Genomic DNA, 55,788 nt, shown 5'->3' with positions numbered 1-55,788 from the left:
GGGGTGGGACGGGGCGGGCCGGCTCGCGAGGGGGCCGGCCCGCGGAGGGGCTCGGGCTCAGCCGCGGACGGGCTCGGGCTCCGCGGCGACCGGCGCGGCCGACTCCCGGCGCTCGACCCAGGCGGGAGCGTCCCGGCCGAGCAGGAGGTAGGCGATGCCGGCCGAGACTCCGCCCGCGAGCCACGAGACGTCGACGCCGCCGAGGGCGGTCGCGGCCGGACCCTGCAGGGCGGGCACCGAGCCGTTCATGAACAGCCAGGTCAGGGTCGCGCCGATCGCGAAGGAGAGCAGCGCCCGCCAGCGGACGTCCGGCAGCAGCGGCGAGCCGACCGGGGCGAACAGGTGCCCGAAGGAGCGGACGCGCGGCTCGAACACGGTGTAGTGCACCAGCACGATCGCACCCCAGGGGGCGACCCAGCCGACGAGGCCGACCAGCCACGCGTCGAGCGTGGTGGCGAGGTCGTCCTGGAAGACGAAGAACACCGCGGCCGCGAAGGCCAGCACGCCGACGATGAGGCTGAGCGCGCGGCGCCCGAGCCGGATGTCGAGGGCCTGGGTCGCCATGCCGAACGAGTAGATGTTGAGGACGTTGGTCGCGATCGGACCGTGCACCACCAGGAGCAGCACGGGGATCGCGAGGGCGCCGAAGTTCTCGACGATCAGCTCCCCGGGATCCACGGAGCCGTTCTTCGTCGCGAGGGTCGCGCCGAGGACGCCGAGCCAGACCACCGGGATGAACTGGCCGAGGACGCTGGCGAGGTAGAGCCCCCGCTTCGAGGAGCGGGGTCCGACGAAGCGGGAGTAGTCGCCGGCGTAGGCGAGCCAGGTGAGGCCCCAGCCGATGCCGATGGCGGTCATCACGATGGACATGGCCGCGATGCGGTCGCCTCCGGTGAGCGCGCCCTCCGCGGGGCCGGCGTAGGACCAGTCGATGTCGAGGAAGAACCAGGCGACGACCGACATGATCGCCAGCACCAGGAGGGTCGGCGGCACGGTCCAGCGCTCGAAGGCGGCGATCGCGCGGTAGCCGAGGAAGGAGATCGCGACCTGCACCGCCATGATCACCGCCGCCACCGCGATCTTCCAGCCGACGTTCGCCTGCTCCGGGTCGACGACGCCGACGGAGCCGAGGAGCGCGATGACCAGGTCGAGGACGATCCAGGTGTTGATGGCGCACCAGCCGATCACGACCACGGCCTGGATCGCGGCCGGGACGTAGTTGCCGCGCCGGCCGAAGATCGCCCGTCCCACGAGCATCCCGGTCGCCCCCGTCCGCTGCCCGAGGAGGACGAAGAAGCCGAACACCGCCATCCCGACGACGTTGCCGAGCACGAGGACGGTGACGGTGTCCGCCAGGCCGAGGCCCATGTTCACGCCGAGGGCGCCGAGCACCCAGTTGATGGGGGCGATGTTGGCGCCGGCCCAGATCCAGAACTGCCCGTCGAGCCGGGCGGTGCGCCGGGAGTCGGGCAGGGGACTCAGCGCGTCCTCGGCGTCGGCGGTGCCGTGCAGGGTGTCGGTGCTCATGGCGGATCCTCTCGGGGAGGGGGATGAAGGGGAGGGCGGGGCGCCCGGTGAGGCTCCACTCTCGTGCGGACCCGTTTCGGGCGGCGCGTCCGCGTGTAAATTCGCCATGACGGGAGAGGACGTTCTGTATGGCCTACCTGCTGTCGGACGCGATGCGGGATCCGCGCCTCGCCGCCATGCTCCCGGTGGTGGCCGCCGGGCACGCGGCCGCCGAGCGCGCCGTGATCCGCTGGGCCCACACGAGCGAGCAGCTCGACATCGCGCCCCTCCTCCTCGGAGGCGAGCTGCTCCTGATGGAGGGCGCGCTCCTCTCGACCGACCAGGACCCGGCGGAGTGCCGCGAGTACGTGCGGTCTCTGGTGGATGCGGGAGTCGGCACCCTCGCTCTCGAGCTCTCGCCGCGCCTGCCCGCGGTGCCGCCGCCGATCGTCGCGGCGGCCGACGAGCTCGGCCTCCCCGTGCTCGCCCTGCCCCGGCGCGTCCCCTTCGTGCAGGTCTGCGAGAGCATCAACACCCACCTCACCGAGCAGAAGTTCCGGAGCATCCGACTGGCGGACAGAGTGTCCGGTCTGCTGGCCGACGCGGCCTCCGGGGACGCCGGTGTCGACGAGCTCCTGCAGGTCGTCGCCTCCGCGACGGGCGCCTCCGCCTCGCTCGTCTCGCTCACGGGCGACGAGATCGCCCGCGCCTCGCCCGGGCCGGGCGTCGACACGGAGCCGACGGCCGGGACGTTCTCGAACGTGCTGCACGCGGGCGATTCCCTTTTGGGCACCCTGCATCTGCGGGCCCACGCCGACGCCGACCTCCACGCCGTCGCCGTCGCGCTCGACCGGGCGCCGGACGTCCTCGCGATCGCCGTGCTCCGGCACCGCCCGCCGTCGGTCACCGAGCGGCTGACCGCCCAGCTCTTCGCGATCGCATCCGTCGAGCGCGCGGACCCGGCGGCCGACCTCCAGATCGACGCCTTCCTCGGCCGCCTCGGCGCCGGATCCCGGGAGCGCTACCTCGGCGTCCGGGCCGACACCGGTCACGACGACCGGCGGCTCCGCGCTCTGCTCCGCCTCCTGACGGGCGCGGGAGCGGATCCCGGCCCGGTGCTCTGCGTGGTCGGCTCCGAGCTGCTGGCGCTGCTGCCGTTCGCCACCGCCGCCGCGATGGAGGAGGGCCGGACGGAGCTCCTGCGCCTCGGCGCCGCCCTCGACTCGGACGCTCTGCTCTGCGTCGGAAGCGGGCTCGGCGGGCAGGAGCGGGTGCCCCGGGAGCTGGCGGAGGTGCGCGGCGCGCTCGAGTGGGCGCCCGCAGGCGGAGTCGTCGACTCGCGCCAGTACCGCCTGGAGCGGTTCGCGAGCTCTCTGCAGGACGATCCGGAGGCGGACGACCTCGTCGAGGAGGTGCTCGGGCCCCTGCGCGCCCAGCGCGGCGAGCTGCTCGCCACCCTCGAGGCCTTCGCGTCGCTGTGGGGGAGCAAGACGGCGACGGCGGCCGCGCTCGGCATCGGCCGGCAGACCCTCTACGACCGGCTCGCGCGGATCGAGGAGCTGATCGGCCCGCTCGACTCGTCGCCGGCCCGCGCCCGGGTCGTCATGACCGCCGTCTTCCTGCACCGGGCGCGCGCGGCGCTCCCGGCGGTCTCGCCTCCGGTCGGGCGGACGTTCCCGCCTCCCGCCGAACGCTGACGCGGCCGGACGGGATCGAACGGCTCAGGCGGGCAGCAGCTCCGCGACGAGCGCCTGCACGCGGGCCCTGATGTCGTCGCGGATCGAGCGGACCTCCTCGAGCGGTCGGCCCTTCGGGTCGGCGAGGTCCCAGTCCTCGTAGCGCTTGCCGGGGAAGACGGGGCAGACGTCGCCGCAGCCCATCGTGATCACGACGTCGGAGGCCTGGACCTGCTCGGTGGTCATCAGCTGCGGGACGGCCTGCGAGATGTCGATGCCCTCCTCCGCCATCGCCTCGATCGCGATCGGGTTGATGCTGTCGCCGGGCTCGGAGCCGCCGGAGCGGACCTCGACGGCGCCGCCGGAGAGGGCGCGGAGGTAGCCGGCGGCCATCTGCGAGCGGCCGGCGTTGTGGATGCAGACGAAGAGGACGGTGGGGGCGGCCATCGGGGCTCCTGGTGTCGAGGGGCGGTGCTCGGAGGAGCACGGGGCGAGGGTAGCGCGCCCGGGCGAACGGCTCGCGGGCCTGCGGAGCCGGAGGAGACTCCGACGGCCGGGTCGGGAATATACCCCCCGGGGGTATGTTGCACTCCCGTGGACCGAACCGGGGGAGACACCATGACCGACCACGCCCACCACCACCCGACCACCTGGCGCGCCGCCGCCCTCGCGACCCTGCACTGCCTGACCGGCTGCGCGATCGGCGAGGTCCTCGGCATGGTGATCGGCTCCGCCCTGGGTCTGCCCGCCCTGGCGACGGTCGCCCTCTCGATCGTCCTCGCGTTCGTGTTCGGCTACGCGCTCACGCTGCGGGGGGTGCTCCGCTCCGGAGTGACGTGGCGCGCCGCCGTCGGCATCGCGCTGGCGGCCGACACCGTCTCGATCGCCGTGATGGAGGTCGTCGACAACACGGTGGTGCTCGCGATCCCCGGAGCGATGGACGCGGGCCTCTCGTCCGGCCTCTTCTGGGGCTCGCTCGCCGGCGCCCTGGCCCTGGCCTTCGTCGTCACGACCCCGGTGAACCGCCTGCTCATCTCCCGCGGCCGCGGCCACGCGGTCGTCCACGGCCTGCACGGCTGAGCCGCGCGGGATCTCGATGCGCCGCCTGCGACGGCTGCTCGACCAGCAGGAGGCGCGTGCTGATCGAGCAGCCCGGGCAGCAGGCGCCGCGAGATCCCGCCGGGCGTCAGCCCTGCAGGCGGCGGTAGTGGCGGTTGCGGACCGAGAGGATCGCGCCTCCGATCACCGCCGCGAGGAACGAGCCGGCCAGGACGCCGACCTTCACGTGGTCGTCGGACTCGCTGCCCGCGCCGAACGAGAGCTCGCCGACGAGCAGCGACACCGTGAATCCGATGCCGGCCGCGAACGCCATGCCGATCACGTCCACCCAGCGCAGCGACGGATCCAGGCCGATGCCGCGGAACCGGGTCAGGAGGAAGGTGCTCCCGGCGATGCCGAGCGGCTTGCCGAGCACGAGGCCCGCGATGATGCCCACGGCGATCGAGTCCTGGAACGAGTCGACCAGGCCCGCGACTCCGCCGACCGTCACTCCGGCCGAGAAGAACGCGAAGACCGGCACCGCGACCGCGGTCGAGAGGACGCTCCAGCGATCGGCGAAGTGCGCGGCGAGGCCGTCGTAGACCGGGCGCCCCTCCGCGTCCGACCCCACCTGCACCCGGGCGCGCTTCGTCGCGACGACCGGCACGGTGAAGCCGAGCAGCACGCCCGCGACCGTGGCGTGGATGCCCGAGGCGTGCACGAGCGCCCACGTCGCCACTCCGAGCGGGATCAGCACCCACCAGGCGCGCACGCCGCGCTGCACGCAGACCGCGAAGACCGCCAGCGGCACCAGCGCGAGCAGGAGCATCAGCACGTCGATGCCGGCGGTGTAGAAGACAGCGATGATCGTGATCGCGATGAGGTCGTCCACCACGGCGAGCGTGAGGAGGAACGTCCGCAGCGCCGGCGGGAGGAACCGGCCGACCACGGCGATCACCGCGACGGCGAAGGCGATGTCGGTGGCGGCGGGGATCGCCCAGCCGTCCAGCGCGGCTCCTCCGCGGGGCAGGTTCACCGCGGTGAAGATCAGGGCGGGGACAGCCACGCCGCCGACGGCCGCGACGATCGGCACGAGCGCCGTCTTCGGGTCGCGGAGCTTGCCGGCGACGAACTCCTCCTTGAGCTCGAGCCCGACGACGAAGAAGAAGATCGCGAGCAGGCCGTCGGCCGCCCACGACCCGACGCTCAGCTCGAGGTGCAGGGCCTCGGGGCCGAAGCGGAAGTCGCGGACCGCGCTGTAGAGCGCGGACGCGGGGCTGTTGGCGACGATCAGGGCGAGGAGGGTCGCGGTGAGCAGGAACGCTCCGCCGACCGTGTCCTTCTGGAGGGTCTGGCGGAGTCCCCGCCAGATCGAGTGGGGGGCCTGATCGGCGGGCAGGGGCTGGTGCGGCATGAGGGGTTCCGTCCGGAGGGGTGGGTGTGCGCGGGGACGCGGCCGCGGGCTCCGGAGGAGGGGCGGTCGCGGGTCAGCCGCGCGGCGGCGGGCAGCCGGCGATCTCGCCGTGCGCGTTCGTCCCCCACGAGCTGAGCCATCCATTCGTGCCCGAGGCGCGCTTGGTCAGCAGCTGCCGGGTCGGGTACGCCGCGGCGGCGCGCGCGCGGGCGCGGCTCAGCGGAGGGAGGGTCAGGGGCACCGCACCAGGGTACCGGTGGCACCCGCGAGGGGGCCGGGTGTGCACGAGCGCTCGGAGGAGGAGCCGCCCCTCCCGCCGCCGAGCCACCTCGCCCGCTCCACTCAGGGGACCTCGTGCCCCCGGCCCGCCTGCCCGCCGAGCAGCGGGCGCAGCGCGGTCGCGACGGCGTCCGCGCGCTCCTCGCCGCCGAACCAGGCGTTGCCCGCCCGGACGAGCGGGTAGGCGGCCTCGAGGAGGTCGCGCCCCGCCGGGGTCAGGGCGATCCGGGAGTGACGGCCGCGGCCGCGCTCGGCGCCCCGGTCGAGCAGGCCCCGCTCCGCCAACCCGGCGACCAGGGCGGTCATGCTCTGCGGGCGGACGCCGACGGCGCGGGCGAGGTCGGCCTGCGTCAGCCCGTCGGCCGCCGAGAGCTGCGCCAGCACGCCGAACTCGACCGGGCTGAGCCCGACCGGCGCGAGCGCGTCGCCGACCCGCCTCGCCAGGTCGCGGGCGGCGCGGATGACCGTCCAGGCGGCGATCGCGTCGACGTCGTCGCGGGTCAGGGAGAACTCCGAGGACATGGACCGAGCGTACCGGCGTAGTCTTCGAGTATCAGTTAGTTGATACCGAGGAGGAATCATGAGCGACGTGATCGCGATCACCGGAGTCACCGGCGACGTCGGCGGAAAGACCTTCGAGCGGCTCGTGGCGGCCGGCGCGCCCGTCCGCGCGATCGTCCGCCGGCCGGAGCAGGCGGCGGCCCTCGCGGCCCGCGGCCTCGACGCGCGGATCGCCGACCTCGGCGACGGGGCCGCACTGACCGCCGCCCTCCGGGGCGCCGACCAGCTCTTCCTGGTCACCGCCGCCACCCCGCGCCAGGCCGAGCACGGCGCCACCGCCGTCCGCGCCGCCCAGGAGGCGGGCGTCCGCGCGCTCGTGCAGCTCTCCGGCGGCGACGCGGCCGAGCACTCGCCGCTCCCCTGGGGCCGCGCGATCTGGCGGACCGACGAGCGGGTGCGCGCCTCCGGGCTGCCCGCGACGATCCTCCACGCCTCGGGCTTCCTGACGAACCTCGAGCCCTCGGCGCCCGCGATCTCGCGCGGCCTGCTCCCGCAGACGATGGGGCGCGGCGTCATCCCGTGGATCGACACCGCCGACATCGCCCGGGTCGCCGCGCACGTCCTCGAGGCGGGAGGGCACACCGGCGCCGAGCCCGTCCTCACCGGACCGGCTCTGCTCGACGGGCCCGGCGCCGCCCGCGAGCTGGCCGCGGGCCTCGGGCGGCGCGTCCGCTACCTGCACCTGCCCAGCCGCGTGTTCGCCGGTGTCCTGCGCCTCACCGGCATGTCCGCGTGGCAGGCGGAGGGGCTCCGCCGGCAGTTCGGAGTCGTCGCCCGCCGCGGCCTGGACGGCGTCGACGTGCTCACCGACGAGGTCGAGCGGATCACGGGGACGCCGGCCCGCTCGACGGCCGACTGGGCGCGGTCCCGCCGCTCCGTGCTCCTCGGGCGGGAGCAGCCGCGACCCCTGCACGCTCCACCCGGCACCGGTACCCCTACCCGTGGATCCGCCGCAGGCGCATCGTAGGGCTGTGAAGCAGATCCAGTACGCCGGCGCGACCTTCCAGGTGGGGGACGCGGTCGCCGACGCACTCGTCTCCTACGCCTCCGGGCTCGCCGCCCACGGCCGCACCGACAGTGTCGAGCTCCCCGTGCTCGGCGGCGACGGCCACGCGACGGTCGTGACGCTGCTGCTCAACTCCGCGACGAGCCTCTTCGTCTCCGGCGCCGCAGGCCTCCTGCCCGGGCTCGACGAGAAGGCGGTCGCCGCCGACCTCCGCCAGCGGACGCAGTGGCTGGACGCGGTCCCGGCGGTCACCGCCGTGGAGCCGAGCGCTCCGGAGGACCTGATCTGGCTCGAGTTCCCGGAGGTCGCGGCCCTGATGGACCCCGAGACCGGCGCCCGCTCCCCCGCGACGCTCCACCTCGTCGAGCACTCGCCGCGGCGCGACTCCCTCGTCTTCACCGTCGTCTACGTCAGCACCCTCGACCGCGACCTGGGCTCGGGGGAGATCCGCCGGCTGCTCGAGACGAGCCGCCGCAACAACGTCGAGCACGGCGTCTCGGGGATGCTCGTCTTCCGCGGCCGCCGCGTGATGCAGCTGCTCGAGGGCGAGGAGTCCGACGTGCGCTCGCTCTACGCGCGGATCCTCGCCGACCCGCGGCACGAGGGAGTGGTCACCGTCTGGACCAGCGTGCACGAGCAGCGCCGCTTCCCGGACTGGTCGATGGGCTTCGACGAGCTCGACCTGCCCGTCGAGCGGCCCGCCTCCTGGCCCGAGCCGGACCTCCCCGAGCAGTCGATCGACGCCGTGGCGGACGACTACCTCCGCCGCCGGTCGGAGGCGCTGCGGAGCGCGCTGGTGAGCAGCGACCCCCTCGTCGCGAGCCTCGCCGTCATCCTGCACGGGCACCGCCCCGAGCGCGTCCTCGAGGGCGGCGCCGGAGTGCGGCTCCGCTGCGCCGAGTGCCGCGCCTTCGACGCCCACGACGGGTACGACTCCTACCCCTGCGCGACCGCGAGGACCGCGATCCAGGCGCTCGAGGCGGCCTGACGCGAGCCGGGCGGCCGTGCGGGATCACCGTCCCGGGGCACTCCGAGCGCACCCCCCTTCCGCGGGTCTGCGCAAGCCCGTCCGCTCGCCCCGGCGCGCCCCTAGGGTGAGGCCATGACCGATCCCGGCGCGGCCCGCCACGACGTCCTCATCATCGGCGGCGGCAACGCCGGACTCTCGACCGCGGGACGGCTGCGGCGCTCCGGAGTGGACGACGTCGCGGTGATCGAGCCCCGGTCGACCCACGTCTACCAGCCGATGCTCTCCCACGTCGCGGGCGGCACCGCACCCGCCTCCGCGGCGACCCGGCCTCAGGGCTCGGTGACGCCGAAGGGGGTCGTCTGGATCCAGGACCGCGTCGAGACGATCGACCCGGTCGCGCACACGGTCACCCTCCTCTCCGGCCGCACCGTCGGCTACGGGCAGCTCGTCGTCTGCCCCGGGATCCAGAAGGACTGGGCCGCGGTCCCCGGGCTCCAGGAGGCGATGGACTCGCCGTTCGGAGTGTCCAACTACGAGTACGAGTACGCCCGCAAGGCGTCGCAGGTGCTCCGCGAGGTCCGCTCCGGCACCGTCGTCTTCACGCAGCCCGGCGGCCCCGGCACCTGCTCCGGCGCCTCGCAGAAGCCGATGTACCTCGCCTGCGACTACTGGCGCGCGACCGGCGTCCTCGACCGCATCCGCGTCGTGCTCGTCGTGCCGACCCCCACCCTGTTCGGGATGCCGCTGATCGACTCCGAGCTCGAGCGGAAGGTGGCGGAGTACGGGATCGAGGTCCGCTACGGCCGCGAGCTGGTCGAGGTCGACGCGGCCGAGCGGAGGGTCGTCCTCGCCGTCGACGAGCGCGCGACCGCCCTCCCCGGCCCCGACCGCGCGCGGCGCTCGACCGACGGCCCGCGCGAGACGCTGTCGTACGACGTGCTGCACGCCGTGCCCCCGCAGTCGGCCCCCGACTGGCTGGCCGGCACCGGACTGGCCGCCGAGGGCGACGAGGGCGGCTTCGTCGAGGTCGACCCGCTGACCCTGCGGCACCCGCGGTTCCCCGACGTATGGGCGCTCGGCGACGCGGCGGCCACGGTCAACTCGAAGTCCGGAGGAGCGCTGCGCCAGCAGACCACCACGCTCGCGAAGAACCTCGTCGCCGCGCAGAAGGGCCGCCCGCTCCCCCGCGTGTACAACGGCTACTCCGTCTGCCCCTTCGTGGTCTCGCGGTCGAGCGTGGTGTTCGCCGAGTTCGACGACCGCTACCGCCCGAAGCCGACCGTCCCCTTCTGGACGGGCCTGGCGAAGGAGCGGCGCCTCACCTACCTCGCCGACCGCCGCGTCCTGCCGTGGGTGTACTGGAATCTGATCCTGCAGGGACGGGCCTGAGCGTCCTCTTCCGGACATGTCCGGAAGAGGCGCTTGCCGCTGCCGGAGGCGCTCCCGAGACTGAGGGGTCGGCACCACCGTCCGACGCGCCCCCTCGTCTCCTGGAGGACCCGATGCGGCCCAGCCCGACTCCCGACCGCTCCGGCACCGCGCGATGACGACCGCGCAGGACTGGGGGCCCTCGACCGACGCGGACTCCGCCGGCGGTCCGCCCGCGTCGCGGAGGCAGCGCGTGCGCGCCTGGATGCGCGGCGGCTCCTTCGGGCCGACCGGCCTCACCCGGCGCGGCTGCCTCCTGGTGCTGGCGTCGGTGCTCGTGGTGGCGGTGCCGGTCGTCGCGCTGACGCTCGCGCATGTCGATCCGCACGCGTCGCTCAAGGTCTGGATCCTGGCGATCACGCTGATCGCGCTGGTCGGAGCGCTGCTCCGGGTCGTCGCCGACGCCGGTCCGGACCCGCAGGCCGACCTCGACCGCGCGGGCAAGGCGGTCGGAGCAGTGGCCGCGGCCTACACGGCGCTGGCCGTGATCATCGACTGGGGGATGCTGCACCTCTGAGGCGCGGTCAGCGGGCCTCGTCGCGCGGGTCGTCCGTGCCGTCGGGAGCGCTGCCGATCACGTCCGGTATGCCGCCGGTGCCGCCCTGCGCGCTCCCGGTCCCGCCCTGCGCCGCTCGCTCGTCCTCGCGCCGGCTGAGCCAGCCCGGGCCCTCGCGCCGCAGCCGCTCCGCCTCCGGACTCGGGACGGGCGGCGCCGCCGGCCGCCGCAGGAGCCGCACCTGCCGGACCGCGCCGAGCACCACTCCGGCGCCGAACAGCGGCAGGCCGAGCAGGAGCACCAGCCACAGCGGCGCGTGCCGGCGTCCGCCGCCGACGACCGCGCCGAGATCCCAGCCCGCGTCCGCCGCCAGCCAGAGCATCCCCGCCACGAAGACGGCGCTCACCAGCGAGAGCGCCCAGGGCTGCGCGAGGAGGAGCGCCTGCGTGCGCTCCGTGCGGAAACCCTTCGCCATGCGCCGATCCTAGGCGGGCGTCAGCCGGCGAGGATCCGGTCGACCAGCCCCTGCGCGTCGCCCTCCGCGGGAACGATCTGCACGGTGTCGCCCTCGATCGGCTGCATCACGGAGAGCGCCGACTCGACCCGGTCGCCCACGCGGAGGAGGAGCCGGGCGTCGGCCCCCTCGTCGATGGCCGCCTGCGAGCCGCGGCGCAGGAGGGCGGCGCCCGCCTCGTCGAACCGGACGTCGACGACTCCCGTGCTCGGATCGGCCTCGACCGCGGCGACGCCCGCGCGGGTGAAGTCCTCGGGATCGACGAGGACGTCCTGCCCGCCGACCGGGACGCACTGCGGATCGGAGCCGGGCTCGCAGAGCGCCGAGACGGCGACCCCGAGGCCGCCGACGGGCTCCGGAGTGGCGGACGGGGACGCCGCGGGCGACGACCCGGCGGAGCAGCCGGTCAGGGCGAGCAGGAGGAGCGCGGCGGCTCCGGGGGCGGTGCGGCGGATCACGGGATCTCCTCGGGTCGCGTCGGAGCGCGCCACGATACCGAGGCTCCGGCGCTGCGGCCACTCGGCGGCACGGCTCGGGCGGAGCGGCTGCGGGCGGAGCGGCCGGTCCGCGGCACGGCGGGGCAGGCGGCGGCGACCCGCCCCTCAGAGGCGGACGACCAGCTTCACCGCCGACACACCCTCGTGCAGCCGGTCGAGGGCGGGCTGCAGCGCGGCGAGCCCCTCACCCACCACCTCGGGCGCCGGGGCGCAGACGTGACGGCCCTCGGCGAGCGCCCCCGGCAGGTGGTCGCGCCACAGCATCGGCCCCACCTCGTTCGTCATCAGCGAGCCGCCCCAGACGAAGCGGGCGCGGATGCCGCGGCGCCGGGCCGCGATCTGCAGCGCCGCGGTGCCGCTGACCACGCGCAGCATCGTCCGTACGAAGGCGGCGCTGACACCGCGCCGACGCGGGAGCGAGCCGAACGAGACGGAGGGGCTGGCCAGGGCGACGCGTCGCGCTCCGGTGCCCGCGGCCACCGCCACCGACGGGGCACCGGAGCCCGTCCCGATCGCGAGCACCCCCGCGACCTCGTGGCCCGCGAGCGCCGCCACCAGGTCGGCGACGACGGTGGGGCTGCGGTAGTCGAGGACGATCTCGGCGCCCAGCTCGCGCATCCGATCGTGGTTGCGGGGGGACGCGGTCGTCGCCACGCGGTGCCCGGAGGCGACAGCGAGCTGGATCGCGTTGCTCCCCACGCTCGTCGTCCCGCCCCAGACCACGACCGTCCTGCCCGTCGGCCGGACCGGGGCGCTCGGGTGCGGCAGGGCGAGGTGGTCCCGCTGGAACAGCGCCGTCGCCGCCGTCGAGACCGCGAGCGGCAGCACCGCCGCCTCCTCGAAGCCCAGCCGGTCGGGGATCGGCGCCGCCAGGTCCTCGCGCACGACCGTGTACTCCTGGAACGCGCCCTCGTCGCGGTTCCGCCGCCCGCGCTCCATCCCGACCGCGTACGCGACGACCCGGTCGCCGACGGCGAAGCGCGTCACTCCAGGGCCGACCGCCTCGACCACTCCCGCCACGTCCTCCCCGAGCACCGCCGGGTACGGCACCCACCGGAACATCAGATCGCCCGTCCACTGCTTCATCTCGTCGACCGGGTTCACGGCCAGGGCGCGGTTGCGCAGCAGGACCTCCCCCGGACCGGGGACGGGCATCGGAGCGGGGCGGACGACGAGGTCGGCCCGCGGGGCGGTCAGCAGGGCGGCGGCGTTCTCGGGCACGGGCGGCTCCAGTCGGAAGTGATGGCAGGACGTGTCGTCACCCTACTCCTGATGACACGTCGTGTCGTCAGCTATCCTGGGCGGATGTCACGCTGGGCTCCCGACGCCGCCCTCCGCCTCGAGCAGGCGGCGATGGAGCTCTTCGCCGAGCACGGCTACGCGGGCACCACCGTCCCCGCGATCGCGGAGCGCGCCGGGCTCACCACCCGCACCTTCTTCCGCCACTTCGCCGACAAGCGCGACGTCCTCTTCCTCCGCGAGCGCGAGTTCCCCGAGATCGTCGGCCGCCTGCTCGCCGGCGCCCCCGCCGGCCTCGCGCCGATGGACCTCGTGATGCACGGCCTCGAGGCAGCCGCCTCGGGCGACCTCCAGACCTGGCGCGCTCCGATCGCCGCCCGCCGCGCCGTCGTGCGCTCCGAGCCGCAGCTGCGCGAGCGCGAGCTCCTGAAGTCGGCCGCCCTCGCCGAGAGCATGCGCGCCGCCCTCGTCGACGCCGGAGTCGCGCCGGGGGACGCGGCCCTCGCCGCCCTCGCGGCCTCCGCCCTCTTCGACCTCGCCCTGGAGCGCTGGCTCGCCGCGCCAGAGGGGTCCCTCCTGGTCGACGTCCTCCGCGCCGAGCGCACACGCCTCGGCGCGCTGCTCGCGCGCTGACCCGCACGACGCTGTCGAGGCGTCGCGAACGGTCGTCCTCCGCGGCGGGAGGCGGCCGTTCGTGACGCTTCGGACCGACGAGCGGGGGACGATCCGCTCAGAGCGCCCAGGGGAAGGCGGGGGCGTTCGAGCGGGCGCCCTGCGCGGCCTTCGAGCGGCCGGGCTCGCCGAGCTCGGCGAGCAGCGCCTCCGACTCGCCGACGAGGACCGCGAGCGCGCCGGGCGTGAACCAGTCGGGGCGCAGGGCGAACAGGAGGTCCTCGGTCGCCGTGTTGCCGCTGGCGCCCGGTGCGAAGGGGCAGCCGCCGAGGCCGCCGAGCGCGCCGTCGACCACCGCGGCCCCGGCCTGCACGGCGGCGATCGCGTTCGCGACGCCCGAGCCCCAGGTGTCGTGGCCGTGGAACACGATCTCGCGGGGCGGGGTCTCCGCGGCCACGCGCGAGACGAGCGACGCCACCTGGCCGGCGTGCGCCTGACCGAGCGTGTCGCAGACGACCGCGTCGGCCGCTCCCGCCGCTCGCGGGTCACGCGCGATCGCGAGCACGCGCTCCGGGTCGACCGGGCCCTCGAACGGGCAGGTGAACGAGGTGGCGATGCACAGCTGGATCCGCCCGCCGACGCTCTCGGCGAGCGCGACCGCCTCCGGCATCGCGGCCAGGCTCGCCTCGGTCGGCCTGCCGACGTTGGCGAGGTTGTGCGAGTCGGACGCCGAGAAGCAGTACTGGAAGCGGCGCGCCCCCGCGGCGGCCGCACGCTCGACGTGGCGCGGAGTCGCGACCCACACCCAGCACCGCTCCAGCTCCTCGGGAGTGAGCGCGGCGATCACGTCGAGGGTGTCGGCCATCGGAGGGACGAGGTCGCCGCGCGCGAGCGAGCCGATCTCGAGCTCGGGCACTCCCGCGGCGAGCAGCGTGCGCGCGAGGTCGACCTTGCGCTCGGTCGTCAGGAGCTTGCCGGTGAGCTGCAGGCCGTCGCGGAGGGTGACGTCTCGCAGGCGCGCGGAGGCGAGCGCGGTCACCGGCCGGCCTCCTCGGCAGCGGCGGCGGAGGGAGCGGCAGCGGCCCCGTCGGCGGAGGGAGCAGCGGGACCGGTGCGCCGGAGCATCCCCAGCACCTCCTCGGTGTCCTGGCCCAGGTCGGGCGCGAGCGAGCGGATGGGGAGGGAGCGGCCGCCGAGCACCGGCACGATCCCCGGGAAGCCCACGCCGCGCAGGGTGCCGCCGGCGTCCTCGACGTCGAAGGCCTGGATCATGTCGCGCGCCGCGTACTGCTCGCTCGCGCTGATGTCAGCGGCCGTGTAGATCGGGCCGGAGGGGACGCCCTCGTCGTCGAGGACCGCGAGCGCCTCGGCGGCGGTGCGGCCCGCCGTCCACGCGCCGATCGCGGCGTCCAGCTCGTCGCGCCGGGCCCAGCGCTGCTCGTTCGAGGCGAGCGCCGGGTCCTCGCCCAGGTCGGCGCGGCCGATCACCGCCATCAGTCGCTGGAAGATCGCGTCCGCGTTCCCCGCTATCACGATGCTCGCCCCGTCGGCGCAGGTGTAGGCGTTGGTCGGGGCGATGCCCTCCATCCGCCCGCCGACGCGCTCCCGGACGATGCCGTGCGCCTGGAAGTCGGGGAGCAGCGACTCCGTCATCGAGAACATCGCCTCGTGCAGCGCCACGTCGACGACCCGCTCCGCCAGCGGTGCCGGATCCAGCCCCGCGGAGCGGCGGGTCTCGCGCTGGAACAGCGCCATCATCACTCCGTAGCCCGCGTACAGCCCGGCGATCGAGTCGCCGATCGAGACGCCGACGCGCACGGGCGGCCGGTCCGGGTCGCCGACCAGCTCGCGGAACCCGCCCATCGCCTCCGCGACCGCGGCGAACCCGGGCCGGGCCGACAGCGGGCCGGTCTGCCCGAACGCGGAGATGCGGCCGATCACGATGCCGGGCCGGGCCTCGTCGAGCACGTCCGGCCCGATCCCCCAGCGCTCGAGCGTGCCGGGCCGGAAGTTCTCGAGCACCACGTCGCACTCGGCGACCAGGCGGCGGACGGCGTCGCGCCCCTCGTCCGTGCGCAGGTCGAGCGCGATCGAGCGCTTGTTGCGGTTGATCGTGTGGAAGAGGAGCGAGGTCTCGGACCCCTCGTGCAGCCGCCAGCGGCGCAGCTCGTCCCCGGTGCCGGGCCGCTCCACCTTGATCACCTCGGCGCCGAAGTCGGCGAGCAGCCGGCCCGCGGTGGGCGCCGCGATGAAGTTGCCGAGCTCGAGGACGCGGACGCCCGCGAGCGGGAGGGGTGCGGTCATGGCACGGCCTTTCGCTCCCGTCGAGGCTAGCGCGGAGGACGGCGCCACCCCCTGCCCTCACGCGGACGCCCGACCTACACTTGCCGGACATCATGCGCAGACACACCCTCACTCCGCGACCGGACTGGCGAGCCCGCTGCGACGAGATCGGCTTCAGCTTCTACGACCTCCCCTCCGAGGGCGGCCGCCCCTACTGGAACGAGTCCGCGGCCTACTCCTTCGAGCCCGCCGAGATCGACCTGCTCGAGCGCACGACCTCGGAGCTCTTCGACCTCTGCATGGAGGCGTGCGAGCTCGTGGTGCGGAAGGGCCGCTTCGCCGAGTTCGGCATCCCGCCCCGCTTCCACGACCTGGTGCGCACCTCGTGGGACGAGGACGACCCCACGGTCTACGGCCGCTTCGACCTCGCCTACGACGGCGCGGGCGCAGTGAAGCTGCTCGAGTTCAACGCCGACACCCCGACCTCGCTGGTCGAGACCGCCGCGGCCCAGTGGCAGTGGCTCGTCGAGACGAAGGGGCCCGACGCCGACCAGTTCAACAGCCTGCACGAGCAGCTCGTCGAGCAGTGGCGCCACCTCCGCCTCGAGCGCTGGAGCCTCGACGAGGGCGCCCGGCTGCACCTCGCGTCGCTGCACGACTCCGGAGACGGCGAGCTGATCGTCGAGGACGCCGACACCGTCGCCTACATGGCCGAGACCGCGGCGCAGGCCGGCTTCGACCCCAAGCTGATCTTCGTCGAGGACATCCGCTACGAGCTCGACGGCGCCGGCTTCCTCGACGGCGACGGCGAGCCGATCCGCCACGTCTTCAAGCTGTACCCGTGGGAATGGATGCTCGGCGAGCAGTTCGGCGGCCTCCTCCTCGACCGGCGCGAGCGCACCCGCTGGGTCGAGCCGGCGTGGAAGCTCCTGCTCAGCAACAAGCAGCTGCTGGTGGTGCTGTGGGAGATGTTCCGCGGCCACCCGAACCTGCTGCCCGCCTCCGTGCATCCGCTGCCCGGCACCGCCCAGGTGCGCAAGCCGCGCCTGGGCCGGGAGGGCGCCAACGTGACGGTCCTCGACGCCGACGGCTCGGTCGTCGCCGAGAACGGCGGGAGCTACGGCGCCGAGGGCTTCATCCACCAGGAGCGCGCCGAGCTGGCCCGGGTCGACGGGAAGACCGTCGTCATCGGCAGCTGGATCGTCGGCGAGACCCCGGCCGGCATCGACGTGCGCGAGACGAGCGGCCTGATCACCGGCGACCTGGCGGAGTTCGTCCCCCACTACATCGAGGGCGGACGGAGCGACGGGGCCGCGGACGCCGCGTCGGCCGCCTCCCGCCCCGGGCACGCCACCACCCCCGCCTACGGCGCTCCCGCGCCCGGCACCCCCGCGCCCGAGTACGGCGCCCCCGAGCACGACCGGCCGCAGGACACCCGCGCGGCCCGCCCGCAGGACGAGGAGACCCGATGACGGACGACGACCGCACCCCCGGCGATTCCGGGACGCCGAGCTCCGGGAACGACTGGGGCAGCCGCGAGCCCGCGGCGGGCTCCGGCACGCCGAGCGGCGGAACGAGCGGCGGCACCGGCCGAGGCGACGGCTCCACCCGCACCGCTCCCCACCGCTCCCGGAGCGTCGGCATCAGCGGCATCGCGAAGAACCGCCGCGGCCTGCTCATCGGCGGCGCGGTGGCGGTCGGCGCGGTGGGCCTCGCCGTCGCCCTCGCGAACGGCGGCCCCTCGACCGACGGCGTCGTCGCCACGGGAGCCGACGGCCAGGACTACGTCATCCCCGAGAACGCCGAGCGCCCCGTCTACGCGAGCCGCGAGGACTGCCTCGCCGACGTGCGGGAGCAGATCGCCCAGCTCCAGGCGCAGGGCGAGGAGGTCGGCGACGACCCCGAGCAGCTGTGCGAGGCGACCGACGAGTACCGCGGGCACTACGCCGGCGGCTTCTGGCTCGGCCCGCTGATCTTCGCGTCCTCGCGCTGGAACTCGACGCGGGCGACCAGCTGGGCGCCCGTCGCGTCCGGCGGCTTCGCGGCCCGCGGAGCGACCCAGCCCGACGTCGTGCAGCGTGCGCCGGCCGGCTCGACCGTCGGCTCGAAGGCGACCCTCTCCGGCGGCTTCGGCTCCTCCGGCAAGTCCGGCTTCGGCTCCACCGTCGGCGGCTGACCGCAGCGCACCTCCGCCCTCGCGCCCGGGACGCGGGGCGAGACATCCGCCGAGACACCGCTCGCACGCCGGCCGTCTCGTCGATCACGGGGACGGCTCGCCGCCGCTCCCTCTCTCAGGAGGAGGGCGTCGCGCTCGGGAAGAAGTGCCGCTCGACAGGATCGCCGTCGGCGTGGGTCAGCGCCGCCGCGCGGATCTCGCGGTCGCGGCCGGTCAGCCGCTGGGTCTCCTGCCGCCGGAACTCGCCCCACGAGGGCACCATGAACGTCTCCAGCTGCACGTCGGCCTCCTCCCCGCTCCGGTAGAGCGCCCACCGCGAGGCGCCGGTCCGGCGGCGGGAGCTCTCCAGCAGCCGCATGGCCGATCGGAAGTCCGCGAGGGAGTCGGGGCGGACCGTCCACGAGATCTGCACCATCACCGGCCCGTCCGTCGGCTCCGGCTCGAACACCAGCGTGGGCGTGGGCCACGACATCGAGATGCTGCGGTCGACGGTGCCCGTCCCCGGCAGCAGGGGCAGCACCCGTACGCTGGCCGCCACGAGGAGGAGCAGAGCGGCCGCCGCGGCGTACGCGGGCGCGGTGCCGAGCACCTGCGCGGCCAGGCCCCAGCCGATCGACCCGACCGCCATGGTCCCCATGAAGACCAGGATGTAGATCGAGGCTCCGCGGGACCGCACCCACTGCGGCAGTGTGAGCTGCAGTGCCGCGTTCAGCACGGTGAGGGTGCCGATCCAGGCCAGCCCCGCGAGGACCAGCAGCAGCAGCGCCGGGACGAGGGGCAGGAAGGCCGCCGCGAGCGTCCCCGCCGCGAACAGCACGGCGCTCGCCCCGATCACGACGTCGTCCGAGAGCTTCCGGCGGGCGAGCGGCAGGGCGAAGACGCCGAGCACGGCACCGGCACCGAGGGCCCCGAGGAGGAAGCCGTAGCCGCTGGAGTCGAGTTGGAGGCGCTTCGCGGTGAGCGGCAGCAGCGCCCAGAGCGCACTGGCGGGCAGGGCGAAGAGCGCGGAGCGGAGGAGGATCCGGCGGACGAGGTGGGCGGAGGCGACGTATCGGATCCCTCCCTTCAGCGCGGCGCCGAACTGCTCGCGGTCGTCGAGGCCGGTCTGCGCCGGCCGCTTCCACCAGAGCAGGGCGAGCACGGCGCCGATGAAGCTCAGGGCGTTGATGCCGAAGACCACCGGAGCGCCGAACGCCGAGAGGACGACTCCCGCCAGGGCCGGGCCGACCGCGCGGGCGCCGTTCACCGTCACCCCGCCGAGGGCCGACGACGCCGCGATCAGGTTCCGGGGCACGAGCTCCGGCTGGATCGCCTGCCAGGCCGGCGAGGTCAGGGTGGAGGTGATGCCGAGGAGGAAGGTGAAGGCCAGGATCGTCCACGGCGTCAGCGCGCCGACCGCCGCCACGACCGTCAGAGCGGCCGCCAGCAGCGCGCTGGCCGATGACCCCCAGATGAGCAGCCGCCGCCGGTCGAGCGAGTCGGCCAGCACGCCCGCGGGGAGGGCGACGAGGATCGAGGGCGCCAGGCTCGCCGTCTGCACGAGCGCGACGACCGCCGCGCCCGCGGCCGCCTCGACCAGGTACCACTGGGCTCCGACGGTCTGCATCCAGGTGCCGATGTTGCTGCCCAGCTGGGCGAACCACAGCACGCGGAAGGCGGTGATCGCCATGGGCGCCCAGGCCGACGGCTGCGCCGGCGCGGACGTCTGCGCGGGGGCGGCGGGAGCGGGAGCCGGAGCGACGTCCTCAGTCACGGGGCACGGCCTGCCGCACCGAGAAGAGGTTGCCGAACGGGTCCAGCAGCTGGCACAGCCGCTCCCCCGTGAACACCGTCTTCGGACCGCGGTGGGCGACGGCGCCGTTCGCCGTCCAGTCGGCGACGACGGCGTCGACGTCGGGGACCGTCCAGTACGGGCTCGTGCCGTCGGGTCCGGGCCGGTTCAGCTCGTCCCGCTCGTGCAGCGTCAGGCGGGTGCCGTCCAGATCGTAGGCCACGAGCGCCCCGCCGCGGACGACGGGCTCGCGCCCGAGCCGCGCCGAGTACCAGGCGACAGCGGCGTCGAGGTCGTCGACGAAGTAGAAGACGTTGCCGACTCCGGCGAACTCCGTCGTCGTCATGCGCGGGCCGGCGGGAGGGCGTCGCGGAGGAAGGCGAGCGAGGGGCCGATGGCCACCTCCGTGTAGCCCTCGGCGTGACGGGTGCCCGGGATCAGCTGCAGCGTGCTGGCGACTCCGACCGCGGAGAGCGCCGCCTGCATGGCCTGCGCGTCGCTCACGGGGACGAACTCGTCGAGCGAGTTGGCCAGGAACACCGGCCCGCCGTCCGGGGAGGCGTGGCGCGTCGTGGAGGCGGCGGTGAGCAGCCCGCGGTCGCCCCCGACCTCGTTGAGGATCGTCCAGCGCAGGAAGGCGTCGTTCCGGCCGGTCTGGTTGATGTCGGCGCTCTTCATGGCGTCGAGGTCCTGCGTCGTCGGCGTGGCCGGGAGGTCGTCGGTCGCCTCGACGATGCCGAGGAGGTCGAACATCCCCGACCAGCTGACGGCGGGCCGGCCGGTGGCGATCGCGGCCTCCACCACCAGGTTCCCGCCCGCCGATCCGCCGAAGAACGCCAGCCTGCTCCGGTCGAACGCCCACTCGGACGCGACCGCCCACTGCTCCGCGGCGAGCACGTCGTCCCTGCTGGCCGGGAAGACCGAGTCCGGAGCCTCGCGGTAGTCCGCCGCGAACACGAGGTAGCCGGCGTCGACCAGCATCGTCGCGAGCGCCCGCTCCTTGCTCTTGTCCCCCCGGAACCACCCGCCGCCGTGGATCAGCACGACGGCCGGCCGAGCGGCGTCCTCGGCCGGGGACACCGACCTGCTGTACACGTCCAGCACCTGCGGCGACGACCCCCCTTCGACGTAAGGAACCCCGATGCTCACTGACGGCTCGTCCGACACGGTGACCCCCTCCGGTCCAGATTCTCGACTGCAGTCAGACCGTAGGAGCCGGGGGCGGCGCGAGCCAGGCCCTGCAGGGGTCACCCAGGAGGGCGCCCGCAGGCCCGCCTCCCGCGGCGGCGCCGATCGCGACTAGCCTCGGAGGGTGTTCCTGACCGAGCCGTACGGCTTCCGCGACCGCTCCGCCCTCGACGAGCGCCGGGCCCTGCTCGAGGACGAGCCCTCGGTGCAGCCCCTCCGGGCGTTCCGCGAGGAGCTCCTCGCCCGGCGCATGCGCAGGCATCCGGGTGCCGTGGTGCCCGACTTCGACCCGGCCGAGGCCGGCGTCGAGGCGCGTGCGCTCATCGTGCTGGAGGCCCCGGGACCGATGTCGACCGGCCCCGACGGCTCCGGCTTCGTCTCGGTCGACAACGACGACGCGACCGCCGCCTCGACCTGGACCCTCCGCGACCAGGTCGGACTGCACGCCCGCACCCTGGTCTGGAACATCGTGCCGTGGCAGCTCGACGGCGCCCCCGACGCGGACGAGGTGCGGCAGGGCGCGATGGAGCTGCGCCGGCTCCTGCCGCTGCTCCCCGACCTGCGGGTCGTCGTCAACGCCGGGACCGCGCCGACCAGCGGCTGGAAGAAGAACATCGAGCCGTACCTGGTCGACGGCCCGACCGTCATCGACTCGTGGAGCCCCGGCCAGCGGGCGATGAGCCAGCCCCGCAAGCGCGACGAGCTGAAGCGCGCCTTCGAGCGCGCGACGCACCTGGTCGGCTGAGCCCCCGGGGCTCCGAGGCGTCACGAACGGTCGTCATCGGAGCCGGGAGGCGGCCCTTCGCGACGCCTCGACCGCCGGCGGGCGGTCCGCTCAGGCCGAGCGGGCGTCCCGCAGCGCGTCGGCCGACTGCTGCGCGGCGCGGCGGACGTCGCGGTCCGGGTCGCGGAGCATGCCCGTCAGGACGGCCTCGACGCTCGCCGCGAACTCGCCCTTCGCGTCGCGACCGGAGGAGATCCCCGCCAGAGCGGCCGCCACGAGAGCGCGCGCTCCGGCCGCGCGGACCCGGGGGTGCTCGTCGGTGGTCAGGCGGGACAGCTTCTTCTGCCCGCCCAGCACGCGCTCGGCGCAGACGCGGGCGCACATCTCGCGGACGCGCCAGGAGGGGTTCGCGAGTCCGGCGGTCACCGCGTCGGCGGCGTCGTCGTCCCAGACGTAGAGGAGCGCGCGGGCGCCCCAGAGCTCGGGCCAGTAGAGGGAGGGCGCTCCCTTGAGGATCCCGTCGGCGTGCTCGCCGCCCACGGTGAGGAGGAAGGACTCGCCCTCGTACCCGCCGGTGAGCAGGGCCGCGGATCGCAGAGCGACGTTGCGCTCCCCCTCGCGGGCGACCTGCGCGCGCAGGCGCTCCTCGAGCGGATCGGTGAGGGTGACGGTCGGTTCGTTGTCGCGTGCCATGAGGCTCCCGAGAGTACTCGCCCGCCCCGCGCCTTCGAAGACCCGCAGCATTCGGCGCCGCGGCGTTCGGCGCAGCGGCGGTCGGCCCTCTCCGTCCTGCGGCGATGGTCCGATCAGCACTCGTGCCACCGGCTGGTCGGGTGGCGCCGCAGGGACCACGGCTGAGGGACGCCTGGTAGATTCGATCCGATCGACCCCCTCCCAAGCCTCTCCGCGATGCTCACATGGGAGGGGCCTTTTTCTTCGGCACCGAGGTACTGCGATGGCACGGAAACCGAGCCTGTCGTGGAAGCAGCAGGTCCAGCTCCTCCGTGACCGCGGGCTCGGCATCGCCGACGGGGAGGCCTGCACGAGCTACCTGGCCGCGCAGAACCACTACCGCTTCTCCGGGTACGCCCGCTACTTCCAGCGGGCTCCGCACGACGGGGACGACTCGTTCGCGGACGGAGTCTCGTTCGAGGACGTCCGAGCGGTCTGCGACGCAGATGAAGCGCTGCGGCAGAGCCTGCGTGCTCGACTGGCCCGTGCCGAGATCCTTCTCCGCAGCCGTACGGCTCATGTCATCGCTCATGAGCACGGCCCGTACGAGTGCTCTCTCGAGAAGAGCTTCTACTCCGAGTCTCCGAACGCGGAGTCGACAGTCGATTCGTGCCTCCGCGACATCGAGCGCAGCAGGGAACCGCATGTCCTCCGCTTCACGGAGCTCCCCGGCGGCAGGGGCGCCGGAGCCCCCTCGATCATCGAGGACCGCAGTGAGAGCGACGCGACCGGGACGGTCCCGCCCGCCCCGCGCCACGGCGGATCCCGCAGCGGAACGGACGGTGCCCGCCCGCTCAGGAGGCGCCCACCGGGAGGTCGGCCCCGCCTGACTATGCTGGTGCCACCCCCGGCAGCCGAGCCCTCTGAGCCTCGTCCGCGCCGGGGTGGCGCGGCTCACCCGCCCGGGGAGCGGAGGAGGTCCTCTCATGGCCGATCGGCCGAACCTCCGCCATGTCGCGGCGGTCGCGGGCGTCTCGCACATGACCGTGTCGCGCGTGCTCAGCGGGCACCCCAACATCAAGGAGTCGACCCGCCAGAAGGTCCTCGAAGCGGTCGACGAGCTCAACTACCGGCCGAACATCGCCGCCCGCTCCCTCGTCACGCAGCGCACCGACCGCATCGGCGTGATGATCGAGAGCGGCGCCGAGTACGGGCCGTCGAGCACCCTCCGCGCGATCGAGCGCGCCGCCCGCGAGAAGGGGTACTCGATCACCTCCGTCGCGCTGCGGCCGGACCTCGAGATGACCCCCACCGACGCGATCGCCCACCTGATGGGCCTCGGGATCGACGCGCTCTGCGTGATCGCGCCGCGCTCCTCCTCCGTGGCGACCCTCCGCACCGTCGAGATCGGCGTGCCGACGCTCGTGGTGAAGAGCGACAAGGATCCGAGCTTCCTCACCGTCTCGGTCGACCAGCAGGCCGGCATGTTCCAGGCCGTCGACCACCTGGGCAACCTCGGCCACCGCGACGTGCTGCACCTCTCCGGCCCCCTCGACTGGCTCGACGCGCGCGCCCGCGAGCGCGCCTTCCACAGCCGCGCGAAGTCGTGGGGGATGCACGAGCGCCCCATCGTCATCGGCGACTGGACCCCGGACTCCGGGTACGACTTCGCCGCGAGCCTGCAGTCGGTGCCCGACTTCACCGCGATGGTCGTCGCGAACGACGAGATGGCGCTCGGAGTGATCCACGGCCTCGTCGAGCGCGGGATCCGCGTGCCCGAGGACATGAGCATCGTCGGCTTCGACGACCTGCCCACCGCCCGCCACTTCCTCCCGCCGCTGACGACGGTCCGCCAGGACTTCGACAAGCTCGGGACGACGGTCGCCGAGGTGATCCACGCGAGGATCCGCGGCCAGGAGATCCCGCAGCGCACCCGGATCCCCACGGAGCTGGTGATCCGCTCCTCCACGGCCGCTCCCCGATCGTGACCCTCCTGTTCCCGTCCCGCCGCATGCGCTCGCGTATCATCGGCGGCAGCCCCTGGCACGCCGGACCCTGACGGCGCGCCGCACACGAACCGAGGACGGCACGTGGCGATCTCATCGAGGACGACCCGGAGCTCCGCGGCACCCGTCGTCGAGATGACCGGCATCCGCGTCTCCTTCGCCTCCGGACCCGCTCTGAAGGACGGGAACCTGCGGCTGGTGCCGGGCGAGATCCACGGGCTGATGGGCGAGAACGGCGCGGGCAAGTCCACGCTGATCAAGACGCTCACCGGCATCCACCAGCCCGACGCGGGCGAGATCCTCGTCGACGGCGTCGCCCGGCGCTTCAGCGGCCCGGCGGAGGCGAAGGCAGCGGGCATCACGGCCGTGTTCCAGGACGAGCGCCTCACCGACAACCTCAGCATCGGCGAGAACGTGATGCTCGGCCACGAGGTCCGCGGCCGCTTCGGCATCTCCTGGTCGCGCACCCACCACCGCGCGGCCGAGATGCTCGCCGAGCTGGGCCTGGAGGACCTCGATCCGCACCTGCCGCTGCGCTCGCTCTCGCCGGCGATCCGCCAGCTGGTCGCGATCAGCCGCGCGATGGTCGACCGTCCGCGCGTGCTCGTGCTCGACGAGCCCACCTCCAGCCTCGACCTCAGCGACGTGGCCCGCCTCTTCACGGTGCTGCGGAGGCTGCGCGACCAGGGCGTCGCGATCCTGTTCGTCTCGCACTTCCTCGAGCAGGTCCTCACCCTCAGCGACCGGCTGACGGTGCTCCGCGACGGCGGCACCGTCGGCGAGTACCCGGCGCACACCATGGACCGCGCCGAGCTGATCGCGAAGATGATCGGCAAGGACATCGACGCGCTGCGGCAGATCGGCTCCGACCGCCGCGAGCACCGCCGCCAGCCGGTCGGCCCGGCGATCTACCGCGCGCACGGGATCGGCCGCCGCGGCGCCGTGGGCCCGACCGATCTGGAGCTGCACCGCGGCGAGATCGTGGGCTTCGCGGGCCTGCGCGGCTCGGGGCGCACCGAGCTGGCGTCGCTCGTGAGCGGAGTCGAGAAGCCGGACACCGGCGAGGTGCTGATCGACGGCGAGCCCGCCCACATCTCCGACCCGGTGTCGGGCCTGCGCCACCGCATCGCCCACTCGAGCGAGAACCGCCGCGAGGACGGGATCATCGGCGACCTCTCCCTCCGCGAGAACCTCGTGCTGGGCCTGCAGGCTCTGCGCGGCTGGGCGCACCCGCTCTCGGCCGCCGAGACCGACACCCTGGTGCGCACCTACGTCGAGGCGCTCAACATCTCGCCGGCCGACCCGGACATCCCGGTGAAGTACCTCTCCGGAGGCAACCAGCAGAAGGTGGTGCTCGCGCGGTGGCTCGCGACACGTCCGCGGCTGCTCGTGCTCGACGAGCCGGCGCGCGGGATCGACGTGGCGTCGAAGGTCGAGATCCAGGCGCACATCGCGCAGCTCGCGAAGGAGGGGGTGACCGTCGTCTACATCTCGTCCGAGCTGGAGGAGGTGGTGCGGCTCAGCGACCGCATCGTCGTCTTCAAGGACCGCGAGAAGATCGGCGAGGTCAGCAACGGCCCCTGGCTCACCGTCGACACGATCGTCGAGATGATCGCCGCCGACCGCGACGACGACCTCGACGACGACGACTGACCTCCCCCCGCCGGCCGGGCGGCCGCACCGTCCACCGGGTCTCGATGAGCCGTCCGGGCTGCTCGACCGTCAGGACCTCGGCGCGCCGGCGGGTCCCGCTCGGGCGCCGGGCCTGCGAGGATCCGGGGGTGGACGATCAGCGACCGGATGAGCTCGCGGAGCTGCAGCGGCGCGCCTACGGCCGAGGCTCCGACATCGAGCGGGACCCCGGCGCGCTCGCCCGGCTCTCCGCGCTCGAGGCCCGCGTCCGTCCCGCCCTCGGCACCGCACTGCCGGACGCGGCGCCGGAGGACGCGGCACCTTCCGCGGACGCCTCCGCCGACGAGGCGTCCGACCCCCTCGGCCACTTCCCGCCCCGCCGCTCCCGTCGGCGCGGCCTCCTCCTCCTCGCCGCGCTGGCCGCGACGGCCGCCGTCGCCGCGGGGGCCACCCTCCTCGCCACCGCCGAGGACGGACAGCCCGGCCGCGAGGTCGCCGTGCTGCCGCTGTCGAACGGCACCGACCTCCCCGGCTGGGAGGGACTGGGGTTCGACGGATCGGTCACCACCGAGGACTTCGGCGGGCTCACCGTCGTGCGGCAGAGCCTGCCCGCCGACACGGGGCTCACCGTCGTCCGGCAGCGCCGCTCCTCGAGCGCCGGCTCGTGCCTCTCCATCGTGCGGACCGCCGAGCCGCAGGACGGCCTGTTCTTCCAGGGCTGCACGGCCGGAGCGTTCCCCGCGGTCGCGCAGTTCACCGTGACGTCGGCGGCGCCGGAGGCCCTGCGCGAGCGGTTCCCGATCGGCACGTCCCTGCGGTTCGCCCTCGAGGGCGACGAGATCCGCGTCCGATCCGACGCCCCCTGACCGCTCAGATCCCCGTCCGCCCGTGCGGGTCGCCCACCTTCTTCGACTCGCTCGGCCCGCGCTCGCGCAGGAACACGGCGAGCGCCGCCATGCTGCCCACCGCGAGGAACTCCGACTGCCAGTTCTGGAGCGTCCGGTTCCAGAAGTCGGCGGAGGAGACGTAGCCGAGCCAGTCGACGGGCGCCTCCAGGCTCGTCAGCTGCTCCTCGTTGTAGGCCACGACGCCCGTCACCGACTGCGCCGCCCAGGACAGCAGGAACACCACCCCCATCACCAGCAGCAGCGAGTGCGAGAACAGCGCCTGCCGCACGCCGCCGGCGGAGGCCGAGGGCGGCGAGTCGTCCTCCGCGGACGCGCCCGCCTTCTGCTGCTCGTCGGTCTCGAGCCCCTCCTCGCCCACCCGCTTCGACTCGGGCGAGCCGCGCTGCACGAGCCAGACGGTCGCTCCGATGTAGAGGAAGAACTGGAGGTACTCCGACTGCCAGTTCTCGGCGACGTCGATCGCGAAGTCGGAGGAGGTGACGAAGCGCCAGTAGCCGACCTCCCGCAGCCCCTCCGCGACCTGGGTGTCGTTGTAGGCGGCGAGCCCGGCGAACGACTGCCCGGCGAGAGCGAGCAGGAAGATCGCGAGGAAGAACAGCGAGAGTCCGTTCTCGCGCAGGAAGCGGCGCATCCGGCTCACCTCCCGAGGATCCCGACGGCGAAGAACCCGATCAGGCCGAGCACGATCACGGCGTAGTACAGGGCGGAGGCGGTGCGCGCGTCAGCTCCCGTCCAGGACGCAGTCGAAGGGCGCGTCCGCCACCGGCGCGCAGCCGGCCGCGCGCACCAGCCAGCCGTCGTCGCCCGGAGTGAGGAACACCGCGGTGCCGCCGGAGCGCACGATCGCCGCCCGGCCGTAGACCTCGGCGTCCCCTGCTCCGTCTTCCGCGATCCCGAGCTCCAGCACGCCGCCGGGGCAGTCGCCCTCCCGGTCCTCCACGGCCTCGCGGGCGGAGTCGGTGAGCAGGGCGCATGCCGCGCGGCCGTCGCCGTCGGCGAGCGCGGAGAGGAAGGCGTCGGCCGCGTGGCGGGCCGCCGTGCCGTCCGCGGAGCATCCGCAGAGCGCGAGCACGAGGGCCGCCGTCGCGGCCGTCGCGGGGACGGAGCGCGATCGAGGGAGCATCATGGCCAGGGAAGCTACTCCCGGGCCCGACCACCGGGCAGAGGGTTGCCATCGGGCCCTGCGGGGCCCCGCGACCGGATCGTTACCGAAGCGCACCCCCGTGCTGTTGCGTCACAAGAATTGTTCACGGTAACATTTCGACGCGGCGCTGCTTCGGCCGGCGCCCACTGCACATCCTGCACTCACCGCACCTCGGGCCGCTAGGCCCGCATTCGAGGCCCTTCGGGGTCCACCATCTCGGGCGCGCTCTTCGTGCCCGCGATCTCAAGGAGGAGATCTATGTCCAAGACGAGGCGTATCGGCCAGTTCCTGGGTTTCGCAGCAGTCGGCGCACTCGCGTTCGGACTCGCGGGCTGCTCGGGCGGTTCCGGCACCGATTCGGGCTCCGGCTCGAGCGGTGACCTCACCACCGTCGGCTTCGTGGCCGTCGGCCCCGAGGGCGCGTGGCGCCAGGCGAACGAGACCAACATCGAGGACACGTTCACCAAGGACGCCGGCTTCGACCTGAAGTACGCACCCGCCACCAACGGAGACCAGAAGTCGCAGATCGACTCCTTCACCTCCTTCGTGGACGAGGGCGTCGACATCATCCTGCTCTCCGCCACGGAGGGCTCCGGCTGGGAGGACTCGCTCGAGCGCGCCCAGGAGGCCGAGATCCCGGTCATCCTGATCGACCGCGGCATCGAGCCGGACAACACCGACCTCTACGTGACCCGCATCGCGCCGGACAACATCGCGGTCAGCACCTCGGTCGCCGACTGGGCCAAGACCACCTTCCCGAGCGGCGCGAAGTACTTCACGCTCGAGGGCCCCGCGGGCGTCTCGGTCGTCAACGAGCGCAACGAGGGCTGGGACGAGGTCATCGGCGCCGACTCGAAGTTCACCAAGATCGGCGCGCAGACCGCGAACTGGTCCACCGAAGAGGCCAAGAGCGTCTTCGAGACCGTCCTGAAGTCGAACAACAACGACGTCCAGCTGGTCTTCGCACAGAACGACGAGATGGGCCTCGGCGCCGTCCAGGCCGTCCAGGAGGCCGGCCTCACCCCCGGCACCGACGTCAAGATCGCCACGATCGACGGCACCAAGAACGCCCTGCAGGCGCTGGCCGACGGCGAGCTGAGCTTCGTCGCCGAGTACAACCCGCTGTTCGGCGAGACCGCCCTCGACGCGGTCGAGAAGACCCTGGCCGGCGAGACGGTCGAGTCCTCGATCGTCGTCCCGAGCGAGACCTTCGACTCGCCCGAGGCCGCCACCACCGCGCTGCCCGACCGCAAGTTCTAGTCGCTCAGCACCACCGGTCGCCCGGCGTCGTCCTCGACGCGGCACCACTCCCCCGGAGCGACCGGGGCCGGCTCTCCGCCGGCCCCGGTCGCTCCGACCCTTCGGCGCACCTGTTCGGCTGCGCCCCGCTCGAGAACGGAACGACGCGACATGACAGGTTCGCCTCCGATCGTCGAGATGAAGAACATCTCGATCAGCTTCCCCGGCGTGAAAGCCCTCGACGGCGTCGACTTCCGCCTGTTCCCGGGCGAGGTCCACACCCTCATGGGTGAGAACGGCGCCGGCAAGTCCACGCTCATCAAGGCCCTCACCGGCGTCTACCGCATCGACAGCGGAGACATCGTGATCGACGGGGAGACCCGTCGCCTGACCGGCACCGCCGACTCGCAGGCCGCGGGCATCTCCACCGTGTACCAGGAGGTCAACCTGGTCACGAACCTCTCCATCGGAGAGAACGTGATGCTCGGCTACGAGGTCCGCGGACCCTTCGGCATCAACTGGAAGGCCACCCACCAGGCCGCGAAGGTCGCGCTCGAGAAGCTCGGCCTCGGCCACCTCAACACGCGCCAGTCGCTCGCCTCGCTCTCGATCGCGATGCAGCAGCTGGTCGCGATCAGCCGCTCGACGGTGAGCGACTCCAAGGTGCTCATCCTCGACGAGCCGACCTCGAGCCTGGACGCGAACGAGGTCGAGAACCTCTTCGTCGTCATCCGCCGCCTCCGTGCGGAGGGCGTCGCGATCCTCTTCGTCTCGCACTTCCTCGACCAGGTCTACGCGATCAGCGACCGCCTGACGGTGCTGCGCAACGGCACCTTCGTCGGCGAGTACCTGACCCACGAGCTCGACCGCACCTCGCTGATCTCGAAGATGATCGGCAAGGACATCGCGGCGCTGCGCTCCCTCGACTCCGAGCGCGAGAGCCAGGACCACCTCTACCGCGACGCCCCGCTCTACACCGCGAAGGGCATCGGCAAGAAGGGCTCCATCGAGAGCACCGACCTGACGCTGCACCGCGGCGAGGTCGTCGGCTTCGCCGGGCTCCTCGGCTCCGGCCGCACCGAGCTCGCGCGCCTGATCTACGGCGTCGACAAGCCCGACACCGGCGAGATCACGATGCACGGCAAGAAGATCGACGTCCCGACGCCGACCGCCGGTCTCGCCCACAAGATCGCGTTCTCGAGCGAGAACCGCCGCGACGAGGGCATCATCCGCGACCTCTCGGTCCGCGAGAACCTCATCCTCGGCGTGCAGGCCAAGCGCGGCTGGGCCCGCCCCCTCTCCAAGAAGGAGAAGGACGAGATCGTCGGCAAGTACCTCGTCGAGCTCAACGTGCGCCCGGCCGACCCCGACCGCCCGATCAGCAAGCTCTCCGGCGGCAACCAGCAGAAGGTCCTCCTCGGCCGCTGGCTCGCCACCGCCCCCGAGATCCTCATCCTCGACGAGCCGACCCGCGGCATCGACGTCGGGGCGAAGGCCGAGATCCAGGAGAAGGTCGTCGCCCTCGCCGGCGAGGGCGTCGCCGTGGTCTTCATCTCGTCCGAGCTCGACGAGGTCGTCCGTCTCAGCGACCGCATCATCGTCCTGAAGGACCACCGCGTGATCGCGGAGATCCTCAACGGTCCCGCTGTCACTGCGGAGTCGATCGTCACTACCATCGCCGCAGAGGGAGTCGTCGACGAGGACGTCGTCGTCCTCGAGAGCGCCACGCAGGAGGCCGCATCATGAGCAGCGACACCCGACCCGCCCGGGGATCCGTCCTCGGCGGGATCATCCGCCGCCAGTACTTCTGGGGAGTCGTGGCGATCGCCCTGCTCCTCCTCGTCAACGTCGTCAAGGACCCGGGCTACCTGGCCGTCTCGGTCAGCCCCACCACCGGCTACCTCGTCGGCAACGTCATCGACATCGCCCGCGCCGCCGCTCCGATCCTGATGATCGCCGTCGGCATGTGCCTGGTCGTCGCGACCGGGGGCATCGACCTCTCGGTCGGCTCGATCATGGTCGTCGCCGGCGCCGTCTCGATGGAGTTCCTCAACTCCGCGGGAGCGCCCGACTCGCTCGGCGCCGCAGCGGGAGCCTTCGCGGTCGCCCTCCTGGTGGCCGCCGTGCTCGGAGCCGTGAACGGCATCCTCGTCTCGGTGGTGGGCCTCCAGCCCTTCATCAGCACGCTCGTCGTGATGCTCGCGGGCCGCGGCCTGGCGAAGGTCATCACCGGCGGCCAGAACACCGCCGCCACCAACGAGCCCTTCCGCTGGCTCGCGAACGGGTACGTCTTCGGGCTCCCGGTCGTGTTCCTCCTCGCCATCGCCATCGTCGTGGTCGTCGGAGTCCTGGTGCGCCGCAGCGCCCTCGGCCTGATGATCGAGGCCATCGGCATGGACCCGAAGGCGGCCCGCCTCGCGGGCATCAACCGCCGGGGCCTGCTGATGACCGCCTACATCGGCAGCGGCATCCTCGCCGGAGTCGCGGGCGTGTTCGCCACGGCGAGCGTGATGACGGTCGACGTCTCGCGCACCGGCTACCAGCTCGAGCTCGACGCGATCCTCGCGGTCGTCATCGGCGGCACCTCGCTCGCCGGCGGCAAGTTCAACATCACCGGTGCCGCCGTGGGCGCGATCCTGATCGCCACCCTCGACAAGACCGTCGTGTTCCTCGGAGTCTCGTCCTCCGCGACGCCCGCCTTCAAGGCGATCGTCATCGTCGCGCTCTGCCTCCTGCAGTCCGAGCGCGTCCGCTCCGCCTTCAAGTCCCGTCGCGAGGCGCGCCGCAGCGTCCCGCAGAAAGAGGCGATCCCCGCATGAGTGCCGTGATGACCCGCTCCGCCCCTCCGGCGAGCACCAAGCGCACCTCCGGGGCGCGCGGCTGGCTGAGCCAGCACCTGGACAAGCTGCCCACCCTGGCCGCGCTGATCATCTTCTTCGGGATGATCGTCTACGGCGAGGCCGCCTACGGCCGGATCCTGCAGGCGAGCACGATCTCGAACCTGCTGGTCAACAACGCGCACCTGATCATCCTCGCCGTGGGCCTCACCTTCGTGATCCTCACCGGCGGCATCGACCTCTCGGTCGGCGCGGTGATCGCGTTCAGCAGCGTGAGCGGCGTGCTCCTGATCAACGCCGGCTGGAACCCCTGGCTCGTGATGGTCCTGATGGTCGTGATCGGCGCCCTGTTCGGCGTGATCTCCGGCGTCCTGATCCAGTACTTCAACGTGCAGCCGTTCATCGCGACGCTCGCGATGATGTTCCTGGCCCGCGGTCTCGCCTCCATGCTGAGCACCGTCCCGGAGCGCCTCCCCGAGGACTCGGCCGTGCTGAGCCTGGCCACGCCGATCAAGCTGATCGACGGCCCGAAGGTCAACGACTTCGTCATCAGCCCCGGCGTGATCATCGCGATCCTCGTCGTGGCCGGCGCGTTCTTCGTGCTGCACCGCACCCGCCTGGGCCGCACGGTCTACGCGATGGGCGGCTCCGAGCAGTCGGCGGCCCTGATGGGCCTCCCGGTGGTGCGGACCAAGCTGTTCATCTACATCATCAGCGGCACGCTCGCCGGTCTCGCCGGTGTGGTCTACACCGCCCGCCTCGGCAGCGCGCAGAACATCACCGGCACCGGCTGGGAGCTCGACGCCATCGCGGCGACTGTCATCGGCGGCACGCTGCTCACCGGCGGCGTCGGGTTCGTGCTCGGCTCGGTGGTCGGCGCCCTGGTGCTCGGCCTGATGAACGTCCTTATCACCCGTGACGGCGGCATCCCGCCGGAGGCGACCACGATCATCACCGGAGGCATCCTCCTGGTCTTCGTCCTCCTCCAGCGCGCCGTCATGGCCCGCAGCAAGACCTGACCGGGCTCTCGCCCGATCTCCCCCGGCGCCCCCTCGTCCCTCCGCGGACGAGGGGGCGCCGTCGTGTCCGAGGCGCTCCGCCGACCTCAGGAGGCGGAGCGGCTGAGCGTCAGCGCGGCCTGCTCGCGGGTGGCGTAGCCGCACTCCTCGGCGAGGCGGGCGAAGTCGGCAGGGCCCCGCCGCCGCAGGCCGATCCGGCGCCGGAGGGTGCCCGCCCGGCGCGTCTCGATCTCCTCCGCCGGCGTGCGGCCGAGGAACGCGAAAGCCTGTGCGAGCATGAGGGGGCAGACGAGCAGCTCCCGGGCGAGCACCGCGGCGGAGAACGCCGGGTCGCGGTGGCGCGCCTCGATCACCGGGATCGCCTCCGCGTAGACCTGGTCGGCGCGCCGGGTCCGGACCTGCGGAGCGCTGTGCTCGACGATCCCCTCCATCAGCAGCTCGCTCGCCCGCCTCACGCCGGCGGCCCCGAGCACGGCCGGATCGCCCTCGATCAGACTGTTGGCGAGGGCACGGGCAGGCGTCCAGACCGACTCGCGCACCGGCACGACCTCGTTGATCCGCTCGCGGACCCACCGGTGCTCGAGCACGGCGGCGTCGAAGCTCCAGGTGTACGAGAGGGTGGGCCGCCGGTAGTCGATGCGCACCGGGACCCTGGCGTCGAGGAGCAGGACGCTGTTCGGCATCGCCTCGAGCACGCCCTCGTCGAGGACGACCTGGCCCCCGCCCTCGACGATCAGGGAGATGTGAACGCCCGCCGGCCTGTCCGCCCTGTCGACCGACGGCGAGCGGGCGATCCTGATCCCGTTCGGCCCCCACACCCGCGTCAGCGCGAGTCCCGGTCCATCCGCTGCGTCCATCCGCAGACCGGGAGCGCCGGTCCCGCGCTCGTCCCCTGCGCGAGCGAACGCCTGCGTCCGCTCCTCTGCGGCCCCCATCTCCCGCCTCCTCCGCGTCGAACGAACAGAATCCCTCATCTGTCGATCACCGCCGGACGTTCGCACGGATCTCCCAGGCCTCCGCGCCTCGCACTCGGAATCCGGCCGCACGCCGTCGCCGGACCGGGAGGACGGCCACGGGGACCGTCCCGGTCAGCGGCGCTGGGAGAGCCGCCACAGCGCGCGGCGAGCGCTCCCCTCGGAGGCGAAGCCCGCCTCCTCGGCCGCGCGCGCGAAGTCGGCCGTCGCCAGGGACCGCCCGCCGATCAGGAGCAGGAGGGTGCCCGCCCGGCGCCGCTCGAGCTCGTCGTCGGCCGTCCGCCTGAGGAAGGAGAACGCGCGAGCCAGCGTCAGCTCCGACACCAGAAGCTCGCGGGCGAGCCGGGCGGCGGTGAGGGCGGGATCGCGGTGGCGCTCCTCGATGAGGGCCATGGCCTCCCCGTAGACCTCCTCGGCGCGGGGACGTCTGCGCGGCGCGGAGCTCTCGACCAGCTCCTTCAGGAAGGCCTCGCCCGCCCGGGCGACGGCAGGCTGCTCCGCCAGAGCGGGGTCGCCGTCGAGGAGACCGTCCATCAGCGCCCGCGCCGGAGCCAGGAAGGAGTCGGCGACCGGCAGGACCTCGCCGAAGCGCTCCGTGACCCAGCGATGCTCCGGCGCCCGCTCGCCGAGCATCCAGGCGTAGATCACGGTCGAGCGGGGGAAGCACGCCCCGGTCCGCGGCTCCGCGTCGATGACCACCAGATCACCACTGCCGCACTCGAGCATCCGTCCGTCCTGTCGGATGCGTCCTCCGCCCTCGACGACCAGCAGCAGATGCGCGCCCGGCGGGCAGCGCGACTGCGGCTTCTGCTCGAGAACGCAGCCGCCGGGGATCCACAGTCTGGCGATCTCGAAGCCGGGCGAGCCCGTCCCCTCGACCCGCAGTTCAGAACGGGCCTCCACGCCGTTCCAGTGCTCGGCCATCCGCCGGTACATCTCGCCCGATCTCGACCCCATCGGGCGCCCCCTCCTCGCGGGCACGCTGACGCCTCACCACGGGAGTCATTCGCAGCCCGCGCGTGGTCCGTTTGTCACGGGACCGGTCACAGCGGACGGCGACGCTCCCACTCATCGCACCGGCGGCGCCCCGGCCGGAACGGGCGACCGAGGGGATCCCGGGTCAGGAGGGCTATCGCGACTCGGGACGGCGCCAGAGCTCACCACTCCCTCCTCACGGCAGCGCCACTTCCTCCTCACCTGCCCCCGAGCGCTTGGGCCGACCGCCCGCCCGCGGGAAGACTCCCCAGCGGTACGGCGCCCGTCGTACCCGCCGAAGCGGCCGAGCGGACGACGACCGTCCTCCGAGCAGGCCGCCGGCGAGAAGACAGACCGAGGAGCCTCACTGTGACTTCCGACAACTCTCCCGCTGAGCAGGGTCCGCTGAGGCGACGCACCGTCGTCGCCGGCGCCACCTGGTCCCTGCCCGTGATCGCCGCAGCGACGGCCACCCCGGCCGCCGCCGCCTCTGCCACGCAGACCCTCGTGTTCAGCTCCATCCCGACCATGATCGCGTGCATGCCCAACACGGCGCCGATCACGCTGACCCTCACCGGCGGCACCGTCGCGAACGTCCCCGTGCGGGTGAACACCCCGCCCGGCTTCCGCTTCGGAGGGAGCGGGACCGACACCTTCGTGACCGACGCGAACGGAGTCGCCACCATCCCCGCCGGCAGCGTCATCGCCGGCCCCTCGACAGGCTCGGCCCTCGCCTTCGGCGGCTCGGCGAAGACGAACGCCCCGTTCCCGGTCCGCCAGACCGGCGACCTGCAGTACAGCACGGGCCTCGCCACTGTTCCCGAGAACTCCGGATTCATCCACACCTCCTCGCAGGGTGTGAACGGCAACGTCTCCGTCAAGGCGAACGGCGACATCTGGCAGTACCGGCGGTCGGACGGCTGGCAGAAGCTCGGCACGGGCGCCTCCACGGAGCCCAGCACGTCCGGGCTCACGCAGCAGCCGGACGGAACCTACAACGCGCACTGGATCAAGGACGGAGTCCTCCAGTACGGCAAGGCGCTCGCGACCGTTCCGAACAACTCCGGATTCGTCCGCACCTACGGTCAGGGCGCGGACGGGAACGTCTCCATCAAGGCGAACGGCGACATCTGGCGGTACAACCGCCAGGCCGACGAGTGGACCCTTCTGGGCACCGGCGCCAGCACCGAGCCGAGCGCGGCCGGCATCTCCGCGAACCCGGCCGGGACCCTGAACGTCCACTGGATCAAGAACGGAGTCCTGCAGTACGGCACCGCAGCGGCCACCGTGCCGAACAACTCCGGATTCGTCCGCGTCTACGGCCTCGGCACCCGCGGCACGATCGCCGTGAAGTCGAACGGCGACATCTGGCGGTACACCCCGCAGGGCAACGTCTGGGACCTCGTCGGCACCGGAGCCAGCACCGAGCCGAGCGCCGCCGGACTGACCCAGCGGCCGGGCGGGACGTTCGAGATCCACTGGATCAAGGACGGGGTCCTGCAGTACGGCACCCGGCTCGCGACCGTTCCGGAGAACTCCGGGTTCGTCCGCACCTACGGTCAGGGAGCGGATGGGAACGTCTCCGTGAAGGCGAACGGCGACATCTGGTACTACAGCACGGCGCAGAACACGTGGACCAAGATCGGCTCCGGTGCCAGCACCGGCCCCGATGCGGCCGGGATCACCGCCCAGGGAGACGGCGCGCTGAACCCCCACTGGATCAAGGCGAGAACCGACTGCCGCTGATCCGCGCCCGGCGGCCCTCTCCGCCCGCGTCCTGCCGGACCGCGGGCGAGGAGGGCCGCCTCCGCCCTCCCGCCGAGGACGGGCGCCTCGTCCGAGGAGGAACGCGCCACCCCGTCTCGGCGCCCCTCCCCCGGCCTAGCGTGGTCACCGCCCGCGCACCCCGTCCCCGCTGCGAAGGAGCCCGGTGACCGCTTCCGAGCAGCCGGCCGCCCCGCGCGGTCTCGTCGAGACGCTGCAGCTGAGCGGTCCCCGCGTGGAGGCGTGGCTGAGGAGCCTCGGCTGGGCGAGCGACGGAGCTCCGCCCCTGCACCTCGCCGGGGACGTGCTCGCCGTCGACGGCTTCCGGCTGAGCCGCCTCTGGCACACACCCGGCACGCTCCGGACCGACCCGCCCCTCCCCGCCCCCGACCGGGCCGAGGTCGACCTCATCGTCCCGGTCGCCGGCGAGATCGTCGTCGACGGCCCTCTCGAGGCCGCTCGTCTGCGGCCCGGCGCGCTCGCCCTCCTCCGACGCGACGACTCCGCTCGGTTCCGGGCGGAGGAGGACTCCGCCTGGCTGGCGCTGAGGACCTCCTGGGGCAGGCTCGGCCTCACGAGCGCACAGTCCGGCGGGCCGTCCTGCACGCTGCTCGCCGCCGACAGCTACAGCGGCGCCTTCGTCTCCCTCGTCAACGCGACCCTCAACGCGGACCTCGCGGCGGGCGATCCCGGCTTCAGCGAGCTGCGCCGGGCGCTCGAGGCGACCGCGTCGGCCCTGATCAAGCAGAGCCTGCCGCCCGCCCGTCCGGAGGACGGACTCGAGGGCGTCCTCTTCCGCGCGATCGCCGTCATCGATGCGGAGGCGGGTGACGCGGACTTCACCGCCGGCGTTCTCGCGATGCGGCTCCGCGTCTCGCGGGCCACGCTGGACCGCGCCTTCCACCGCCGGGGCACGACCGTGGCCGCGACCCTCCGCGAGCGGCGCGTGCACCTCGCCGCGTCGCTGCTCGCCGCGAGCCCGTCGCTCTCGCCCTCGGCTCGCGCGGCCGTGGCCGAGCGGGCCGGCTTCCGGACGCTGAGGGCGATGGACCGCGCGCTGAGCCGTTCGCGCGACGTCGACCGCGGCTGATCCGACCGGACATCGGCGTACGCGTCGCTCCAGGATGCACTCGGGATTCGTCGAACCGGTTCGCCTCTCCTCTGGAGTGTCGGGAAATGATCCGGTTAGGCTCTTCACGTTGTCGTCAACATAGTGTTACCGTGAACATTGCCGCGTACGAAGCCGGCACACTCCCTCCCCTCAGCAATGGTGCCGACCCTGGAGCAAAGCGCGATGAAGCCTTTCCTGCGACCACTCGTCCTCGTGACGGCCGTGGCCCTCACCGTCCCCCTTCTGACGGCCCAGTCGGCGAGCGCAGCTCCCTCCGACAGCCTCGTCCTGCGCTACGCGCTCGACGAGACGAGCGGCACGACCGTCGCCGACAGCTCGGGCAAGGGCCGCACCGGCACGCTCGTCAACGGAGCCGCTCCTCGCGGAGCCGCGGGCGTCGCCCTCGACGGGACCGACGACTACGTCAAGCTGCCCGACGACCTGCTCGCGGGCCTGAACTCGATCACGGTCAGCACCGAGGTCCTGGTGAACGCGAACCAGGGCACGCCCTACTTCATCTGGGGCCTCGGCAACACGACGAACGGCGCCGGGAACGGCTACCTCTACACGACGGGCAACGGCTACAAGGCCTCGATCGCCACCGGCAACTGGACCACCGAGCAGACCGTCAATTCCAACGCGAACCTCGCGCGCAGCGTCTGGAAGACCCTCACCTACACGCTCGACGACGCGAGCGACACCGCACGCCTCTACCTCGACGGCACCCAGGTCGCGCAGCAGACAGGAGTGACCATCACTCCCGCCGCGATCGGCAACGGCACCACCACCGCGAACGCGATCGGCCGCTCCGTCTACACGGCGGACAAGACCCTCGCCGGCTCGGTCCGCGACTTCCGCGTCTACAGCACGGCGCTCAGCGCGGCCGACGTCGCGACCCTCCAGGCCCCGGACAGCACGCGCGTCTCCCGCGACTCCGCCGCCCTGGACCTCGGGAGCCTCTCCTCGGTCTCCGCGAACCTCACCCTTCCGACGACCGGCCCCAACGGCTCCGCCATCGCCTGGGCCTCGAGCAACTCCGCGGTCGTCTCGACCAGCGGAGTCGTCACGCCGCCCGCGACCGGGGTCGCCTCGGTCGAGCTGACCGCCACGACCACCCGCGGCTCGGCCACGGCCACCCGCACCTTCACCGCCACCGTGCCCGCCAAGGACGTGAACGCCGACGCCCAGAAGGCGCTCGACGCCCTCTCGATCGTCAACTCCGGCGACGTCCGCGGCAACGTGACGCTGCCCGCGAAGGCCGGCTCCTACGATGTCGCCTGGGCCTCCTCGAACACGGCCGTGCTCAGCACGACCGGCGTCGTGAAGCGCCAGTCCGCCGCCACGCCCGTCACGCTCACCGCGACGATCGCCGGCACGACCGCGACGCGGCAGCTGCCCGTCACGGTGACCGCGGCTCCCGCGAACCTCGACACCGAGTACGACGCGGGCTACCTCTGGACCCACTTCGCCTCGACCGACTACGAGAAGATCTACTTCGGCTCCAGCACCGACGGCCTGCACTGGTCGAAGCTCAACAACGACAAGGCCGTGCTCGCCAACCTCGGCGGCACCCTCGGCGTCCGCGACCCGCACCTCGTGCGCTCCCCCACCGGGGACGAGTACTGGATCATCGGCACCGACCTGCACGCCGAGGGCACCGCTCCCGGCGGCACCTGGGACCAGACCAACGCGAGCAAGAACCTCGTCGTCTGGCGCTCGACGGACCTCGTGAACTGGAGCGATCAGAGCATCGTCTTCGCCGGCTTCCCCGACGCGGGCAACGTCTGGGCTCCTGAGGCGATCTGGGACGACGCGACCGGCCAGTACTACGTCTACTGGGCCGCCCGCGACAAGACGCTGACCGGCGGAGCCTCCGCCCAGCGCGTCTACGTCTCGACCACGCGCGACTTCGTCGGCTTCTCCACCCCGAAGGTCTGGCTGGACGAGAACCCCGCCGCCGGCGGCGGGAGCCGCGGCAGCATCATCGACACGACCATCGCGAAGGAGGGGGACACGTACTACCGCTTCTCCACCGCCGACTGGCGCACGGTCGTCGACAAGGCCCCGAGCCTCGCCGGCCCGTGGACCCGCGTGATCGGCTTCGGCGAGGAGAAGTCCCGCGGCCTCTCCGACCACCTCGAGGGCCTCACGGTCTACCAGCTGCCCGACGGCCGCTGGGTCGTCATGGGCGACTCGTTCGGCTACTCCGCCTACGTCACCGACACCCTCTCGGACATGCGGTTCACGGCGCTTCCTGTCGGCACCACCGGCGCGAACACGTACTCGTTCTCGAAGCCCTTCCGCCACGGCTCGGTGCTCCGCCTCTCGAGCGCCGAGGAGGCGCGCCTGACGGCCGCCTACGGCACCAGCAGCACCGGCCCCGCCGCGAAGCCGGTCAACGCGGCCGGCGAGATCCTCCGCTACACCTTCGACGGCGGCTCGGGCACCACGGTGCGCGACAGCTCGGGCAACAACCAGAACGGCACGCTGCCCTCGGGCGGCACATGGAAGGACGGCGCCCTGCAGCTCGACGGCACTGACGACTACGTCAAGCTGCCGAACGACCTGCTCGCCGGAGTGACGGACCTCACCATCCAGTCCGACGTCTGGATCGACCCCGCGCAGGGCGGCGCCTACTTCCTCTACGGCCTGGGCAACACCACGAACGGCGCCGGCGACGGCTACCTCTTCACCTCGGGCAACAACTACCGCACCAGCATCGCGACCGGGAACTACACCACCGAGCAGACCGTCGCCGGCGGCTCGGCCCTCCCCCGCGGCACCTGGGCGCACCTGACGTACACGCTCTCCGGCACCACCGGCACGATCTACCTCGACGGAGTGAAGGTCGCCAGCGGCACCGTCACGACCGACCCGAAGGACATCGGCGGCGGCTCCACCTCGGCGAACTACATCGGGCGCTCGAACTACGACGCCGACAACCGCTTCCGCGGCCAGATCCGCGAGTTCTCGGTCTACAACCGGGCCCTCAGCGCCTCCGAGGTGCTCGCCGCCTCCGGCAACACGTCGGCCCTGGTCGACCTGTCGCTCAGCGGCGACGTCCTGAAGACGGCCCCGATCGTCGACTCGGCGAGCAGGACGGTCACCTTCCCGGTGAAGCCGGGGACCGACCTGACGAAGCTCACCCCGACCTTCTCCACCGCGGCCGGCGTCACGGCGAGCCCCGCCTCCGGCACCGTCCGCGACCTCTCCACCCCGCAGACGGTCGTGCTCACGCCCGCCGCCGGCGGCACCGCGACCACCTGGACCCTGAAGGCCGTCGTCATGAAGTCCCCGGTCCTCGCGGGCCTGAACGCCGACCCGAACATCGCGGTCTTCGGCGACACCTACTACCTGTACGCGACCTCGGACGGCTTCGCCGGCTGGGGCGGCAAGACCTTCTACGCCTGGTCCTCGAAGAACCTGATCGACTGGACCCGGTCGGAGCAGCCCTTCCTGACGCTCGACGGCGCGAACGGCAACGTGCCGTGGGCGACCGGCAACGCCTGGGCGCCGACGATCATCGAGAAGAACGGGAAGTACTACTTCTACTTCTCCGGCGAGAACTCCTCGCTGAACCGCAAGACGATCGGAGTCGCCGTCTCGGACAGCCCGATGGGCCCGTTCACGGCGCAGCCGACCGCGATGATCACCAACGGCGAGTCCGTGCGGTCCGGCCAGGCGATCGACCCCGCCGCGTTCACCGACCCGAAGACCGGCAAGAGCTACCTCTTCTGGGGCAACGGCGACCCGCTCTACGGGGAGCTGTCCGACGACATGCTCTCGATCAAGACCGGCACGATCAAGAAGATCAGCGGTCTGACCGACTTCCGCGAGGGTGCGTTCCTGAACTACCGCGACGGTCTGTACCACCTCACCTACTCGATCGACGACACCGGCTCGGAGAACTACAAGGTCGGCTACGCCACCTCGACGAGCGTCGACGGACCGTGGACCTACCGCGGCGTGGTCCTCGAGAAGGACACCTCGCAGGGCATCCTCGCCACGGGCCACAACTCGATCGTCAACGTGCCCGGCACGGACGACTGGTACATCGCCTACCACCGCTTCGCCATCCCCGGCGGAGACGGCCAGCACCGCGAGACGACGATCGACCGGGTGACCTTCGACAAGACGACCGGGCTCATGCAGAAGGTCGTCCCGACCCTCACCAGCGTCGCCGCGCAGACGATCGTCGACACCGCGCCGCTCGCAGCCTCGATCACGGGGAAGGCGACGGTGGGCAGCACGCTGACCGCCTCCGCCTCCTCCCCGTGGACGGCGACCGGCTTCCAGTGGAAGCGCGGCGGGACCGCGATCAGCGGGGCGACGGCGTCGAGCTACACGCTCACCGCCGCCGACCGCGGAGCGACGATCTCGGTGGCCGTGACCGCCGCGAAGCCGCAGTGGACGCCGGGGACGGCCTCCGCCTCCGTCGGTCCCGTGACCGACTCGGCACCCGCGATCGCCGTGACCACGACCTCCACGACGCGCTGCGCCGCCGGGAAGATCGTCGTCACCGCGACCGCCACGAACCCGAACGCCTTCGCCGCGAAGATCGTGATCGGCACGACGTGGGGCTCCAAGAGCTTCGCCGACGTCGCTCCCGGCGCCACCGTCTCGGCCGCCTTCACCACCCGGGCGACGAGCGTGACCGACGGATCCGCGACCGCCACGGCGACCGCGTTCATCAGCGGGAAGCCGGCCACGGCCTCCGCGACCGCCCCCTACTCCGCGGCCAGCTGCAGCTGATCCGCGGGCACGACCCACACCCATTGAGATCGAGCCGGCGACGACGCCGGCCGGAGAACGGAGAACACCCGACATGAACACCCGATCCCTTCTGATCCGCGGAGCCGCTGGACTCGCCGGAGGCGTCCTCCTGCTCGGAGTCGCCGGAACGGCGTTCGCCGCCGAGGTCAACTACGGCAACGACGACGTCGACATCAACGTCGAGATCGCCGACCTCCCCGGGACCGGCGCCCTCTCGATGACCGTCGCCGCGGACTCGACGACGCTGACCGAGACCGGCTCGGACAACGTCCGCCGCCAGTTCACCGGCACCCTGCCCACCGTCACGGTCACCGACACCCGTGACGCCGCGGACGTCTCCCCCGACTCCGCGTGGTACGTCATCGGCACGGCGAGCGACTTCACGTCGGCCGACGGCTCGACCATCGGCGCCGAGAACCTCGGCTGGACCCCGGACCTGGTCGACGGTGGAGACCTCGGCGAGGTCGCCGCGGGCGATGAGGTCGGCACCGCCATCGACGGCGGCGCCAACGGCGTCGGCCTGAAGGGCAAGGAGCTGCTCGCGATCGTCGCCAGCAACTCCCAGCAGGTCAACCCCGAGGGCTCCTGGAGCGCCGACGCCGACCTCTTCCTCCGCACCCCCGTGAACGTGGACGCCGGCGCGTACTCGTCCACCATCACCCTGTCGCTCTTCGAGTGACCCGTCGCGGCCGGGGGACGCACTCCCTCGGCCGCGATCCCACCACGGCCGACGCGGCCGGGCCCGCCCGCCCGGCCGCGTCGTGCTTCCCCCGTGCGACCATGAGGTTCTGATGACTGCTCCGCGCCGCTCCGCCGCTCCCCGCCGCCCGCTCCTCCCCGCGCTGCTCGCGCTGGTCGTCGCCCTCCTCGGCGTGGGGGTCGCTCCGGCGGCCGTCGCGGCCGACGGAGCGATCACCTGGGCGGTCAGCCCCTCCACCGACGGCGTCCCCGACAAGCGCGCGTGGGTCGAGCTCGAGCTCGCCCCCGGCGCGAGCGCCTCGGACGAGGCGGTCGTGCGGAACCTCAGCGACCAGCCCGTGACCTTCAGCATCACCAGCGCCGACGGCTACTTCACCGACACCGGCCGCTTCAACATGCTGAACTCCGACCAGGAGTCGGTCGACGCCGGGCTGTGGATCTCCGCCCCCGAGACCGTGACCGTCGATCCGGGCAGCAGCGGCGTGGTGCCGTTCACCGTGACGGTCCCCGACAACGCCACCCCCGGCGACCACGCCGCCGGCATCGCCGCCTCCGTGCTCTCGCAGGGCACCGAGGCGGGAGGTGCGAACGTCGGAGTGGAGAGCCGCATCGGCTTCCGCGTGATGACCCGCGTGACCGGCGAGGTGACCCCCTCCTTCTCCGTCGAGGACCTGGCCAGCGACTACCGCCTTTCTTGGAACCCGTTCCAGCCCGGCTCCCTCTCGCTCGTCGCCGACGTGGTGAACACCGGCAACGTGCGCCTGCTGCTCGACGGCACGGCGAGCGCCCAGGGCGCCACCGCCCCCGTCGTCGCGGCCGACGCGCCCCAGCAGGAGCTGCTGCCCGGCGACCGGCGCAGCGTCTCGGTGCAGCTCGACGGCATCTGGCCCCTCTTCGGGGTCGGCGCCGACCTGACCATCGCACCGACCGTCGCCGCCGCCGATCAGGAGCCGGTCGCCACCGCTCCTGTGACGGAGTCGATCACGGTCGCCGCCGTGCCGGTCCCGCAGCTGCTCGTGATCCTCGGCGTCGCCCTCATCCTCGCGGCGCTGCTCGCCGGGCGCTCGCGCTCGCGCCGCCGCATCGCCGCCCTGGTGCAGCAGGCCAAGGAGGAGGGCCTGCGCGAGGGCGCGCGCGTCTCCTCCTGAGCACCCCCTCCGCACGCTCCCTCCCCCCTCCCTGCCGCCGAGGGGCCCCGGGGCGTCGAGGGGACCCGCTACACCGGGTTCCCCCGACGGTCCAGGGTTCGCTCACCGCGCGGCCATGCGTCAGAGTGAGCGGATGACCACCACCTCCCTGGAGGCGCCGACTCGGCGTCTCGGCCTCATCGCGCTCATCGCGACCCTCGGCGGCCTCCTCTTCGGCTACGACACCGGCGTCATCAACGGCGCCCTCGAGCCGATGTCGGCCGAGCTGGGCCTCACCGCGCTGACCGAGGGGGTCGTCACCAGCTCGCTCCTCTTCGCCGCCGCGATCGGCGCGATCTCGGGCGGACGCCTCGCCGACGCCCTCGGGAGGCGGACCACGATCCGCCTCCTCGCCGTGCTCTTCCTCGTCGGCGCCCTGGTCTGCGTGGTGGCGCCGGGCTTCGGCGTGATGGTCCTCGGGCGGGCGGTCCTCGGACTGGCCGTCGGCGGCGCCTCGGTGGTCGTGCCGATCTACCTCTCCGAGATCTCCCCCTCCGAGATCCGCGGCTCCCTCGCCGGCCGCAACGAGCTGATGATCGTGATCGGCCAGCTCGCCGCCTTCGTGGCCAACGCCGTCATCGGCACCGTCTGGGGCGAGCTGCCCGGCGTCTGGCGGATCATGCTCGCCGTCGCCGCGCTCCCCGCCGCCGCCCTCCTGCTCGGCATGACCCGGGTCCCGGAGTCGCCGCGCTGGCTGATCGCGCACGGCCGCCGCGACGAGGCGCTCGACGTGCTCACGACCATCCGGACGCCCGACCTGGCCCATGTGGAGGCGGAGACCATCGCCCGCTCGATCGGCGCGAAGGACGGCCCGAGGATCCCCCTGCTGCAGGCGCTGCGCGAGCGCTGGGCGGTGCGCATCCTGCTGGTCGGCATCGGGATCGGAGTCGCCCAGCAGCTCACCGGCATCAACTCGATCATGTACTACGGCCAGTCGGTGCTGAAGGAGGCGGGCTTCGACCACGACGGCGCGCTCGTCGCCAACATCGCACCCGGGGCGATCGCCGTGATCGGCGGCCTGATCGGGCTGCGGCTCATGCAGACGATGAACCGCCGCACGACCCTCCTGCTCGGCTACTCCCTGACCACCGCGATGCACTTCCTGATCGGCATCGCCTCCGTCGCGCTCCCCGTGGGGAACCCGGCGCGGCCGTACGTGATCCTGGTGCTGGTCGTCGCGTTCGTGGGGAGCATGCAGACGTTCCTCAACATCGTCACCTGGGTGATGCTGTCCGAGATCTTCCCGCTGCGGATCCGCGGCGTCGGCGTCGGCATCGCGATCTTCTGCCACTGGATCACGAACGCGGTGCTCGGCCTGTTCTTCCCCACCCTCGTCTCCGGCGTCGGCATCACCGGAACGTTCTTCCTGTTCGGCGCCGTCGGCCTGCTCGCGCTCGTCTTCATCTGGAAGCGCGTGCCCGAGACCCGCGGCCGCGCCCTCGAGGAGGTCGAGGCGGGCGTCGTCTCCGGCGAGCTCCTGCGCCGCTGACGCCCGCCCTCGGTCTCCGCCTACTGGTAGGTGACGAGATCGGGGAGGGGGCGGACCTCGGCCATGGTCTCGGCGGGGGTGAGCATGGGCGCGTCCTCGTCGTAGAAGTTCTTCCAGCCCCAGCCGATGCCCTCGGGGGCGCCCTCGTGCAGCGCGTCCCAGGTCGCCTGCTTGTCGGGCTGCGAGCCCTGGCCGTCGACGTGGATGAGGAACTCCAGCTCGGGCCGGTCGCGGCGGATGCTGTCGCGGTCCTGCAGCATCGACAGCCGGAACTGGTGCAGCACGAACATCTTCGGCGGCAGCCCCTCGCTCTGCACCAGGTCGGCCAGCCACTCCGACACGCTGTCGACCTCGGCGGCCGAGACGCGCCCGATCTGCTGCAGCGGCTTCTGGCCGGGCAGCAGGCGCCACTCCGGGTCGAGCGCGAGGCCGACGTTGGGCAGCGACAGGAGGTCCGCGTACTGCTTCGCCTGGGTGAGGAAGTCGGTCAGCCCCGACTGCAGGTCGAGCACCACGTACATCCCCGCCGCCTGCGCCGCGTCGATGTAGGGGCGGATGTCGGCGGCGTCGAGCTCGTTGGAGTAGTCGCCGTCCTTGCCGGGGTCGCCCGCCGCGACCGTGGTGATGATCTCGAGGCTCGGCACGACCTGCTTGTCGGTGAGCGCCCGGTACGGCTCGGCCACCGCCTCCGCCCGCGCGATCGTGGGCTCGAGGCCCTGCTCGCCCAGCACGCCGAGGACGGGAGCGCCCGGAGTGCCGTAGATCGCGATGAAGAGGTGCCCGCCGAACATCCGCTGCCCGCCGCCCGGCAGCTGCCAGCCGCTCGCGGCCGCGCGCACGGCCCAGTCGGGCTCGGGTTGCGCGGCGAGCACGGGGCCGAGCAGCAGCGTGCAGGAGGCGTCGGCCTCGGCGATCGCGGTCACGGCTCCGCCCGAGGCGAGCAGGTCGTCGCCGTCGACCACGGTGACGGGCACGCCGGCCGCGCGGGCGGTCGCCAGAGCGGCGACGTCGGCGTCCTGCGCGCGGGCGAGGGCGTGCAGGCCGGTCAGGGCGTCGGCTCGGGCCGGGAGGGCGCCGAAGGGGGCGTCGGAGGCGGTGGACGGCGCGGCGGCGGCGAGGTCGGCGAGCGCCAGGTCGGTCACGGTCAGGCCGGACGCGGTGCTGAGGGCGGCCGCGTCGGAGGCGGAGGCGACGACGTCGACGCCCTCGGGCGCGGTGACGTCGCCGATCGCGAGCACGCGGGTCACGCCGAGGCGGGCGAACTCGGCGGCGAGGGCGTCGGAGGTCGGAGCGGTGGAGGACGGAGCGACGGACGGGGTGGCGGATCCGGTCGCGGAGTCGGACGGGATCGCCGAATCGGACGGCGTCTTGGAAGCCGTGGATCCCGCGGCCGCGGCGTCCGCGGTCGGGGCGTCCGCGGTCGGGGCGGCCGTCGCTCCGGATCCCGCCGAGCCGACCAGCAGCGGCACGCCCCAGGCGATGCTCACCTGGGCGGCGCGCAGGCGCGACTCGGCGACGTCCTCGACCAGGACGACCAGCGGAGCCGCGGCGAACAGGGCCGCGCTCGCGGCGAGCGCGTCCGGGGCGAGCGCCACCGGCCCGCTCGGAGCCGCGGTGCGGGTGCGGGGCGCCTCCTGCCGGGCGTCGTCCGGAGCGGAGGAGTCGGGCGTGCAGGCGCTGAGCAGCGGGAGCACCGCGAGACCGCCGATCACGACGCTGCGGCGCGAGAGCCCGGAGCGGGACGGAACGGAACGGGGTGTCGAGGGCATGGCAGGCCTCTCCTCTCGGAGCCCGATCGGGGCTCTCTGGTGCGTGGCTGGTCCTCTCGACTATCGCAGGCCCGGCGGCGGCGAGCGCCGAGGGGGCCGTCCCGGGCGCGCCTCCGGAGGCCGTCCGGACAGGCAGAAGGGGAGCGGCGCCGCAGCACCGCTCCCCTCCGAGAGACTGGATCAGACCGTGCGGGGGGCCTTCGCGAGTTTGGCCTCGAGCTCCTCGCGGTTCTGCCGCACCACGTAGGCGGGGCGGTCGCGCTCGACGCGCCACGACTCGCTCAGCGGCGTGATCGCGACGGTGTCGAAGCCGATCCGGTCGTAGAGGTCGGTCACGAAGTGGATCGCCTCGGGGTAGTCGCTCGACGTCGCGAGAGCGCGGCGGTCGGGCGTGCCGGCCGGAGTGCCGTCGGTGGTGATGTCGGCGGCCATGATGTGGTTGAACGCCTTGACGACCTTCGACTCCGGGAGGTGCTGCTGGAGCATCTCGCTGGTCGTGGTCTCGCCCTTGTCGAGCGCCTCGATGCGGCCGTCGCGCTCGAAGTAGTAGTTGTTCGTGTCGAGGACGATCTTGCCGGCGAGCGGGGCGACCGGCACCTCCTCGAGGTTCTTCAGCGGTACCGTCACCACGGCGATCTCGGCGGCCTCGGCCGCCTCCTGTGCCGTGGCGGCGCGGGCCTTCGGGCCGAGCTCCGCGATGAGGTCGGCGAGGGTCTCGGGGCCGCGCGAGTTCGCGATGACCACCTCGTCCCCGAGGGCGATGACCGCCCGTGCGACCTGGCTGCCGATGTTGCCTGCTCCGATGATTCCGTACGTCGTCATGCTGAGGAGAACGCGGAGGGTGCCCAGGCATTCCGCTCTGCGGCGTTCTCCCACGCCGCACCCAGGTGGGCCCGTGCCTCCAGTAGCCTCGGTCCTCGGGCGCCGCTGCCCGAGAAGGAGTCCGTGATGCCGCAGTACGACCTCCCGCTCGACCTCCTCGAGCAGTACGCCCCCGAGATCGCCGAGCCCGCCGGGTTCGCCGAGTTCTGGCGCGACACGATCGCCGAGGCGAGGGCCGTCGCGACCGAGCCGCGCCTCGAGCGGGTCGACGCCGGCTTCGGACTGCTCGACACCTTCGACGTCACCTACTCCGGCTTCGGCGGCCACCCGATCCGCGCGTGGCTGATCCTCCCCCGCGGCGTCGAGGGCCCCCTCCCCGGGCTCGTGACCTTCATCGGCTACGGAGGCGGCCGCGGGCAGCTCGCGGAGTGGACCGCGATGTCGGCCGCCGGCTACGCGCACCTGGTCATGGACACCCGCGGCCAGGGGTCCGGGCACCGCTCCGGAGCCACGCCTGACCCGGTGGGCAGCGGGCCGCACGTCTCCGGCTTCATGACGCAGGGCATCGAGTCGCCCGCGGAGCACTTCTACCGCCGCGTCTTCACGGACGCCGTCCGAGCGCTCGACGTGCTGCGCGCGCACCCCGCGGTCGACGCCTGCCGCGTGGCCGTCTCGGGCGGCAGCCAGGGAGGCGGGATCGCTCTCGCCGTCACCGGGATCCTGGGCCTGCTCGGCGAGTCGGAGGCGGCGCGCGCCGCGATCGTCGACGTGCCGTTCCTCTCCCACATCCCGCACGCCGTGCGGCTCGTCGACACGATGCCGTACGGCGAGATCGTGCAGTACCTGCACACCCACCGCGGCGCCGAGGCGCGCGTGTTCGACACCCTCTCGTACTTCGACGGCACCTCCTTCGCCCCCTACGCGCAGTCCCCCGCGCTGTTCTCGGTGGCGCTCCGCGACGACATCTGCCCGCCGTCCTCCGTCTACGCCTCCTACAACCGCTACGCCGGACCCCGCGAGATCCGGGTCTACCCCTTCAACGGCCACGAGGGCGGCGAGGCGTTCCAGATCGGCGAGCACGTGCGCTTCCTGGGGCGCGAGCTGGCCTGACGCCGCCCCGGATCTCGTGAGATCTCGCGAGACGTGCCGCTACGGACGAGATCGCGCCGCACGGCACGGCACCTCGTCCGCAGGGGACCACCTCGAGAGGCTCCCCGCTCTCGACGAGCGTCGCATTGTGACGCCGTGCGTCGCGCTCGGTACCCGTTCGCGGCTCCGCTGGGCACTATCGATTCCATGACCCGCCAGATCCGCTTCAACGCCTTCGACATGAACTGCGTCGCCCATCAGTCCTCGGGCATGTGGCGCCACCCCCAGGACCAGTCCTGGCGCTACAAGGACCTCTCGTACTGGACCGACCTGGCGAAGCTGCTCGAGCGCGGCACGTTCGACGGCATCTTCATCGCCGACGTGCTCGGCACCTACGACGTCTACGGCGGCTCGAACGAGGCGGCGATCCGCCACGGCGCGCAAGTCCCCGTCAACGACCCGATCCTCCTCGTCTCGGCGATGGCCGCCGCGACCGAGCACCTCGGGTTCGGCATCACCGCGGGCACCGCCTACGAGCACCCGTACCCGTTCGCGCGGCGCATGTCGACGCTCGACCACCTGACGAAGGGCCGCGTCGGCTGGAACGTCGTCACCGGCTACCTCCCCAGCGCCGCCCGCAACATGGGCCACGAGGACCAGCTCGAGCACGACGACCGCTACGACGTCGCCGACGAGTACCTCGAGGTGCTCTACAAGCTGTGGGAGGGGTCGTGGGAGGACGACGCCGTCGTCCGCGACCGCGAGTCGGGCGTCTTCACCGACCCGGCGAAGGTGCACGAGATCGGGCACCGCGGCAAGAACTTCACCGTCCCCGGCATCCACCTCTCGGAGCCGTCGGTGCAGCGGACCCCCGTCATCTACCAGGCGGGAGCGTCGCCGCGCGGCATCCGCTTCGCGGCGGGCAACGCGGAGGCGATCTTCGTCGCCTCCTCGACGAAGGCCGGCCTGAAGGCGACCGTCTCGCGCATCCGCGACGCCCTCGAGGCGGCCGGCCGCGACCGCTACTCCGCGAAGATCTACACGCTGCTGACGATCATCACCGCCGAGACCAGCGAGGCCGCGCACGAGAAGCACCGCGACTACCTCTCCTACGGGAGCGAGGAGGGGGCGCTGGTCTTCATGTCGGGCTGGATGGGCATCGACCTGTCGCAGTACGACCTCGACGAGCCGATCGGCAACGTGAAGAGCAACGCGATCCAGTCGGCCGTCGCCAACTTCCAGGAGGCGAACGAGGACGGCTCGGAGTGGAAGGTCCGCGACATCGCCAAGCTCAGCGTGATCGGCGGGCTCGGCCCGTTCGTCGTCGGCTCGCCCGCAGAGGTCGCCGACCATCTGCAGGAGTGGGTCGAGGAGACCGACGTGGACGGGTTCAACCTCGCCTACGCGATCACGCCCGGCACCTTCGAGGACGTGGTGGAGTTCATCGTGCCGGAGCTGCGCAGCCGCGGCGCGTACCCGGAGGAGTACGTCGAGGGCAGCCTCCGCCAGAAGCTGCACGGCCGCGGCGACCGGCTGCCGGAGGAGCACCTCGGCGCCGGCTTCCGCTACGCGCCGGCGGCGGTCTGACGACAGGGGGCGCCGGGCGGCCGGTGGGGGCGGGGGTCTCCATAGGCCGCTCCGCGGCCGCGCCGGACGCACGAGCACCCCGCCGCGATGCGCGACGGGGTGCTCGGGACGTGCGGAGGGGCTCAGCCCTCGAAGGTGGCGTCGAGCGTGATGTCGACCCCGGTGAGCGCCTTGCTGACGGGGCAGGTCTCCTTGGCCTCGTCGGCGGCCTTGAGGAAGGCGGCCTCGTCGATGCCGGAGACCTCGCCGCTCACGATGAGCTTGATGCCGGTGAGCTTGAATCCGCCGGCCGAGTCCGGGCCGAGCGAGACGTCGGCGCGGACGTCGAGCGCCTCGACGGTGCCGCCGGCCTGGCCGAGGACGGCCGAGAACTGCATCGCGTAGCAGGCGGAGTGGGCGGCCGCGAGGAGCTCCTCGGGGCTGGTCGAGCCGTTGGCGTCGTCGGCGGCGCGCTTGGGGAACGAGACGTCGTAGGTGCCGATCTTCGAGCTCGAGAGCTCGACCTGGCCCTCGCCGGTCTCGAGCGAGCCGTTCCAGGCGGTGCGTGCGGTACGAGTGGGCATGAGTCCTCCTTGGGGGGCGGGGAGAACAGTAGAACGATCGTTCTCCCCTGATGCGCCGAGCCTAGGCGGAACGCGCGGCGTCCTGCAACCACCGGCCTCGGACCCTCGGCGAGATGCCAGTCCGGCGCGCCTCCGTCGGCGTGTCGCGTACGGGAGCGGCCTGTCGCGGAGGAGAGGACGGCCGCCAGGTCAGTGCACGAGCTTCAGGCCGACGACGCAGCCGACGATTCCGAGGACCAGCAGCGTACGCACGAGCGAGAAGCCCTCGCCGCCGAAGAACATGCCGTAGAGCACGGTCAGCGAAGCGCCGATCCCGACCCAGACCGCGTACGCGGTGCCGGTGGGCAGCTCGCGCATCGCGTAGGCGAGGCCGGCCATGCTCGCGACGACGCCGACTCCGAAGACGACCGACGGGCCGAGCCGCGTGAAGCCCTCCGACTTGCCGAGGGCGGTGGCCCACACGGCCTCGAGGACACCGGAGAGGATGAGGACGATCCAGGACATGACAACTCCTACGAGTCAGTCTTGTCGCGTTCCGGGTACTGCTCCCTCGTCCGGTCGCCGTCATCGGCTCCGGACAGTCTGCCCGTGCGCGCTGGGCAGGCCCTGGGCAGCGCGCGGCGGGGGCGGAGCCGCCGCGACCGCGACTCCGCCCGCCGCCGTCAGCGCGGCTGAGCCGGGTTCGTCGGCACTCCGTGCGAGGGCGGATTGATCGGCGGACCGGACGTCGCCGGCGAGACCGGCGATCCGGACGACGAGCGGGACACCTCGGGCAGCGACTCCGGCGCGCTGCCTGCCGGCTCCGCTCCCCCGCGCATCTGCTCGAGGCGCGAGTGCAGGATCGTCGTCACCGGCAGGCGGTGCCCGTGCGCCTCCTCGTAGGCGAGCAGCGCGCCGAGGCCGGCCTCGTCGAGCGGGCGGATGCGCTCCGCGAGCGTGCCGAGCGGGATGTCGTTCCAGTCGGGGAGCGGCAGCTCCTCGCGGGAGGGTGTGTCGGTCATTCGTGCTCCTTCCGTTCCCTCCATCCCACGCCCCGGACGGCCGTCCGCCCAGGGGCTTGACCGGTCGCGGGGCGAACGGGGCTCGGCCGAGGGAGGACGGTCGGATGGTGCAGCCGGCCCATCCCCCGCCGGATCAGGCGGTGCGGCGGGACGAGCGACGGGTCGCCAGGTGCACGAGGACTCCGACCACGAGGAGGATCCCGGCGTAGAGCCAGACGATCGGGTCCTGCTGGCTGAGGAGCAGCACGCACGAGGCGATGCCGAGCACGGGGATCGCCGTCCACACGCGGAAGTGGTCGTGCTCGACCTTGTCGCGCCGCAGCACGAGCACCGAGACGTTCGTGCTGATGAACACCAGCAGGAGGAGCAGCACCACGGTCTCGGCGAGGGTCGCCAGATCGCCGACCAGGGTCAGGAGGCACGCCGCCAGCGTGGTCACCGCGATGGCCACCCACGGCGTCCGGCGCTTCGGCAGCACGCGGCCGAGCACGTCCGGGAGGAGGCCGTCCTTCGCCATGCCGTAGGTGACACGGCTCGCCATGATCATGGTCAGCAGCGCTCCGTTGGCGACCGCGACGAGCGCGATCAGGCTGAACAACCACGCCGGCACCCCGGCTCCGCTCGCCGTCACGACGTCGAGCAGCGGGGCGGAGGATCCGGACAGCTCGTCGGCGGGCAGCGCGATCGAGCTCGCGAGGCCGACCAGGACGTACACCGCACCGGCCGTCAGCAGCGAGCCGAACAGCGCGCGCGGGTAGATGCGGCTGGGGTCGCGGATCTCCTCGGCGATGTTGGCCGAGGTCTCGAAGCCGACGAAGGAGTAGTACGCGATGATCGCCGCGCCGAGCACCGCCAGCGCCGGCGCCTGCTCGGAGCTGAGCTCGACCGTGCGGGCGAGGTCGCCGCCTCCGCCCGCCACGAGCAGCGCGACGCATCCGATCACGATCAGCAGGCCGCCGACCTCGATCACGGTCATCACCGTGTTGCTGAGCAGCGACTCCGCGACGCCCCGCGCGTTGAGGCACGCGACGAGGATCAGGAAGACGATGGCCGTCGGCACGGTCGGCACGTCGAGGAAGGTGCCGAGGTAGTCGCCGGCGAACGCGAGCGACAGGCCGGCCGCGCTGGTCACTCCGGCCGCGAGCATGGCGAAGCCGACCAGGAACGAGACGATCGGGCGCTTGAAGGCCCGCTGCGCGAACACCGCCGCGCCTCCCGCCTTCGGGTACTTGGTCACCAGCTCGGCATAGGAGCCTGCGGTCAGCAGCGCGAGGCCGAGCGCGAGCAGGAGGGGCATCCAGACGGCACCGCCGACCTCCGCCGAGAGCGTGCCCATGAGGGCGTAGATGCCCGCGCCGAGGACGTCGCCGAGGATGAAGAAGTAGAGCAGCGGGCCGGTGATGCGGCGGCGCAGGGAGGTGCCGCCGGCCTCTCCGGTCGCGGGGGCGTCGCTCGTGGTGGCCATGTCGTCCTCTCGTCGCGCGCTCGGGAGCGAGCACGACGGGCCACGCTAGGGAGGAGGGGGCCGGGAGGTCGAGAAGGTTGACCGGGCGGGGTCGAGGGCGCTACACGCGCGGGACGGGGCGTCTGCGGAGCGGGCGCCTGCGGGCCGGGCGCGACTTGCGGGCCCGGCGCCTTCCGCGGGCCGGGCGCGTTCCCCGATCGGGCACCGCATGCCGCGCCCCGAGCCGGCCGCTAGCCGAGGACGACGTGCTCCCCGCCGCGCTGCTCGGCGATCTCCTCGCCGACCTCCTCCGCCTCCTGGCGCGACTCGTGGTGGCTCAGCGGGACCCGGGCGTGGGCGATGCGGTTGTGCCAGCCCTGCTCGTCGGAGTAGGTCTCGATGGGGAGGACGGTCGTGGTGCTCATGGTGCTCCTTCGTGGTGGTCCCTCCATGGCACCTCGCGCCCCCCGCCGCTCGGGAGAGGGTTGACGCGAGCCCGTGTCTCGAGCAGGACGGAGGCGTCTCGGCGGTCCAGCAGCGAGCGACGGCGCCGCGGCGTGTCAGGGCGAGACCATGCCGCCGTTCACGTTGAGGGTCTCGCCGGCGACGAAGCTCGACTCGGCGGACGCCAGGAACACGTAGGCCGGGGCCTGCTCCGCGGGCTGCGCGGCACGGCCCATCGGCGACTCGCTGGAGCCGAAGTCGGGCAGACTCTCGGGGTCGACGCCGCCGCTCACCTGCAGGGCGGTCCACGTCGGGCCGGGCGCCACGACGTTCACGCGGATGCCCTTCGCGGCGAGCTGCTGCGCCAGGCCCTTCGAGAGGTTGTTGATCGCGCCCTTCGTCATCGCGTAGTCGAGGCGGTCGGGGGCGGGCTTGTGCGCCTCCGCCGACGCCGTGTTGATGATGGTGGCGCCCGCGGGCAGGTGCGGGAGGGCCGCGCGGATGATCCGGAACGGAGCGAAGACGTTGACCGCGAAGGTCGCCTCGAACTGCTCGTCGGTGATGTCGAGCAGGTCCTCCTTCCAGATCTGCTTCCCGGCCACGTTGACCACCGCGTCGAGCCCGCCGAGGCCCTCGACCGCCTCCGCCACGAGCCGCGTGCAGTACTCGGCACTCGTGAGATCGCCGGGGATCGGCACGGCGGTGCGCCCTTCCGCGCGGATCAGCCCGATCACGTGCTGCGCGTCCTCCTCCTCGCTCGGGAGGTAGGCGAGGGCGACGTCGGCCCCCTCGCGGGCGAAGGCGATGGCCACGGCTGCGCCGATCCCGGAGTCGGCCCCCGTGATGAGCGCGCGGCGGCCCGCGAGCCGGCCGGTGCCGCGGTAGCTCTCCTCGCCGAGGTCCGGCACCGGGGTCATCCGCGACTGCAGCCCGGGCTCGGGCTGCTGCTGGACCGGCGGAGTCACATCCGGGTACTGGGTGGCGGGGTTCGTGAACGTGTACTGGTCGGGCATGGCTCCTCCGTCCGCGGCACCCGGATCGGGCCGCTCCCCTCCATCCCAGTCGAGCCGCGCCTCCGGGGCCACCCCGTGCACGGGCGGGCGGCGCTGTGGTAGCCGGCGCCGCGCCTGCTCGGAGGACCGGCACGGCGACCCGGACGTGCCGGTGCTCCGCTCCGCGGATGAACACCGGACGACAGTGGGCTCCCCCACGCGCCGACGCCGCGCGGGCGTGCGAGGCTTGATGGTCGTCCCCCTCCCACC

At 73.0% G+C, this 55,788-nt stretch carries 51 protein-coding genes, 1 pseudogene and 1 riboswitch; of the genes and pseudogenes, 26 read left to right on the top strand and 26 right to left on the bottom strand.

The window, feature by feature from the left end:
- Window positions 1-57: 57 nt before the first annotated feature.
- Entirely contained in the window at window positions 58-1,527 is a 1,470-nt protein-coding gene (locus C5C55_RS14270; protein ID WP_104234359.1) for a cytosine permease, read from the bottom strand.
- A 128-nt stretch (window positions 1,528-1,655) separates the two neighbouring features.
- Between C5C55_RS14270 and C5C55_RS14265 the strand changes: the two genes are divergently transcribed.
- Window positions 1,656-3,203 carry a PucR family transcriptional regulator gene (locus C5C55_RS14265; protein WP_104234358.1) on the top strand — a complete coding sequence of 516 codons (1,548 nt, stop codon included), beginning with the start codon at window positions 1,656-1,658 and terminating at the stop codon, window positions 3,201-3,203.
- A 24-nt stretch (window positions 3,204-3,227) separates the two neighbouring features.
- Here the strand turns inward: C5C55_RS14265 and C5C55_RS14260 are convergent, their stop codons facing one another.
- Window positions 3,228-3,629, bottom strand: coding sequence for an arsenate reductase ArsC (locus C5C55_RS14260; protein WP_104222419.1), 402 nt, complete (start codon window positions 3,627-3,629; stop codon window positions 3,228-3,230).
- Window positions 3,630-3,800: 171 nt separating this feature from the next.
- Here C5C55_RS14260 and C5C55_RS14255 point away from each other — a divergent pair, with 171 nt between their 5' ends.
- Window positions 3,801-4,262 carry a DUF4396 domain-containing protein gene (locus tag C5C55_RS14255; protein WP_104234357.1) on the top strand — a complete coding sequence of 154 codons (462 nt, stop codon included), beginning with the start codon at window positions 3,801-3,803 and terminating at the stop codon, window positions 4,260-4,262.
- Between the two features lie 106 nt (window positions 4,263-4,368).
- Here the strand turns inward: C5C55_RS14255 and nhaA are convergent, their stop codons facing one another.
- The 3 genes from nhaA to C5C55_RS14245 all read right to left on the bottom strand — a co-directional run bounded on the left by nhaA (window position 4,369) and on the right by C5C55_RS14245 (window position 6,435).
- The gene (nhaA, locus tag C5C55_RS14250; protein ID WP_104234356.1) at window positions 4,369-5,634 is read right to left on the bottom strand and encodes a Na+/H+ antiporter NhaA; all 1,266 of its coding nucleotides are present in this window, start codon (window positions 5,632-5,634) and stop codon (window positions 4,369-4,371) included.
- 73 nt (window positions 5,635-5,707) lie between these two features.
- Window positions 5,708-5,875, bottom strand: a complete 168-nt coding sequence (locus C5C55_RS16675; RefSeq protein ID WP_181027217.1) for a hypothetical protein — start codon at window positions 5,873-5,875, stop codon at window positions 5,708-5,710.
- Window positions 5,876-5,976: 101 nt separating this feature from the next.
- Window positions 5,977-6,435, bottom strand: a complete 459-nt coding sequence (locus C5C55_RS14245) for a MarR family winged helix-turn-helix transcriptional regulator (RefSeq protein WP_104329220.1) — start codon at window positions 6,433-6,435, stop codon at window positions 5,977-5,979.
- A 58-nt stretch (window positions 6,436-6,493) separates the two neighbouring features.
- Between C5C55_RS14245 and C5C55_RS14240 the strand changes: the two genes are divergently transcribed.
- From C5C55_RS14240 to C5C55_RS14225, 4 genes are all read left to right on the top strand, one after another.
- Window positions 6,494-7,441, top strand: a complete 948-nt coding sequence (locus C5C55_RS14240) for an NAD(P)H-binding protein (RefSeq protein ID WP_104234354.1) — start codon at window positions 6,494-6,496, stop codon at window positions 7,439-7,441.
- Window positions 7,442-7,445: 4 nt separating this feature from the next.
- Window positions 7,446-8,468: a BLUF domain-containing protein gene (locus tag C5C55_RS14235; protein ID WP_104234353.1), complete on the top strand. Its 1,023-nt coding sequence runs from the start codon at window positions 7,446-7,448 to the stop codon at window positions 8,466-8,468.
- A 114-nt stretch (window positions 8,469-8,582) separates the two neighbouring features.
- Complete coding sequence (locus tag C5C55_RS14230; protein WP_104234352.1) at window positions 8,583-9,839, top strand: NAD(P)/FAD-dependent oxidoreductase; 1,257 nt, start codon at window positions 8,583-8,585, stop codon at window positions 9,837-9,839.
- A 154-nt stretch (window positions 9,840-9,993) separates the two neighbouring features.
- A complete protein-coding gene (locus tag C5C55_RS14225; RefSeq protein WP_104226999.1) occupies window positions 9,994-10,395 on the top strand; it encodes a hypothetical protein in 402 nt (133 codons plus the stop codon).
- A gap of 7 nt (window positions 10,396-10,402) precedes the next feature.
- Here C5C55_RS14225 and C5C55_RS14220 read toward each other — a convergent pair whose 3' ends face one another.
- The 3 genes from C5C55_RS14220 to C5C55_RS14210 all read right to left on the bottom strand — a co-directional run bounded on the left by C5C55_RS14220 (window position 10,403) and on the right by C5C55_RS14210 (window position 12,606).
- Window positions 10,403-10,849: a hypothetical protein gene (locus tag C5C55_RS14220; RefSeq protein WP_104234351.1), complete on the bottom strand. Its 447-nt coding sequence runs from the start codon at window positions 10,847-10,849 to the stop codon at window positions 10,403-10,405.
- 20 nt (window positions 10,850-10,869) lie between these two features.
- Window positions 10,870-11,346, bottom strand: coding sequence for a hypothetical protein (locus tag C5C55_RS14215; RefSeq protein WP_104234350.1), 477 nt, complete (start codon window positions 11,344-11,346; stop codon window positions 10,870-10,872).
- Between the two features lie 144 nt (window positions 11,347-11,490).
- Complete coding sequence (locus tag C5C55_RS14210; RefSeq protein ID WP_104234349.1) at window positions 11,491-12,606, bottom strand: zinc-binding alcohol dehydrogenase family protein; 1,116 nt, start codon at window positions 12,604-12,606, stop codon at window positions 11,491-11,493.
- A gap of 84 nt (window positions 12,607-12,690) precedes the next feature.
- Here C5C55_RS14210 and C5C55_RS14205 point away from each other — a divergent pair, with 84 nt between their 5' ends.
- Window positions 12,691-13,257 (top strand): TetR/AcrR family transcriptional regulator, encoded by a 567-nt coding sequence (locus C5C55_RS14205; protein WP_181067865.1) that lies wholly within the window; start codon window positions 12,691-12,693, stop codon window positions 13,255-13,257.
- Window positions 13,258-13,354: 97 nt separating this feature from the next.
- Here C5C55_RS14205 and C5C55_RS14200 read toward each other — a convergent pair whose 3' ends face one another.
- The gene (locus tag C5C55_RS14200) at window positions 13,355-14,275 is read right to left on the bottom strand and encodes a hydroxymethylglutaryl-CoA lyase (RefSeq protein WP_104234347.1); all 921 of its coding nucleotides are present in this window, start codon (window positions 14,273-14,275) and stop codon (window positions 13,355-13,357) included.
- Entirely contained in the window at window positions 14,272-15,540 is a 1,269-nt protein-coding gene (locus C5C55_RS14195; protein ID WP_104234346.1) for a CaiB/BaiF CoA-transferase family protein, read from the bottom strand. Before C5C55_RS14195 ends, C5C55_RS14200 begins: the two co-directional genes overlap by 4 nt.
- 92 nt (window positions 15,541-15,632) lie before the next feature.
- Here C5C55_RS14195 and C5C55_RS14190 point away from each other — a divergent pair, with 92 nt between their 5' ends.
- Together C5C55_RS14190 and C5C55_RS14185 are read left to right on the top strand one after the other, a co-directional pair.
- Window positions 15,633-16,991, top strand: a complete 1,359-nt coding sequence (locus tag C5C55_RS14190; RefSeq protein WP_104234345.1) for a glutathionylspermidine synthase family protein — start codon at window positions 15,633-15,635, stop codon at window positions 16,989-16,991.
- The gene (locus C5C55_RS14185) at window positions 16,988-17,695 is read left to right on the top strand and encodes a hypothetical protein (RefSeq protein ID WP_104234344.1); all 708 of its coding nucleotides are present in this window, start codon (window positions 16,988-16,990) and stop codon (window positions 17,693-17,695) included. The genes C5C55_RS14190 and C5C55_RS14185 overlap by 4 nt, the downstream gene beginning before the upstream one ends.
- A gap of 115 nt (window positions 17,696-17,810) precedes the next feature.
- Here C5C55_RS14185 and C5C55_RS14180 read toward each other — a convergent pair whose 3' ends face one another.
- From C5C55_RS14180 to C5C55_RS14170, 3 genes are read right to left on the bottom strand one after another with little or no spacing between them, the layout of a single operon-like run.
- Complete coding sequence (locus C5C55_RS14180) at window positions 17,811-19,448, bottom strand: MFS transporter (protein ID WP_244229506.1); 1,638 nt, start codon at window positions 19,446-19,448, stop codon at window positions 17,811-17,813.
- A complete protein-coding gene (locus tag C5C55_RS14175) occupies window positions 19,441-19,812 on the bottom strand; it encodes a VOC family protein (protein ID WP_104234343.1) in 372 nt (123 codons plus the stop codon). Before C5C55_RS14175 ends, C5C55_RS14180 begins: the two co-directional genes overlap by 8 nt.
- Window positions 19,809-20,546, bottom strand: a complete 738-nt coding sequence (locus C5C55_RS14170) for an alpha/beta hydrolase (protein ID WP_181067864.1) — start codon at window positions 20,544-20,546, stop codon at window positions 19,809-19,811. Before C5C55_RS14170 ends, C5C55_RS14175 begins: the two co-directional genes overlap by 4 nt.
- 232 nt (window positions 20,547-20,778) lie before the next feature.
- On the opposite strand from C5C55_RS14170, the gene C5C55_RS14165 reads away from it, so the two are divergent.
- On the top strand, window positions 20,779-21,399 hold the full coding sequence (locus C5C55_RS14165) for a hypothetical protein (RefSeq protein WP_104222400.1): 621 nt from the start codon (window positions 20,779-20,781) through the stop codon (window positions 21,397-21,399).
- A gap of 90 nt (window positions 21,400-21,489) precedes the next feature.
- Here C5C55_RS14165 and C5C55_RS14160 read toward each other — a convergent pair whose 3' ends face one another.
- The gene (locus C5C55_RS14160) at window positions 21,490-22,071 is read right to left on the bottom strand and encodes a HEAT repeat domain-containing protein (RefSeq protein ID WP_244230570.1); all 582 of its coding nucleotides are present in this window, start codon (window positions 22,069-22,071) and stop codon (window positions 21,490-21,492) included.
- Here C5C55_RS14160 and C5C55_RS17040 point away from each other — a divergent pair.
- The 4 genes and pseudogenes from C5C55_RS17040 to C5C55_RS14140 form a co-directional block, all read left to right on the top strand.
- Window positions 22,070-22,732: pseudogene (locus tag C5C55_RS17040) on the top strand (Abi family protein); the annotation flags it as partial. The gene C5C55_RS14160 and the pseudogene C5C55_RS17040 sit on opposite strands and share 2 nt — an antisense overlap.
- A gap of 304 nt (window positions 22,733-23,036) precedes the next feature.
- Entirely contained in the window at window positions 23,037-24,038 is a 1,002-nt protein-coding gene (locus C5C55_RS14150; RefSeq protein ID WP_104222399.1) for a LacI family DNA-binding transcriptional regulator, read from the top strand.
- Window positions 24,039-24,191: 153 nt separating this feature from the next.
- Window positions 24,192-25,709, top strand: a complete 1,518-nt coding sequence (locus tag C5C55_RS14145) for a sugar ABC transporter ATP-binding protein (RefSeq protein ID WP_104234360.1) — start codon at window positions 24,192-24,194, stop codon at window positions 25,707-25,709.
- A gap of 128 nt (window positions 25,710-25,837) precedes the next feature.
- On the top strand, window positions 25,838-26,554 hold the full coding sequence (locus C5C55_RS14140) for a hypothetical protein (protein ID WP_104234341.1): 717 nt from the start codon (window positions 25,838-25,840) through the stop codon (window positions 26,552-26,554).
- 4 nt (window positions 26,555-26,558) lie between these two features.
- Here C5C55_RS14140 and C5C55_RS14135 read toward each other — a convergent pair whose 3' ends face one another.
- The gene (locus C5C55_RS14135; RefSeq protein ID WP_104234340.1) at window positions 26,559-27,227 is read right to left on the bottom strand and encodes a DUF6766 family protein; all 669 of its coding nucleotides are present in this window, start codon (window positions 27,225-27,227) and stop codon (window positions 26,559-26,561) included.
- 90 nt (window positions 27,228-27,317) lie between these two features.
- Window positions 27,318-27,722 carry a hypothetical protein gene (locus C5C55_RS14130; protein ID WP_104234339.1) on the bottom strand — a complete coding sequence of 135 codons (405 nt, stop codon included), beginning with the start codon at window positions 27,720-27,722 and terminating at the stop codon, window positions 27,318-27,320.
- 276 nt (window positions 27,723-27,998) lie between these two features.
- Between C5C55_RS14130 and C5C55_RS14125 the strand changes: the two genes are divergently transcribed.
- From C5C55_RS14125 to C5C55_RS14110, 4 genes are all read left to right on the top strand, one after another.
- Window positions 27,999-29,000, top strand: coding sequence for an ABC transporter substrate-binding protein (locus C5C55_RS14125; protein WP_104222394.1), 1,002 nt, complete (start codon window positions 27,999-28,001; stop codon window positions 28,998-29,000).
- A 150-nt stretch (window positions 29,001-29,150) separates the two neighbouring features.
- Window positions 29,151-30,725: a sugar ABC transporter ATP-binding protein gene (locus C5C55_RS14120; RefSeq protein WP_104222393.1), complete on the top strand. Its 1,575-nt coding sequence runs from the start codon at window positions 29,151-29,153 to the stop codon at window positions 30,723-30,725.
- Window positions 30,722-31,798, top strand: coding sequence for an ABC transporter permease (locus C5C55_RS14115; protein ID WP_104227011.1), 1,077 nt, complete (start codon window positions 30,722-30,724; stop codon window positions 31,796-31,798). Before C5C55_RS14120 ends, C5C55_RS14115 begins: the two co-directional genes overlap by 4 nt.
- Window positions 31,795-32,835, top strand: a complete 1,041-nt coding sequence (locus C5C55_RS14110) for a sugar ABC transporter permease (RefSeq protein WP_104222391.1) — start codon at window positions 31,795-31,797, stop codon at window positions 32,833-32,835. The genes C5C55_RS14115 and C5C55_RS14110 overlap by 4 nt, the downstream gene beginning before the upstream one ends.
- Window positions 32,836-32,921: 86 nt before the next feature.
- On the opposite strand, the gene C5C55_RS14105 is transcribed toward C5C55_RS14110, so the two are convergent.
- Together C5C55_RS14105 and C5C55_RS14100 are read right to left on the bottom strand one after the other, a co-directional pair.
- On the bottom strand, window positions 32,922-33,770 hold the full coding sequence (locus C5C55_RS14105) for a hypothetical protein (RefSeq protein WP_104234338.1): 849 nt from the start codon (window positions 33,768-33,770) through the stop codon (window positions 32,922-32,924).
- A gap of 153 nt (window positions 33,771-33,923) precedes the next feature.
- Entirely contained in the window at window positions 33,924-34,766 is an 843-nt protein-coding gene (locus C5C55_RS14100; protein WP_146080953.1) for a hypothetical protein, read from the bottom strand.
- A gap of 387 nt (window positions 34,767-35,153) precedes the next feature.
- On the opposite strand from C5C55_RS14100, the gene C5C55_RS14095 reads away from it, so the two are divergent.
- From C5C55_RS14095 to C5C55_RS14070, 6 genes are all read left to right on the top strand, one after another.
- Window positions 35,154-36,530, top strand: coding sequence for a hypothetical protein (locus C5C55_RS14095; RefSeq protein ID WP_104234336.1), 1,377 nt, complete (start codon window positions 35,154-35,156; stop codon window positions 36,528-36,530).
- A 184-nt stretch (window positions 36,531-36,714) separates the two neighbouring features.
- Window positions 36,715-37,638, top strand: coding sequence for a helix-turn-helix domain-containing protein (locus C5C55_RS14090; RefSeq protein WP_104234335.1), 924 nt, complete (start codon window positions 36,715-36,717; stop codon window positions 37,636-37,638).
- Window positions 37,639-37,842: 204 nt separating this feature from the next.
- Complete coding sequence (locus C5C55_RS14085) at window positions 37,843-42,411, top strand: family 43 glycosylhydrolase (protein WP_181067863.1); 4,569 nt, start codon at window positions 37,843-37,845, stop codon at window positions 42,409-42,411.
- Window positions 42,412-42,484: 73 nt separating this feature from the next.
- Entirely contained in the window at window positions 42,485-43,111 is a 627-nt protein-coding gene (locus tag C5C55_RS14080) for a hypothetical protein (protein WP_104227017.1), read from the top strand.
- 112 nt (window positions 43,112-43,223) lie between these two features.
- On the top strand, window positions 43,224-44,279 hold the full coding sequence (locus tag C5C55_RS14075; protein ID WP_104234333.1) for a WxL protein peptidoglycan domain-containing protein: 1,056 nt from the start codon (window positions 43,224-43,226) through the stop codon (window positions 44,277-44,279).
- Window positions 44,280-44,412: 133 nt separating this feature from the next.
- Window positions 44,413-45,807 carry a sugar porter family MFS transporter gene (locus C5C55_RS14070; protein WP_258065422.1) on the top strand — a complete coding sequence of 465 codons (1,395 nt, stop codon included), beginning with the start codon at window positions 44,413-44,415 and terminating at the stop codon, window positions 45,805-45,807.
- 20 nt (window positions 45,808-45,827) lie between these two features.
- Here C5C55_RS14070 and C5C55_RS14065 read toward each other — a convergent pair whose 3' ends face one another.
- Window positions 45,828-47,576, bottom strand: coding sequence for a hypothetical protein (locus C5C55_RS14065; RefSeq protein ID WP_104234331.1), 1,749 nt, complete (start codon window positions 47,574-47,576; stop codon window positions 45,828-45,830).
- A gap of 180 nt (window positions 47,577-47,756) precedes the next feature.
- Entirely contained in the window at window positions 47,757-48,398 is a 642-nt protein-coding gene (locus C5C55_RS14060; protein ID WP_104234330.1) for an NADPH-dependent F420 reductase, read from the bottom strand.
- A gap of 126 nt (window positions 48,399-48,524) precedes the next feature.
- Here C5C55_RS14060 and C5C55_RS14055 point away from each other — a divergent pair, with 126 nt between their 5' ends.
- Both C5C55_RS14055 and C5C55_RS14050 read left to right on the top strand, forming a co-directional pair.
- On the top strand, window positions 48,525-49,508 hold the full coding sequence (locus C5C55_RS14055; RefSeq protein ID WP_104234329.1) for an acetylxylan esterase: 984 nt from the start codon (window positions 48,525-48,527) through the stop codon (window positions 49,506-49,508).
- 186 nt (window positions 49,509-49,694) lie between these two features.
- A complete protein-coding gene (locus tag C5C55_RS14050) occupies window positions 49,695-51,074 on the top strand; it encodes an LLM class flavin-dependent oxidoreductase (RefSeq protein ID WP_104222379.1) in 1,380 nt (459 codons plus the stop codon).
- Window positions 51,075-51,196: 122 nt separating this feature from the next.
- Here C5C55_RS14050 and C5C55_RS14045 read toward each other — a convergent pair whose 3' ends face one another.
- From C5C55_RS14045 to C5C55_RS14020, 6 genes are all read right to left on the bottom strand, one after another.
- Window positions 51,197-51,637 carry an OsmC family peroxiredoxin gene (locus C5C55_RS14045; RefSeq protein ID WP_104222378.1) on the bottom strand — a complete coding sequence of 147 codons (441 nt, stop codon included), beginning with the start codon at window positions 51,635-51,637 and terminating at the stop codon, window positions 51,197-51,199.
- Window positions 51,638-51,826: 189 nt separating this feature from the next.
- Complete coding sequence (locus C5C55_RS14040; protein ID WP_104222377.1) at window positions 51,827-52,141, bottom strand: multidrug efflux SMR transporter; 315 nt, start codon at window positions 52,139-52,141, stop codon at window positions 51,827-51,829.
- Between the two features lie 9 nt (window positions 52,142-52,150).
- Window positions 52,151-52,214, bottom strand: a riboswitch (guanidine-III (ykkC-III) riboswitch).
- An 85-nt stretch (window positions 52,215-52,299) separates the two neighbouring features.
- Entirely contained in the window at window positions 52,300-52,638 is a 339-nt protein-coding gene (locus C5C55_RS14035; RefSeq protein ID WP_104234328.1) for a hypothetical protein, read from the bottom strand.
- 133 nt (window positions 52,639-52,771) lie between these two features.
- Complete coding sequence (locus C5C55_RS14030; RefSeq protein ID WP_104234327.1) at window positions 52,772-54,103, bottom strand: APC family permease; 1,332 nt, start codon at window positions 54,101-54,103, stop codon at window positions 52,772-52,774.
- Between the two features lie 230 nt (window positions 54,104-54,333).
- On the bottom strand, window positions 54,334-54,507 hold the full coding sequence (locus C5C55_RS14025) for a DUF2188 domain-containing protein (RefSeq protein WP_159940661.1): 174 nt from the start codon (window positions 54,505-54,507) through the stop codon (window positions 54,334-54,336).
- A 135-nt stretch (window positions 54,508-54,642) separates the two neighbouring features.
- On the bottom strand, window positions 54,643-55,539 hold the full coding sequence (locus C5C55_RS14020; protein ID WP_104227027.1) for an SDR family oxidoreductase: 897 nt from the start codon (window positions 55,537-55,539) through the stop codon (window positions 54,643-54,645).
- Window positions 55,540-55,788: the final 249 nt, after the last annotated feature.

Origin of the sequence: Rathayibacter sp. AY1C2, from assembly GCF_002931195.1 — a bacterium.
GTDB lineage: Bacteria > Actinomycetota > Actinomycetes > Actinomycetales > Microbacteriaceae > Rathayibacter.
The sequence above is the reverse complement of the archived record's forward strand: the minus strand, read 5'-3'. Positions and strand labels throughout refer to the sequence as shown.

What these genes read in the sequence shown, in the direction of transcription:
- C5C55_RS14110 (WP_104222391.1), top strand. Translation starts at nt 31,795, where the DNA reads ATGAGTGCCGTGATGACCCGCTCCGCCCCTCCGGCGAGCACCAAGCGC.
- C5C55_RS14050 (WP_104222379.1), top strand. Translation starts at nt 49,695, where the DNA reads ATGACCCGCCAGATCCGCTTCAACGCCTTCGACATGAACTGCGTCGCC.
- C5C55_RS14175 (WP_104234343.1), bottom strand. Translation starts at nt 19,812, where the DNA reads ATGACGACGACGGAGTTCGCCGGAGTCGGCAACGTCTTCTACTTCGTC.
- C5C55_RS14255 (WP_104234357.1), top strand. Translation starts at nt 3,801, where the DNA reads ATGACCGACCACGCCCACCACCACCCGACCACCTGGCGCGCCGCCGCC.
- C5C55_RS14030 (WP_104234327.1), bottom strand. Translation starts at nt 54,103, where the DNA reads ATGGCCACCACGAGCGACGCCCCCGCGACCGGAGAGGCCGGCGGCACC.
- C5C55_RS14145 (WP_104234360.1), top strand. Translation starts at nt 24,192, where the DNA reads ATGACCGGCATCCGCGTCTCCTTCGCCTCCGGACCCGCTCTGAAGGAC.
- C5C55_RS14065 (WP_104234331.1), bottom strand. Translation starts at nt 47,576, where the DNA reads ATGCCCTCGACACCCCGTTCCGTTCCGTCCCGCTCCGGGCTCTCGCGC.
- C5C55_RS14205 (WP_181067865.1), top strand. Translation starts at nt 12,691, where the DNA reads ATGTCACGCTGGGCTCCCGACGCCGCCCTCCGCCTCGAGCAGGCGGCG.
- C5C55_RS14045 (WP_104222378.1), bottom strand. Translation starts at nt 51,637, where the DNA reads ATGCCCACTCGTACCGCACGCACCGCCTGGAACGGCTCGCTCGAGACC.
- C5C55_RS14220 (WP_104234351.1), bottom strand. Translation starts at nt 10,849, where the DNA reads ATGGCGAAGGGTTTCCGCACGGAGCGCACGCAGGCGCTCCTCCTCGCG.
- nhaA (WP_104234356.1), bottom strand. Translation starts at nt 5,634, where the DNA reads ATGCCGCACCAGCCCCTGCCCGCCGATCAGGCCCCCCACTCGATCTGG.
- C5C55_RS14060 (WP_104234330.1), bottom strand. Translation starts at nt 48,398, where the DNA reads ATGACGACGTACGGAATCATCGGAGCAGGCAACATCGGCAGCCAGGTC.
- C5C55_RS14260 (WP_104222419.1), bottom strand. Translation starts at nt 3,629, where the DNA reads ATGGCCGCCCCCACCGTCCTCTTCGTCTGCATCCACAACGCCGGCCGC.
- C5C55_RS14070 (WP_258065422.1), top strand. Translation starts at nt 44,413, where the DNA reads ATGACCACCACCTCCCTGGAGGCGCCGACTCGGCGTCTCGGCCTCATC.
- C5C55_RS14125 (WP_104222394.1), top strand. Translation starts at nt 27,999, where the DNA reads ATGTCCAAGACGAGGCGTATCGGCCAGTTCCTGGGTTTCGCAGCAGTC.
- C5C55_RS14130 (WP_104234339.1), bottom strand. Translation starts at nt 27,722, where the DNA reads ATGATGCTCCCTCGATCGCGCTCCGTCCCCGCGACGGCCGCGACGGCG.
- C5C55_RS14150 (WP_104222399.1), top strand. Translation starts at nt 23,037, where the DNA reads ATGGCCGATCGGCCGAACCTCCGCCATGTCGCGGCGGTCGCGGGCGTC.
- C5C55_RS14135 (WP_104234340.1), bottom strand. Translation starts at nt 27,227, where the DNA reads ATGCGCCGCTTCCTGCGCGAGAACGGACTCTCGCTGTTCTTCCTCGCG.
- C5C55_RS14225 (WP_104226999.1), top strand. Translation starts at nt 9,994, where the DNA reads ATGACGACCGCGCAGGACTGGGGGCCCTCGACCGACGCGGACTCCGCC.
- C5C55_RS14035 (WP_104234328.1), bottom strand. Translation starts at nt 52,638, where the DNA reads ATGACCGACACACCCTCCCGCGAGGAGCTGCCGCTCCCCGACTGGAAC.
- C5C55_RS14055 (WP_104234329.1), top strand. Translation starts at nt 48,525, where the DNA reads ATGCCGCAGTACGACCTCCCGCTCGACCTCCTCGAGCAGTACGCCCCC.
- C5C55_RS14195 (WP_104234346.1), bottom strand. Translation starts at nt 15,540, where the DNA reads ATGACCGCACCCCTCCCGCTCGCGGGCGTCCGCGTCCTCGAGCTCGGC.
- C5C55_RS14190 (WP_104234345.1), top strand. Translation starts at nt 15,633, where the DNA reads ATGCGCAGACACACCCTCACTCCGCGACCGGACTGGCGAGCCCGCTGC.
- C5C55_RS14085 (WP_181067863.1), top strand. Translation starts at nt 37,843, where the DNA reads ATGAAGCCTTTCCTGCGACCACTCGTCCTCGTGACGGCCGTGGCCCTC.
- C5C55_RS14270 (WP_104234359.1), bottom strand. Translation starts at nt 1,527, where the DNA reads ATGAGCACCGACACCCTGCACGGCACCGCCGACGCCGAGGACGCGCTG.
- C5C55_RS14245 (WP_104329220.1), bottom strand. Translation starts at nt 6,435, where the DNA reads ATGTCCTCGGAGTTCTCCCTGACCCGCGACGACGTCGACGCGATCGCC.
- C5C55_RS14230 (WP_104234352.1), top strand. Translation starts at nt 8,583, where the DNA reads ATGACCGATCCCGGCGCGGCCCGCCACGACGTCCTCATCATCGGCGGC.
- C5C55_RS14020 (WP_104227027.1), bottom strand. Translation starts at nt 55,539, where the DNA reads ATGCCCGACCAGTACACGTTCACGAACCCCGCCACCCAGTACCCGGAT.
- C5C55_RS14185 (WP_104234344.1), top strand. Translation starts at nt 16,988, where the DNA reads ATGACGGACGACGACCGCACCCCCGGCGATTCCGGGACGCCGAGCTCC.
- C5C55_RS14120 (WP_104222393.1), top strand. Translation starts at nt 29,151, where the DNA reads ATGACAGGTTCGCCTCCGATCGTCGAGATGAAGAACATCTCGATCAGC.
- C5C55_RS14025 (WP_159940661.1), bottom strand. Translation starts at nt 54,507, where the DNA reads ATGAGCACCACGACCGTCCTCCCCATCGAGACCTACTCCGACGAGCAG.
- C5C55_RS14100 (WP_146080953.1), bottom strand. Translation starts at nt 34,766, where the DNA reads ATGGGGTCGAGATCGGGCGAGATGTACCGGCGGATGGCCGAGCACTGG.
- C5C55_RS14240 (WP_104234354.1), top strand. Translation starts at nt 6,494, where the DNA reads ATGAGCGACGTGATCGCGATCACCGGAGTCACCGGCGACGTCGGCGGA.
- C5C55_RS14075 (WP_104234333.1), top strand. Translation starts at nt 43,224, where the DNA reads ATGACTGCTCCGCGCCGCTCCGCCGCTCCCCGCCGCCCGCTCCTCCCC.
- C5C55_RS14265 (WP_104234358.1), top strand. Translation starts at nt 1,656, where the DNA reads ATGGCCTACCTGCTGTCGGACGCGATGCGGGATCCGCGCCTCGCCGCC.
- C5C55_RS14080 (WP_104227017.1), top strand. Translation starts at nt 42,485, where the DNA reads ATGAACACCCGATCCCTTCTGATCCGCGGAGCCGCTGGACTCGCCGGA.
- C5C55_RS14115 (WP_104227011.1), top strand. Translation starts at nt 30,722, where the DNA reads ATGAGCAGCGACACCCGACCCGCCCGGGGATCCGTCCTCGGCGGGATC.
- C5C55_RS14160 (WP_244230570.1), bottom strand. Translation starts at nt 22,071, where the DNA reads ATGGCACGCGACAACGAACCGACCGTCACCCTCACCGATCCGCTCGAG.
- C5C55_RS14040 (WP_104222377.1), bottom strand. Translation starts at nt 52,141, where the DNA reads ATGTCCTGGATCGTCCTCATCCTCTCCGGTGTCCTCGAGGCCGTGTGG.
- C5C55_RS14105 (WP_104234338.1), bottom strand. Translation starts at nt 33,770, where the DNA reads ATGGGGGCCGCAGAGGAGCGGACGCAGGCGTTCGCTCGCGCAGGGGAC.